The organism is Dactylosporangium sp. NPDC049742, from assembly GCF_040674675.1.
GTDB classification, from domain to species: domain Bacteria; phylum Actinomycetota; class Actinomycetes; order Mycobacteriales; family Micromonosporaceae; genus Dactylosporangium; species Dactylosporangium maewongense.
This window is the reverse complement of the sequence record NZ_JBFANF010000004.1, coordinates 225,669-281,061: the sequence shown is the minus strand read 5'-3', so window position 1 is coordinate 281,061 and position 55,393 is coordinate 225,669. Positions and strand designations below refer to the sequence as shown.

The window sequence follows — 55,393 nt, the reverse complement described above, 5'->3', positions numbered from 1 at the left end:
TCAGCGCCGCGGTCCAGAACCGCTCCCGGCGGGGCACGAGGCCGGGGTCGTCGAGGACCGCGTCCGGCATCAGCCCGCGGTACGTCTCCCGCCAGCACCGGACGATCACCCGCGCCATCTGCGCCACGTCCTCGACCCTGGCCGGGCGCACCGTCAGCGGTGAGCTCACGGTGCGCATCGTAGCCTCAGGCGCAGGAAGCAGCCTCAGGCGCGCAGGAACGTGAGGACGGCGAGGACGCGGCGGTGCTCGCGCTCGTGCTGGACCAGGCCGAGCTTGGTGAAGATCGACGTGACGTGCGCCTCGACGGTCTTGATCGCGAGGTGCAGGTCGGCCGCGACCGCCGCGTTCGACAGGCCCTGCGCCATCAGGGCGAGCACCGCGCGCTCGCGGTCGGTGAGGTCGTCGAGCGGGTCGCGTTCGCGGCGGCGGGCGACGAGCCTGGAGACGAGCTCCGGGTCGATGACGGTGTCGCCGTGCGCGACGCGGCGAAGGTCGACGGCGAACGCGGTCAGGTCCGACACCCGGTCCTTCAGCAGGTAGCCGACCCCGCCGTCGAACTCGGTGATGAGCCGCAGCGCGTGGTGCACCTCCAGGTACTGCGACAACAGCATCAGCCCGACCCCGGGCGCCGACGCGCGGATCGCGGCCGCCGCCTCGATCCCCTCGGCGGCGAAGCCCGGCGGCATCCGCAGGTCGATCACCGCCACGTCCGGGGGAGCGGCGCGCACCTGCGCCAGCAGCGAGGCGCCGTCACCCGCCTGACCGGTGACGGTGCAGCCGGCCTCGGTCAGGATGCGGGCCATGCCCTCGCGGAACAGGACGCCGTCGTCGGCGAGCATCACGCGCACGGGATCACCGTCCGCAGCCGGGTGCCGGCCGGTCCACTGTCGACGGTCAGCCGCGCGTCGAGGATCGCGAGCCGGTCCATGAGCCCCTCCAGGCCGCTGCCGGGGCGCACCGCCGCGCCGCCCGTACCGTCGTCCGCCACCTCCACGACCAGACCCGCGGCGGACAGCGCGACCGTCACCGCGACGACGGTGGCGCCGGAGTGCTTGGCGGCGTTCGTCAGGCCCTCGCTCACCACGAAGTACGCGGTCGCCTCCGCCTCGGCCGGCAGCCGCCGCCCCACCGACACGGTGAGCCGCACCGGCAGCGGCGAACGGTCGGCGAGGAAGCCGGCCGCGGCCTCGAGGCCGTCCTGCGTGAGGACCGCCGGGTGCAGCCCGCGGGCCATCTCCCGCAGCTCGGCCGTCGCCTCCAGCAGCCGCACCCGCACGGCGGAGGCCTGGGCGGCGACGTCGTCCGCGCCGGCCGCGGTCGCCGCGCGGACCACCCCGCCGAGCTCCATCGCGACCGTCACCAGACGCTGCTGCGCGCCGTCGTGCAGGTCGCGTTCGAGCCGGCGGCGGGCGGCGTCACCGGCCGCGACCAGACGCTGCGCGGTCGCCCGCAGCTCCAGCACCAGCCCCGCCTGCGCGGCCAGGTCGCCGACGAGACGCTGTTCGGCGGCCGACAGCGGCCCGCCGGGCGCCTTCGTCACGGTGAGCGCGCCGCGGAACCCGCCGTCGTGCCGCACGGGCACGGCCACCAGGTCCTCCAGCCGCCGCGTCCCATCCGGTACCGGCGAAGCCGCGGGCCAGACCGACACGGCCCGCAGCGCGTCCGGCGGTCCCGTCCACAGGACGACCTCCCGGGCGCCCACCGCGTCGGCGACGGTGGTGCAGATCCCGTCGAGCAGGCCGCCCGCGGGCGCCGTCAGGTGCGCCGACAGCCGGGCGAGGGCCTCGTAGGGGGTGGCGCGCCGCCCGTACACGAGCCGGTCCGCGACCCGCTGCACCCTGCGCCGCAACGGCTCGAACGCGACCGCGACCACCCCGGTGGCGGCCAGCGACAGCAGCGTGCCGTGCCCGTCGACCAGCCGCCCCACGCCGGTCACCACGACGGCGTAGCCGGCGGTCACCATCGCGGCCATCGCGCCGAACACCAGCGACCGGTTGATGACGGGATCGATGTCGTACAGGCGGTACTTGAGGATCGCCGCACCGGCCGCCGCCGCGATCAGCGGCGCCGTCAGCGCACCGGGCACCGGCGAGCGCCACACGGCGAGCCCGACGACCATCACCGCCGCCGACACCGTCACCGCGTACACGAACCAGCGCAGCTGCCGCGCCTCGTCGCCGCGCGCCAGCCGCATCCGGACGACGACGCACGCCGCCCACGTCAGCTGCAGCAGCAGGTACCCGACGGGCCGCGCCACCCCGTAGAACGCCTCCGCCGCCGCGGCGCCCGGCAGGTGCAGCGGGTGCGCGGCGACGAGCCCGGTCCGCGCGTACTCGACCGGCCACAGCGCCGACACCGCCGACAGGACCAGCCCGACGGCGCCGAGCACCACGACGACCGGCCGCCACGCCCGCGACGGCAGCCGGCCGGTCGGGAAGCCCATCACCGTCACCCCGATCAGCACCAGGACCAGCGGCAGCGGCCACACCCCGCACCAGCCGACCCAGGACGCGCCGGGCAGCGGCCCCGGATGCAGCCCGTACTGGCGGCCCGCGTACATCACCGCGTGCGCGACGCCGGTGGCGACGAACAGCCGCCCCTCCGGGTTGCGCGGGCTGCGCCGCAGCACGAACAGCCCGACCGCCGTGAACGCCGCCGCGATCAGCCCGTTGTGCAGGTTCCCGACGTGCCAGCCGAGCGCGGCGCCGCCGGCGACCAGCACGGCCGTCGCGGCACCCACCGCCGCCCTGCCCAGCGTCCCGTCGCCCGCCACGTCCACATCGTGCCAGCGCCGGCGCCCGACGGAAGCAGGGTTAACCCGGCAATGTTCCAGGGCCGGCCCCGATGCCTCCCGATGGTGGTGGCGGCCACGGTACGGGTACCCGCTTCTCTCAGGAGTCCGACATGACCGCACCCCCCGCCACGCCCGTCGACCGCGTGCTGACCGCGGCACTGTTCGTCGCCCCGGTGATCTACCTGATCGCCGACGTCCTGTACGCCGTCCGCGGCTGGGACGACCCCCTCGCCGCCGTCTTCCACGTGCTCGGCGCCACCGCGTACATCCTCCTCATGCTGCGGCTCGTCGCCCTCGGCCGCGGCGCCCTGGCCGCCGTCCTGCTCGTCGTCGGCGCGCTCGGCGCCGCCGGCAACGTCGCCTACGGCTTCAACACCATCCACGTCTCCCTCGGCGACACCGACCTCGTCGCCGCGTCCGGCGCCGCCACCCTGATCAAGCCGCTCGGCCTGTTCTTCCCCCTCACCCTCCTGCTCGGCGCCGCCGTCCTGCGCCGCACCCAGCCACTGTGGACGGTCGTCCTGCTCGCCGTCGCGTCCCTCGCCTGGCCCGTCGCGCACATCGCCAACATCGGCTGGCTCGCCGTCGCCGTCAACGCCGCCCTCGTCGCCACCTTCGCCGCCGTCGCGCTCCACACTCCCGCCGACCAGAGCGAGGCCTAGACCCCGTGCGCCGCCGTCATGTCCGCGCCCCACAGCCAAGTGGTGCGGCGGCGCTTCGCCCGGCGCACCGGAAGAGCCGCTGCCCTGGTGCCGGGCGGGGCGGGCGTCGCGCGGGACCAGACGGTCAGCGTGGCGATCATCGCGGCGTCGAGGGCCACCACGGCGCGTTCGACCAGGCCGAGCGCGGTGCCGGTCGCGGCGACGTGGCCGCCGTGGAGCAGGAACGCGACGGCGAACGGGACCGTGCACAGGACGGTGGCGGCGGCGAGGACACCGACCGTCCGGGCGTAGCCGCGCCACCGCCGGGACCTCCGGAAACGCCACCACAGCAGCGCACACAGGGTCGGCAGGCTGGCGAAGTTGGCGGCGGCGCAGAGCTTGTGGACCGTGCCGTACCAGGTGCCGTCGGAGCCGAGCGGATCCTTGAGGAACACGGTCAGGCCCAGCAGGCTCGCACACCAGGTGACCAGCAGCGCCGTCACCAGCCAGCCGCGGAGCACGCCCTGCCGGACCATCGCGGCGCCGAGCAGGGCGGTGGCGGCGTTCGCGCTCAGCAGCGCGATCGCGTACGGCAGCCCCACGTCCACGGAACGCAACGGATACTCCGACAGGGTCTCGTGGACCGGGTCGACACCGCCGGAGCCGGGCAGGCAGTGCAGGACGACGAGCACACCGACGGCCGTCGCGCCCAGGACGAGCTGCCGCCGTCCACTTCGTGATCCCCGCTGCACGGGTACCAGCAAACCCGGCCCCACCCGGCCGGCGCAGTCCAGGCAGCAGGCCGGTTCCGTCGGGGGCTTGCCCTACCTTGTGGCGCCCTTCGGTGGATTGACAGGCGGCGCGACGGTCCGCACCCTGATCGAGCACAGTCTGGAGTCGCGTTCGGGGGTCGCGCCTGATGCCGTACCGTCACCGGGCGTACATCGCCGTCGTCGTCCTCCTCGCCGCCGTCCTGGTGTGGGTGGCGCCGCGGACGTCCCAGGGAAGCGCCCGCGCCGACGTGCTGGACGTGCTGTTCGTCGGCAACAGCCTGCTCGGCTCGTTCACCGCCGCCACCGGCGAGGACACGCCCGCGCTGGTCCGGCGGCTCGCGTCGTCCGCCGGCCGTACCGCCGACGTCACGGAAGTGATCCACTCCGGCTACACGCTGCGGCAGACCTGGGACGACGGCCTCGTCGCGCGGGCGCTCGGCGGCGGCAGGCGCTACGACGTCATCGTCCTGCAGGAGTACAGCACGCTCGTCGCCACGAACCTGCCCGCGGCGAAACGCACCCTGCTCAGCCTGTACGCGCCGACCTTCCGCCGCACCCTGAAACCCGGCGGCCGGGTCGTGCTGTTCAAGAACTGGGCCCTGGTCAACCCCGCCCCGTTCCCGTCCCGCGCCGCCGCCAAGACGGCGATCGACACCAACTACGCGGCCCTGTCAGCCGCCCTGCCCACCCCGAACGTCGTGGCTCCGATCGCCGACGCGTTCGAGACACTGATCGCCACCCACGGCGCCCCGTTCCTCATCGACCCCGACGGCAAGCACCCCAACGACACCGCCCGCTACCTCGACGCCGCCACCCTCTACGGCATCGTCTTCCGCGACTCGCCCCGCAACCTCGCCGACCTGTACCTCCCCGCCCCGGTCGCCGCCGAACTCCGCTCCGTCGCCGCCACCGCGCTCGGCTACTGAGCCGCCGCACGCTCCTGCGTCGGACCAGCCGACGGATCGTCGGCACTCCCCACTGTCAGGCCGCCCCATGGGTCGTCGGCCCACAGCACCATCGGCTCTCGCGCGTGGATCACGGCCATGGCGTCGTCGACCTCTCCCCGCCGGACCAGCAGCTCAGCCAAAGCGTCGCCCACGTCATGCGATGTCGCCCGTGGACGCAGCAGGGCGATCGCGTCCCCGCCCCGGTCGAGGCGCTCCAGGATCTCGGCCGCCAACACCAACATGTGATCGTCGCCGGACCCGGGATGCGCCCGCACCAGGTCGAGGGCCTCGTCCCCCCGCCCGCACGTCTCGAGCACCCAGACGCGATCGCGGAAGACGTCGGCCAGGGAGAACTCGCGCTCCAGTTCGTCGAGGCAGCGCAGCGCGTCGTCGTGCCGGCCTTCGTCGACCAGCATCGTCACCAGCGCACTTGTGGTGCACCCGTGCGTGGCCTCTTCCACCCGCACGGCCGCGAGCAGCACGTCGACGGCCTCGTCGACCCGACCGTTGCGACGCAGCAGATCCGCCAGGGCGGACGCCGCATTGGTGCGACCATCGTCGGCGAACACGCGGAGGGTGGCCACCGCTTCGGTCAGCCGGCCACGCCGCAGGCGGCCGTGGCCGTGAGAAGGTGGGGTATGGCGTTGGGTGCGTTTCCTGTCAGGACCTCGGTCGCCGTGTCGGACATCGAGCGGGCGGTGGCGTTCTACGAGGGCAAGCTGGGGCTGCGGGCGCTGTGGTCCGGGCCCAGTGCGCACATCGCGGGCGGCAGCCGGATCTACGAATCCGGGGGCGGGCCGGCGTTGAACGTGTACCAGTCGGCCACCGCCGGGCAGACGTCGGCGACCCTCGCCACGTGGTACGTCGACGACATCGACCGGGTCGCCGGTGAGCTCGCCGAGGCCGGCGTCGAGCTCACCCGCTACGAGCAGTACGAGCACGACGCCAAGGGGATCACCGCACGGGCCGGCGGCGGGAGGATCGCCTGGTTCCAGGACCCGGACGGCAACACCTTCGCCGTCGAGGCGGACGCCTGACCCTTCGCGCGGCAACGCTCAAGCCGGGCGCCGCCCGGCCGATTGGCGGGGCAAGGGGGTGCGTTGGGATGGTTCGGAACCTTCCGATCGCCGGGAAGCTGGCGTCGACGGTGGCCGTGGTGTGCGTGCTGCTCGTCGCGGTGGGGATGCTCGGGGTCAGCCAGCTCGGCGCCGCCCAGGACCGGTTGCGCGGCATGTACAGCGACAACCTGCAGGACATCGCCGACCTCGACGCCGTCGCGCTGCACTTCCTGATGGTGCAGAACCACGTCGCGAACCTGGCGATGGTCACCTCCGACGCCGACCGGCAGGCCGCGCTCGCCGCGATCGACGAGGCCAACGCCTCGCTGGACGAGGCGTGGGACGAGTTCAAGGTGCTGCCCGCGGCCGGCGACCCGGCCGACCACACCCGGTTCGAGGAGGCCCTCACCGGGTACCGCGCGGTGCTCGAGCAGGAGGTGCTGCCGCTGGCGAAGGTCGCCGACGCGGACCTGGCGCAGATCACCGCGCTGCGCAAGACGAAGGCCGACCCGCTCCTCGCGGCCGGCCAGCAGGCGTTGGACCGGCTCGACGCGGCCGTCGACGCCAAGGCCCGGGACACTCTCGCGACGTCGCAGCGGGCGTACGACCGCTCCCGGGCACTCATCGCCGGGATGATCGTGGCGGCGGTGCTGCTGGCCGCGGCCCTCGTCTGGGCGATCAGCCGGATGATCGCCAGGCCGTTGCACGCCACGGTCAGCGTCCTGGAGTCGATGGCCGAGGGCGACCTCGGCGGCCGGCTCGACGTGGCCGGCCGGGACGAGGTCGGCCGGATGGGCGCCGCGCTCAACCGTGGCCTCGAGCGCCTCGGCGAGTCGCTGCGCGGGGTGGACGAGCTCGTCGGGCGGGTCTCCACCGCGTCCGAGCGGCTCAGCCAGGCCGCCGGCGGCATGAGCGGCAGCGCCGAGCGGTCGGCGGTCGAGGCCCGGGCCGCGTCCCGCGAGACGGAGCAGATCAGCCACGACATCGGTTCGGTCGCCACGGGCTCCGAGCAGATCGGCGCCTCGATCCGGGAGATCGCCCGCAGCACCTCCGACGCGGCCGGGACCGCGGACCGGGCCGTCCGGGACGCCGCCGAGGCCGCGGGCGTGCTGCACCGCCTGGGCCAGTCCTCCGGCGAGATCGAGACCGTGGTCAAGCTCATTACGTCGATCGCAGAGCAGACCAACCTGCTCGCCCTGAACGCGACCATCGAGGCGGCGCGGGCCGGCGACGCGGGCAAGGGCTTCGCGGTCGTCGCCACCGAGGTGAAGGACCTGGCCCAGGAGACGGCCCGGGCCACCGAGGACATCGCCCAGCGGGTGGCGGCGATCCAGCGCGACTCGACCGCCGCGGTCACCGCCATCGAGCAGATCAGCGGCGTCATCACCACCATCCGCGACGCCCAGACGAGCATCGCGGCGGCGGTCGAGGAGCAGTCGGCGACGACGAACGAGATGAACCGCACGGTGAGTCAGGTCGCCGGCCGCGCCCACCAGATCAACGCCAACGTCACCAGCGTGGCCACCGTCGCCGACGAGACCACCGGCGTCGCCCAGGGCACGGCCGACACGGCCGCGGACCTCAACGGCATCGCCGCCGACCTGCGCCGCACGGTGTCCGTGTTCAGGTATTGACCAACGTCACAGCTGGGCGATCGCGGCCCGGAGGAACGCGTCGCGCCGCAGGGTGGCAAGCCCGCTGTACATCGAGGTCGGCGTGTTCAGCGCGGCCACGGCGTCCCAGTACGGCACGTCGGCGGCACGCGTCCCGGTGGCACGCTCCCAGCCCTCCAGCACATGCCGGGGAGCGTCGTCGTCGTACAGGATGGCGACCTGTTTGCGCAGCTCGCCGACGTCGACGCCAGGAGAGCCGGCGCCGGCGGTCTTCCAGTCGATCAGCGCCCGTACCGCGGAACCGGCGACGATCGTGTTGCCGGGCCAGACGTCGCCGTGGACGAAGACCACCGGCTCACCGGGTGCCGGGATCGACCGTGCAACGGCATCGGCCCGCAGCAGCAGCGGCGTCGCCGGCATCCGGCCCGCCCGGCGGTCGGCCGCGAAGTCGTCGACCGCGATCGGCCGCGGCCGGAACGGCAGCCGCGGCAGCGGGTCCAGGGCGACGGCGTGCACCCGGGCGAGCGCGGCGCCCGCCGCCCGGAGCAGCTCGGCGGAGCCCGCGACGGGCCAGGCGCTCGTCCCGGCCACGACGGTCTCCAGCGTTCGCGGCGCGGGATCGTCCAGTGCCGCCGCGAGCAGCCGGGGTGCCGGCAGGCCGTGCCGCTCCGCGACGGTCAGCGCCGCCGCGTTCGTCGCGATCTGCTCGGCGGTGATCCGGCTGCTCGGGCACCGCAGCACCAGCGCGGACGCCGGTGCCACCTCGATCCACCAGGGGCTCTCGCCGCCGTGCAGCGACCGCATCGCCGTGATCACCTGACGACGGTCCAGCTGCGCCTCGACCCAGGCGAGGAGTTCATTCCCGCACTGGACGACTCTGATCCAGCCGCGGGTAGCTGTCAAGCCGCCGTCCGGCGCCGGGCGTCGGCGAACAGCCACGCGGTCACGAGCACGGGCAGGGCGAGCCCGGCAATGATGACGGCCGGCCCGGGGATGGCGCCGAACGTCAGGAACCGTTGCCGGCCGTCGGGGTCCGCCAGCGAAGCCACGGTCGCCGAGGTCCCGAAGTCAATCCCAAGCCGGTGACCGCTTGGGCTGTTCACCGGGTGAGGGTAGCGGCGGCACCGCCGGACGGCGCACCGCCCGTTCGGCCGCTCCACGATCACCGAACGGGCCGCACCGCGGCGACGGCGGCCCGGTCAGACGCAGACCCAGCAGTACAGGCGCTCGCCGCGGCCGAGGGCCTCGCGGGCCAGGAGCGCCAGCACGCCCAGGAAGACCGTCAGCGGCTGCACGTCGTCGTCGCCGCCGAGCTCCTCCGTCTGCGCCCAGGCCGCGGCGGTCCGGGTCAGGTCGTCGGGGGAGCACCGGGCCAGGGCCTGCTGCAGCTCGTCGGTCACGGTCACCACCATCCGCTCGCCGTCGTCGGCGGACGCGATGTCGGTGCCGGCGCGCGGGCCTTCGACGATGTCGTCGTAGGCGACCCCGGTGAGCAGCTCCTCCAGGGTCACCAGCATGACGAACGGGTCGACGCCCTTCACCTCCAGGACCTGGAACCCGTGCTCGCCCCAGCGGACCCGCGGGGTCCGCAGCTCCTGGAGGGCGGCCAGGTCGCCGGCACGGATCCGCTCCATCAGCTGCGGCCTGGCGGGCAGCGGACCGCCCGGGCCGGCGGGCAGGTCGAGGGCCGTGGCCGCCCGCTCGTCCGACCCGGCGGCGAAGTAGTCGTACATGACCCCCATCGGGCGATCATGCCAAAGCGGTCCCCGGCCGGGCGTACCGGGTGAGGACCGCGGCGCCGACCTGCTCGACCGACACGGTCTCCAGGTAGGCGGGCGGGCCGTCGGAGGGGAAGAGCCGCCGGCCGGTGCCGAGCACGGTCGGGAAGGTCAGCAGCCGGTACTCGTCGACCAGGTCCGCCGCCATCAGCGTGTGCACGACGCTGAGGCTCCCGGTGACGACGATGTCCCGCTGCTCCTGCTTGACGGCGGCGACGAGGTCACCTTCCAGGACCCGCGAGTTGGGCCAGGCGGCGGTGTCTTCGAGGGTACTGGTGGCGACCAGCTTCGGCACGGCGTTCATCCGCTGGGAGAACGGGTCGTCGCGCTTCGGCCAGAGCGTGGAGAACAGCTGCCACGTGGTGCGGCCGAGCAGCATGACCCCGTCGTCCAGCAGCGGCCCGAGGCGGAACTTGTCGCCGGCGACGGACGCGGGGCCGTGCCGGAACGCCCAGCCGCCCGTCGGGGTGCCGCCGGACCCGTCGGGGTCGGACACGATCCCGTCGAGGGTGATGAACTCGATGACGATGACGCTCATGATGGTCCCTTCTGTCGGTGCTCACCCGTACATACCGGCGGCACCGGCGGAACTCATCGCAGCTTCGGCAGATGAAACAGTTCGAGCACGGCCGGGTCGGCGAACGTGACGTTGTGGGAGACCCGACCGTCGACGACGGTGAGGACCTGCAGGGTGTGCAGGTGGTGTACGCCGTCGGCCTGCGGCGCGTACGCGGCGACCGCCGGCTGGCCGTTGGCGGTCAACGGCGTCATGACCCAGCCGGTGCCACGCATCTGGAAGACCCGCTCGATGAACCGCCCGTAGTCCCGGCGCCCGCGGTACCACAGCGGCACCGGCGGCATCTCCAGCACGGCGTCGTCGGTCAGCAGCCGCACCAGCGCGGACACGTCGGCGGCCTCGAACGCCCGGACGTACTGGTCGACGGCCCCGCGGACCTTGGCGTCGCCGGGTTCGGCGACGCCGCCGGGGTCGCACGCGGCGACCGCCGCCCGGGCGCGCTGCAGGGCGCTGTTGACCGCCGGCACGGTGGTGTCCAGCTGCTCGGCGACCTCCGCGGCGCTGAACTGCAGGACGTCGCGGAGCACGAGCGCGGCCCGCTGGCGCGCCGACAGGGTCTGCATCGCCGCGATCAGCGCCAGCCGCAGGTCGGTGCGGGCGTCGGCGTCGAACCGCGCGTCGGGGAACGGCTGGAGCCACGGGATGTCGGTCGCGGGCGTGAGCGGCGCGCCGGGGTCGTCGCTCGGCGCGCCCAGCCCCGACGGCAGCGGCCGCCGCGCCCGTCCTTCGAGGGCGGTCAGGCACACGTTCGTGGCGATGCGGAACAGCCACGTCCGCACCGACGCGAGGTCGCTGTCGTACCGGTCGCGCGCCTTCCAGGCCCGCAGCAACGTCTCCTGCACCAGGTCCTCGGCGTCGTGGAACGACCCCAGCATCCGGTAGCAGTACGCGGTCAGCTCACCCCGGTGCAGGTCCAGTTCCACGCGGCCCATCCTGCCGTATGCGCCCGGCTGCCATCATGACCGGATGGAAACGCGGCTGCTCTTCGTGCGGCACGGCGAGTCGGTGCACAAGACGGCCGGGGTCGTCGGCGGGCCGGACGGCTGCCAGGGCCTGACGGAGGCCGGGCGCGGGCAGGCCCGCCGGCTCGCGGAGCGCCTCCGCGAGGAGGTCGCCGGTCCGGTCGCCGTGTACTCGTCGGTGCTGCGCCGGGCCGTGGAGACGGCGGAGCCGATCGCCGCCGCGTTCGCCGCCGTCCCGGAGCAGCACTGCGGGCTGTGCACGTGGCACACGCCGTCCTACGCCGACGGCATGCCGGTGCGCGAGTTCCTGACGGCGCACGCGGTGCCCGGCGGTGGCGTGTACCGCCCGTCCCAGGAGGGCAACGAGACGTGGGCGGAGCTCGTCGCCCGCGTCGGCCGGGCGATCCTGGACATCGCGCACCTGCACCGCGGCGGCACCGCGATCCTGGTCGGCCACGCCGAGACGGTCGAGTGCTCGTTCCACGCCCTCGCCGCCCAGCCGCTCGACCGGGCGTTCGACCTGGCGGTGGCGCCGGTGTCGGTCACCGAGTGGACGACCGGCGGCGACCCGACGGCCTGGCCCGCGCCCCGCTGGACGCTGCGCCGCTGCAACGACGTCCGCTGAGCGCACAGGACGCTTCCGGGAAGGCACCGCTCAGGCCGCTTCGAGGGCCTGCTCGGCGCGCTCGGGACTGCCCTCGGCGAGGCCGCGGTCGATGGCGCGGCGGGAGGCGAGCCACAGCGCGACGCCGGCGAGCAGGACGGTGACCTCGGTGACGGTGAGGGCCCAGATGATGCCGGGCAGGCCGAACCAGAGGTTGCCGAGCAGCACGACCGGGACGAACAGGATGCCCTGCGTCATCGACATCACCGTCGCCGCGGCGGCCCGGCCGGTCGCCTGGAACAGCGACGTGAGGAGGCCGGTGAAGCCGTTGGCGACCATGGCGACGAGCTGCGCGGTGAGGATCGTGACGCCGGTGGTGAGGACCGAGCGGTCGGCCACGAACGCGGTGAACACCTGCTCGCGGAGCAGGAACACGATCGCCGAGAAGGTCACGGCGACGCCGCCGACGGTGATCGCGGAGCCGCGCAGCGCGGCGGTGAGGCGCTGCCGGTCGCCCTTGCCGTAGGCGTACGCGAGCAGCGGCAGCACCCCGAGCGTCACGCCCATGACGAGGAACTCCGGGACCTGCGCGATGCGGACCGCGACGCCCATCGCGGCGAGGGGACCGTCGCCGTAGGCGGCCGCGAGGTTGTTGAGCACCAGCGACGTGACGATCAGGAACGCGGACTGCAGCAGGGTGCCGACGCCCACCCCGAGGACCGGCGCCACGACGGTGCGGGCGAGCGTGAACCAGCGCGGTGCGATGCGCATGTGCTGGCTGTTGCGGTGCAGCCAGGTCGCGAAGTACGCGATGACGCCGACGTTGGCCAGGCCCATCGCCAGGGCCGCGCCGGCGACGCCCCAGTGCAGGACGAGGATGAACAGCACGTCGAAGGCGAGGTTCGCGACCGTGGACGCGATCAGGCCGGTCATCACCTGCCGGGCGGCGCCTTCCGCCCGTACGAGCTGCTCGAGGCACACGGCGGCGGCGAGGACGGGGACGAACGCGAGCATCACCCCGACGTAGGCCTTCGTCGCCGGGACGGCTGCGGCGTCCGCGCCGAGCAGCGACACGAGCGGGTCCAGCAGGGCCAGCCCGAGCCCGCCCGACACGGCGCCGACGATGACGGAGCCCCAGACCGAGAACGACGCGACGTGCCGGATCCCGCCGGCCTTCGCGGGGTCGTGCTCGGCGGCGCCGAGCAGCCGGGAGACGAGGGCGCCGCCGCCGACGCCGAACACGTTGCCGACCGCCATGACCAGGCCGAGGATCGGCGCGCCGTACGTGAGCGCGGCCAGCAGCGCGGTGTCGTGGAGCATGCCGATGAAGCCGGCGTTGACCAGGTTGTAGACGGCGGTGACGATCATCGCGGCGGCCATCGGCACGCACAGGTGCACGAGGGCGCGGACGATCGGCGCGGAGGACAGGTACCAGCGGTTGGTGCCGGCGGCGTCGGTGGCCACCGGGGATTCGAGGGTCGCGCTGCTCATGGGACCGCTCCTTTCCGGGCAGGCTTGAGCACGCGCCGGCGTCCGCCGGCACGGTGACAGGTTTGTGTGCACGCCGACGGAACCGCCGGCGCGCTGCGGGTTGCTGGGTGGCCTACGGCCTGGTCACGATCGCGTCGGTCACGACCGTGTGGGTTGCGGCAGCTCCGAGGTGACCTTCGTGAGCAGGGCGTGCAGGGTGGCCCGCTCCGCCTGGTCCAGCGGCGCGAGGATCGTCGCCTCGGCCGCCGCCATCGCGGTGTCGAACCCGGAGATCAGCTCGGCGCCCGCCGCGGTGGCGTAGACGCGCTTGCTGCGCTCGTTGCCGGGCTCCGTCCGGCGCTCGACCAGCTCCCGGCGCTCGAGCCCCTGGAGGAGACTCGTGACGCTCGCCGCACTGGTACGGGTGATCTCGGCGATGTCGCGCTGGATCGCGCCGGGGTGCTGGACCAGGTAGCCGAGCACGAAGCTCTGCTCGTGGCTGAGCTCGCGGGCCCGGATCCAGTCCTCGCCGGCCTTCCGCTGCGCCCAACCGATCCAGCGGAGCAGGTCGAGGGTCGTGGTGAGCTTCGGCGCGTCCATGATGAGAACTCTAAAAGTTAGAGGTCTAACAGTCAAGGCTCGAACTAAGCGGGCGGCAGGATGCCGCGGGCCATGGCGGTGGTGACCGCTGCGGTGCGGTCCTTCACGCCCAGCTTGTCGAAGATGCGCATGACGTGGCTCTTCACCGTCGCCTCGCTGACGAACAGCTCACGGCCGGTCTCCGGGTTGGACAACCCGCGGGCGACGCACCGCAGCACCTGCAGCTCCCGCGCCGTCAGCTGCGGCACGGCGCCGCGCATGTGCCGGGCCAGCCGGGTCGCCGCCGGGGCGGCGATCGCCGTCTCGCCCCGCGCCGCCGCCCTGATCGCCGCCGTGAGCTCCTCCCGGGAGCAGCCCTTCAGCAGGTAGCCCGTGGCGCCGGCGGCGACCGCGCGGACGACGTCGCCGTCGGTGTCGTACGTGGTGAGCACCAGCACCGCCGCGTGCCCCGCGGTGGTGATCCGCGCGATGGCGGTGATGCCGTCCAGGTCGGGCAGCCGCAGGTCCATGAGCACCAGGTCCGGGCGCAGCTCGCCGGCCAGCCGGACCGCGTCGTGCCCGCCGCCGCAGTCCGCGACGACGGTGAGGTCCGGCTCGCCGCCGAGGACGGCCCGCAGCCCCTCCCGGACGATCGGGTGGTCGTCGACGATCAGGATGCGCACGGCAGCTCCACCACGACGGTCACCCCGGCGCCCGGTGCGGCGCGGACGTCGACGGTGCCGCCGGCCGCGGTGACCCGGTCCCGCAGCCCGGACAGCCCGCGCCCGCCCTGCCCGGCGTCCCGTCGCGCGCTCGCGTCGAAGCCGCGCCCGTCGTCGCTGACGCGCAGCGTGAGCCCTTCGGCGGTGTACTCGAGACCGACCTCGACCCGGTTGGCGGCGGCGTGGCGGCGCGCGTTGGCGAGGGCCTCCTGCCCGGCGCGCAGCGCGACGACCTCGAGGTCCGGCGGCAGCGGCCGCGGCTCGCCGGCGACGGTCAGGGTCGCGCCGCCGGGCAGGTCGGGGCCGATCCGGTCGACGACCTGGCGCAGCGCGCCCGGCAGGGACGCGGCCACGAGCGGCGGCGGGGTCGCGGCCGCGACCAGCGACCTGGCCTCGGCGAGGTTCTCGCGGGCCGTGTCGCGGGCCCGGCGCAGGTACCCGCGCGCGGTGTCCTGCCCGTCGGTGAGCTCCGCCTCGAGGGCGTCGAGCAGCAGCAGCACGCTGGTGAACCCCTGGGCGACGGTGTCGTGGATGTCCCGGGCCATCCGCTCCCGCTCGGCGAGGGCGCCGGAGCGGCGGCTGACCTCGGCCAGCTCCGCGCGGGTGTCGGCGAGCTCGGCGACGAGCCTGGCCCGCTCCTTGCTCTGGTCGATGATCCGGGTGATCCACAGGCCGACGCCGACCGCGCCGAACCCGGCCAGCAGCATCGGCACGACGACGTCCGCCCAGTCGCCCGCTGCCGCGCCCGACTGGGCGGCGAGCACCCCACTGAGCGCGACGATGATTCCGGTGGTCGCGGCGACCGCGTGCCGGGTCGGCAGCATCGCCCACACGTGCGGGAACAGCACGGACAGCAGCGCCCCGGCCGGGGGCGCCGCCGCGAACGCCGCCGTGGCGAGGCCGCCCGCCACCGCCACGTAGCGCCAGCCGCCGGTGGAGCGGGGCAGCCGCAGCCGCTTCGCCCCGACCGCCGCGTACCAGCCGGCGAGGGCCGCGAGCAGCGCCACGCCGAGCACCCGCCGCCCGGTGCCGAGCGCGCCGTCGACCGCCACCAGCCCGGCGGCGAGCACCTCCAGCAGCGCGAACGCCACATGCCACCGCCCGGCGAGCCGATACCACTCGTGCTGCCCCGGATCGGCTCCGCCCGCCGCAGCCGCCGGGGGATGGACGGCGATCATCCGGACAGCATCCCGCACCAGGGAGGTCGCCCGCATCCAACTGTCGTCGGAGTCGCGGTGCCCTCGACCGGTGGCAGCGCGGCGGCGGCCGGCTCGTCCACGATCACGGGTATGAATCCCCGGATGTCCATGAACATCATGCTGGTCCTGTCCGTCTGCTACGGCGCCGCGATCGCGATCCTCGCGTTCCTCGACTCCGGCGGCCTGGCCACGTTCGCCGTCGTCGGCGCCATCGTGCTCGGCGTGCTGTGGACGGCCCGCGGCTTCCTCACCCGGTCGGGCCGCACCGGCTGAAGAGCCGGGCAGGGGCCCACGCGGCCGGCGCAGGCCCCTGCCGGTGCCGGTCAGGGCGTGACGAGGTCGAACTTCTCCCACTGCCCGACCGCGGTGCGGTTGGCGATCAGCGCGGCCGCCCCCGCGTTCTCCGCGCACACATAGCGGCCGTTGACGTTCGCCCGCAGGCTGAACGAGCCGTCGCCGTTGTTCAGCAGCTGGAACGACTCCCACGCGCCCGCCGTCGCCCGGTTCGCGACCAGCGGCGCGGCGCCCGCGTTCTCGGCGCAGACGAACAGGCCGTTCCTGGCCCGCAGCGCGATGTTGCCGCCGCCGAGCGGGACCTGCTCGAAGGGCTCCGACGCCGTCGCGCTCGCGATCAGTGTCCCGGTGGCCGCGGTGACGAACCGGCCGTTCGCCCGGGCGCGCAGGCCGATGCCGCCACCCGTACCGGGGACGAACCGGTCGACCCAGTACTTGGTACGGGTCAGGTACGCCGTCTCCGCCGCGGTGCCGGCGAGACCGTACGCGCCCGAGTAGGTGAGGTACCCGTACCCCGCCGGCGGGTTCGACGACGCGGGCTCGATCGACGACCCCTCGTGCCACTCGTTGAACGACGTGATCGACACCCACGACGGCGTGCCGCCCTGGGTGAGGGCGTTGTTCCAGGCCCGGTCGTAGGCGGCGCCGTTGTCGCGGCCCAGCGTCGGCGTCGTGTTGCCCGGCACGGCCCGGTCGTCGATGTACCCGGGCGCGACCGACGGCGCCCACGCCAGGCCGTTCGCGCGGCAGTACGCGTTCGCGTTCGCCCACCCCGGCGCGGTCGCCGCGGCGATCCCGTCGTAGGTGTACATCCCGCCGAAGTGCGCGACCTTGCTCGTGTCGGTCGTCTGCGCGAGGACGATCGAGGAGCCCCGCACCTAATCCAGCGCGGTCCAGTCGGCGATGCGCAGGCTCTCGAACACGTAGTACGCGCCGCGGTTTCCGTGTGCCGTGTCGCGGTAGAACGCGGCGTGCGACCCGTACCGGGCGATGATGGAGTTGATGTCGGCGACGGTCGAGGCGGCGGTCCGGCCGGAGTACGGCCTTCCGGGGAAGCGGGGCGGGCTGGCGGGCCCGCCCCGCTGTGCGTCAGGAGAGCAGGAACTTCTCCCACGGACCGATCGCGTCACGGTTGGCGATGAGGGCGGCGGCGCCGGCGTTCTCCGCGACGACGTACTTGTTGTTGACGGTCGCCTGCAGGCTGACGGTGCCGTCGGCGTTGCGGATCAGCCGGAACGTCTCCCACGAGCCGGCCGACGCGCGGTTCGCGACGAGCGGGTTGGCGCCCGCGTTCTCCGCGCAGACGAACTGGCCGTTGGCCTTCGCCTTCAGCGCGACGTTGCCGCCGCCGAGGTCGACCACCTCGAACTGTTCGGCTGTGCCGACCGTCGTCTTGTTGGCGATCAGCGGACCGGACCCGGCGGTCACGTACCGGCTGTTGACCTGCGCCATCAGCGACTGCCCACCGGCCGGCGGCGTACCGCCGGTGATGATCCGCAGCGCGTCGATCATGCCGACCGAGGTCGTCTTGTTCACGACGCGGATGGTGTGGGTGCCGTTCGCCAGGCCCGTCTTGCTGTACACCACCTGCTGCGCCTGGCGGGCGCCGGCGACGTACAGGTTGACGTTCGCCTGGAGCGTGCCGTCGATGTAGACGTCCATGTTGCCCATGTCGCTGAACCGCTCCGACAGCAGCTCGACGCCCGTACCCGTGAACGTGTAGCTGGCGGCGGCGCCGACCGTCGTCGAGTGGTGCGTGTCGTCGTTGTAGTCGCCGTACCCGCGGCCCGTCGTGAGGTGCCAGTTCGCGTCGTAGGTCAGCGCCGTGTTGTTGACGAGGCCGGGGGTGCCGGCGCCGCCCGTGCCGAGCGTGGACGCGGTGCCCGACAGCGCCTTGACCCCGTTGTTGGCGGTGCCCGACAGCGACGTCGAGGTGTAGGAGGTCAGCGGCTTCGCGGTCCGCTCGACGATGTAGACGGTGTTGGCGGCGGTACCGAAGGTGACCTCGCCGGACGTCGTGGTCGCGAGGACCGCGTTGTCGGAGGCGCGCCGCACCCGGATCTCGGCGGTGCCCCACGGGTTCACCACCCGGGCCTGCTTGCCGTAGAGGCTCTTCACGCCGACGTACTTCGTCTCGTTGCCCTCCCGCTCCGAGCTGACCAGGAACCCGTCCTTCGCCAGCAGCGTGAACCTGCCGACGAAGTTCGTGTCGTTCGGCGCCGCGGGGAACACCCGGATCTTGTCGTTGTACGACTGCAGCAGCGTCTCGTTCATCGCCGCGAGGTGCACGCCGAGGTACTCGAACACGCCGTTGGTGTTGTTGGTCATGCCGTTGGGGTAGTTCTGGTAGCGCTGCAGCATCAGCTTCATGCCCTGCAGCGCCTGGTCGCCGAGGCCGAGCCGGGCCGCCTGCACCGCGTCGTTGGCCCACACGTTGCTGTACGGGTTCGGCCGCGTGTTCCAGCTGTTGAGCGCGGTCTGGAAGTCGGCCGCGCCGATGCCGGTCAGGTCGTAGGGCCAGATCAGCTCCGACGTGACGTTCTCACCGTTGCGCTGCTGCGCGGGTGCCGGCGGGTCGTGCGGCAGCCACGCGCCGTTGCTGGTCTTGTACGGCTCGATCCGGTCCAGCACGTTCTGCCAGCCCGCCCGCAGCCCCGCGTCGAGGCCGAGCTGGTTGCTGACCTGGATCGTGAGCGGGAAGATCAGCCGTACCGCGGCCAGGTCCGTGATCGCGTTCTTCACGTCCCAGTACGTCTCGTGCGCGTTGGACGTCGCCATGTAGTAGCGGCCCGTGCCGGAGTCGTAGCTCAGCTTCGACTGGTAGAACTTCACCACCTCCCGCATGTACGGGTAGGCGGTGTTCTGCAGGTAGCCGGTGTCGTTGGTGTACCGGTACTGCAGGTACATGTTGTAGGCGGCCTCGGTGCCGGTGGAGTAGATGTCGTTGACGTAGTCGCTGTTGATCGTGCCGCGCGCGTTGCCGTCCCAGCCCATCGTCTCCGGCACCCACAGCCCGTCGATCGCGTACCTGGTCTGCGTGTAGGCCTTCAGTGCGGCGAGGTTCCGGCTGTACAGGCGGTTCTCGGTGGCGAACAGGTCGGCGTGGTTCGAGGCGAGGAACGAGTTGTAGACGTCCCGCTGGTTCCAGAACCAGTATCCGTTGCTCCACTTGGTGCGGTCCTCGGTCGCCCGGAACACGCCGTTGATGAAGTGCATCGGGTAGTTGCCGTACCCACCGGCGGCGATCATGTACGTCGACAGGTAGTACACGTTCTCCAGGTAGTCACCCGTGCCCGCCGCGCCGGAGTACTGGACGAACGACTTCGCCCAGAACGCGTGCCACCAGTCGCGGTAGTTGTTCAGGTTGGTGAGATACCCCGTGCTCTTGGCCGCGGCGAGCTGGTTGCGCGCCTGCGTGACGGAGTTGGCGCCGGGGGAGTTGACCCGGCTCGCCGCGGTGAACCAGATCGTGTAGTTCGCCGTCGGCGTGATGTTCAGCCGTACCCGGGTGCCGTTGACGACCTGCGTCGTGTACGCGGCGCCCTCGACGGTCGCCGCGAGGGTGTAGCCGAAGTTGTTCGGGTCGTTCTGCCCGCGGCTGAACCCGGCGGCCGTCGCGTCGGCGAACGTGCTCACCTGCTTCCACGTGTCCAGGTTCGGCACGTCGGCGCTGTTGGTGACGCTCGCCGGGTCCCACATGCTCAGGTCGAGGGTGGTCGTGCCGAGGCCCGTCCTGCTGTCCTCGACGTGCACGCCCATCACTTCGGACCCGGGCACGCCGATGATCGTGACGGTGCGGTTGTTGTCGTACTTCGTGGTCAGCGTCCCGTCGTACAGCGACAAGCGCTGCTGGTACGAGCTCGAACCGGCGTCGAGGGCCGGGCTGGTGTTGAGGTTCACCGTGCCCGCCGCGAACGCCGACTGCGGCGACAGGTCCACGCCGGAGACCTGCATCGTGAGCCCGTTGGCGTTCCAGACCATCGCGCCGGTCTTGCCGTTGCCGACGGTGAGCCCGTACAGCGGGTTGGTCTGGGGGCTGTTGTAGACGATGTCGTGCTTGCTCAGGTACGAGCCGTAGTTCACGTCGAGCGCGCCGGTGCCGGGGTTGAACACCTCGTCGGTGGTCGACGCCGTCGCGCTCTGTCCATGGATCATGGTGATGAACGTGCCCATCAAGGCGGTGGCGGCCGCCAGCAGGGCGAGTCGGCGGGGCTTGCCCACAGGAACTCTCCTTCGCATACGTGGAGCGGGAGCCTCGCGCCGTCGAGTCTCGTGTGACAAGCAGTTAACATTGGACGTCTGTCTTCGTCAATGCCTGCCTGGTCTCTACTTCGTCCGAGACTATCCGTGATCTACGGCTTTCCGCTGCCAGATACGTAGGATGACTCCTTCAGTCCGTGGTGCCGAGGGCCTTGCGGAGCAGGGCGGTGAGGCGGTCCTGCTCCTCGGGGCTCAGGTTGGCGATCGCCGCGCGGGCGAAGGCGAACGACTCCTCGAAGTCGGCGTAGAGCGCGTCGCCGTCAGGGGTCCGGACGATCTGCCGGGAGCGGCGGTCGCTCGGGTGGGTCCGGCGCTGGACGAGCGCGCGGCCCTCGAGGCGGGCGATGATCTGGGTGACGTTCGACGCGTCGCAGCCGAGCTCGTCGGCGAGCTCGCGCATGCCGCGGGGGTCGGCGAGCCGGCCGAGGACGCAGGCCTGCGCCACGCTCAGGCCGTGCTTCGTCGCGGCGGTCTCGTAGGCGCGGTCGTACGCGTCGACGAACTGGAACATCGCCCGCTCGGCGTCGGTCGACGCGGTCACCGGGCCCGACGGAACGGCCACGGGATCAGTCTACCAAAAAGCTTGATTGTCTCAAGTTCTCGTGCTTACGATGATGCTTGATTGCATCAAGTATCTACGTCGGAGGCATGCATGAGCGTGGCAGCACGGGAGTGGCACCTGGCGCGGCGGCCGGGGGCGCGGGCGTCCACCGAGGACTTCGTCCTGGCCGAGACGGCGGTCCCGGCGCCCGGGCCCGGGCAGGTCGTCGTCCGCAACACGCACCTGTCGGTCGACCCGTACTTGCGCGGCCGGATGGACGACCGGCCGTCGTACATCGTGCCGTTCCCGCTCAACGCGCCGCTGGACGGTGCCGCGGTCGGCGTGGTCGTCGAGACCCGCGCGGAGGGGGTCCCGGTCGGCCAGGTCGTCGAGCACTTCGCCGGCCTGCGCGAGGTCACCGTCGCCGACCACCTCCACCGCATGCCCGCCTTCCGCGCGGAGATGATCCCCTGGCTGCGAGCCGGGCGGATCGTCCACCACCAGACGGTCAGCGACGGGATCGAACGCGTGCCGGACGCGCTGCTCGGCCTGCTGCGCAGCGGCACGGCCACGACCGGCAAGGTGATCGTCCGGCTGGAGGGGGCGCGATGAGCCGCACGGTGCTGGTGACCGGCGCCAGGGGCAAGACCGGGCGGGAGGTGGTCGCCCGGCTGCGGCGGCGGCCCGGGGTGCTCGTCCGGGAAGGGTCGTCGCAGCCGGGCGCGGCGGTCCCGTTCTCCTGGGACGATCCGGGCACCTGGCCGGACGCCGTGAAGGGCGTGGACGCGGTGTACCTGATGCGGCCGGACGTCCCGGAGGCGCCGGAGCACGTGGCCGGGCTCGTCGACCTCAACCCCGCCGCCCACGTCGTGCTGCTGTCGGAGCAGGGCGCCGGTTCGCTGGGCGCCGGGCACTGGGCACGGCGGGTCGAGGACGCCGTCACCGGCCGCGCCGCCGGCTGGACCGTGCTGCGGCCCTCCTGGTTCCACCAGGTCCTGACCGACCCGCGCTTCTACCGCGACGACATCCGCGCCGACCGGGTGCTGCGGCTGCCGTCCGGCGGCGCGCCGATCGCCTGGGTCGACGCGCGGGACATCGCGGCGGTCGCCGTCGCCGTCCTGCTGTCGCCGCTCGACCACCACGGGCGGGCGTACACGATCACCGGTCCCGCCGCGTTGCCGGTACGGGCGGTCGCGGCCGAACTGTCCGCGCACCTCGGCGTGGCCGTCCGCGCCGACGACCCGCCGGCCGAGCAGGGCATCGAGGGCCTGGACCCGTGGCTGCGGGGCATCCTCGCCGACCTCTACGACCGCGTCCGGGCGGGCGGCTTCGCGCCGCTGTCGCCCGACGTCGAACGCATCACCGGACAGCGCCCGACCTCGATGGGTGAGTTCATCGCCGCGCACCTGGAGGAGTGGCGCTGACCCTGGCCGGCATGGGCCTGGTGACGGCCGGCGCCCCCGTGGCACCGGCCGTCGCGCTGTCAGTCCGTCATGGCGACGCCGGTCTCCAGCAGCGACTTCAGGTCGCTGAGGATCCACGGCCAGCCGCCGCCCGCGCCCACGTCCTCCAGCTCGCCGGCGAGCATCTCCGCCAGACCCGCCTCGTCGCCGATCTCGTGCGTGACGGTCAGCGAGGTGACGCCGTCCTTGCCCTCTTTCAGCTCGTACGTGAGGCGGGTGAAGCCCTCCGGCACGTGGTTCGGGTCCATCAGCATCCTCCACGTCTGCACGAGCCGGAACGGCGCTTCCACCTCGACGATCTCGCCGTCGACGCCGAGCTCCGGCGCACCCGCGGCGATCATGCCCTCGTTCGACATCCCCCGGAACGCGCCGCCCGGGCGCAGCTCCATGTGGTTGGCGCCGCGGTACCCGTACCGCGACGTCCACTCCGGGGTGGTGATCGCGTCCCAGATCTTCTGCGGGCTCGCCTTGATGTAGACCTTGTATACCTGCGTGCTGCTCATGGTCCGTCGTCCCCTTCGAGGTCGGTCTTCAGCTCCAGCAGTGCCGTCACGTGGTGCTCGGTGTACTTGTCGATCCACCGGTCGTGCACCTGGCGGATCGGGATCGGGTTGAGGAAGTGCAACTTCTCCCGCCCCATCCGGCGGGTCACGACCAGGTCCGCCTCTTCGAGCACCTTCAAGTGCTTCATGACCCCGAAGCGTGACATCTCCAGCTCCGACTCCAGCTCCGTCAGCGTGCGGCCGTCACGCTCGAAGAGCAGGTCAAGCAGGAAACGCCGGGTCGGGTCGGCGAGGGCCTTGAAGACGCGGTCGTCGTCATCCACTACTCGAAGTTATGTGACCCAAAGGTCACATGTCAAGTCCCGTGAGGGGATCTCATCGCTGGGTGAGTCCGGCACCGGCACCGTGGTACCGCCCGGGGTGAGACCCCAGGAACCGCCGGGTGAGCGGGATGGGAGATTCGGCGAGGCCGTTCGCCGAGGCCGTTCTTCCTGCGATTTCGACGGCCGGCCGCTCCTATGCTGGCGCGGTGTCCGTGAATGCCCCGGCCGACGTCACCACCGCCGCTGACGATTCAGCACCTGTCTTCGTCGACTCCACGGGCCGACGTGGACGGCGGATCCGACTCTTCTTCCACCTGGGCGGCGTGGCGGCACTGGTCTACGCGGTGCTGGTGCTGGTCGCCGCGTTCCTGCTCACCGGCCCGCTGGACCTGCTGTCGTTCCCGGCGCCGGGACCGTCCGCGTCCGCGACGACGCCGGCCAAGCAGAACACGCCCACGCCCGGCCAGCCCGTCAAGCGGACCACCGGCCCCGGGACCGCCCGCAGCAGCTCCGCGCCCGCCACGGCGAGCGCGTCCGTCCGGCCGAGCGGCTCGATGAGCAGCGCTCCACCGTCCGCGACGACGAGCGGGGCACCCTCCGCATCACCGACCGCGTCGGGCCCGCCGACCGCATCGACGGCGCCGACCGCGTCGACCACACCGCGGCCGAGCGCCTCACCGAGCTCCACCCTTGGCATCGCCGTGGTCATCGGTCTGGGCCCGGCGTGACCCGTGCGCGGAAGCGGGTGTCGTTCAGCCGCCTGATCTTCGGTGTGGTCGCGCTCATCGTGCTGGTCGGGGCGCTGCTGGCCGAGGCCTACGCCAACGCCGAGTTCCACCCCGACCACACCGCGAGACCCGGGGCGCACACCAAGGTCCCGGCCGAGGTCATCCACGGCGGCCCGATCATCGACACCCGTAACGGCACGGTGCGCTCCTACCGGCTGCCGGCCCGCACCATCGCCCTCATCTTCGACGACGGCCCGGACCCGGAGTGGACGCCGCGGGTCGTGGAGGTGCTGCGCCGGCACCACGTCAACGCCACGTTCTTCGTCGTCGGCTCCCAGGTGATCCGCCACTCGGACATCGTCGCCGGGCTGGCCCGCGACGGCGACGAGATCGGCATCCACACCTTCACGCACCCGCAGCTCGACCGCCTGCCACGGTGGCAGCGCGAGCTGGAGTACTCCCAGACCCAGCTCGCCGTCGTCCACGCCACCGGCACCAAGTCGGCGCTGCTGCGGCTGCCGTACTCCGCCAGCGCCAGCGCCATCGACAACACCGAGTGGCCGCTGATCCGGGAGGCCGGCGGGCTCGGCTACCTGACGATCATGGCGGACACGGACAGCCGGGACTGGAGCACGCCCGGCGTCGACGCGATCGTCGCCGGCGCGACCCCGCCGGGCGACTCGGGCGCGATCGTGCCCATGCACGACGGCGGCGGCGACCGCGCGCAGACCGTCGCGGCGCTGGACAAGTTCATCCCCCTCATGCAGCGGCGCGGCTACACCTTCACCACCGTGTCGCAGGGCCTGGCCCGCGCGCTCGCGGGGCAGGCGGTCGTCGAGGCGCCGGCGAGCGCGATCGACAAGCGGCGCGCGTTCGCCCTGGCGACGGCCGTCGTGCTGGCCGACTGGGTGACGGCCACCCTCCGCGTGCTGTTCCTGGCCGCCGGGCTGCTGACGATCGCCCGCACCGTGGCGCTGTTCCTGCTCGCGGGTCGGCACGCGCGGCGGCGGCGGGCCGCGTCGTGGCGGTGGGGCCCACCGGTGCTGCTGCCGGTCTCCGTGATCGTGCCGGCCTACAACGAGAAGGAGGGGATCGAGGCCGCGGTGCGGTCCCTGGCGGGCGGCGACCATCCCGGCGGGATCGAGGTGGTCGTCGTCGACGACGGCTCGACCGACGACACGGCGGCGCTGGTGGAGGCGTTGCAGATCCCCAACGTGCGGGTGGTCCGGATCCCCAACGGCGGCAAGCCGAACGCCCTCAACGTCGGCGTGGCCATGGCGCAGCACGACCTGATCGTCATGGTCGACGGTGACACCGTCTTCGAACCGGACGCGATCCGGCACCTGGTGCAGCCGTTCGCGGACCCCTCGGTCGGCGCGGTCGCGGGCAACGTCAAGGTCGGCAACCGCCGCTCGATCGTGGCCCGGTGGCAGCACATCGAGTACGTCATCGGGTTCAACCTGGACCGCCGGCTGTACGACATCCTGCGCTGCATGCCCACCATCCCGGGCGCGATCGGCGCCTTCCGCCGCGAGGCGCTGCAGGACATCGGCGGGATCAGCCACGACACCCTCGCCGAGGACACCGACGCCACCATGGCGCTGTGCCGCACCGGCTGGCGCGTCGTCTACGAGGAGCGGGCCCGCGCCTGGACCGAGGCCCCCGCCACCCTGCGGCAGCTGTGGTTGCAGCGCTACCGCTGGAGCTACGGCACCATGCAGGCGATGTGGAAGCACCGCCGATCGCTGGTGGACCGCGGCCCCTCCGGCCGGTTCGGCCGGATCGGCCTGCCCTTCATCGCGTTCTTCGGCATCGCGCTGCCATTGCTCGCCCCGCTCATCGACATCCTGCTCGTGTACGGCCTGTGCTTCTCCGGCTGGAAGGCCACCACCGGCGCCTGGCTCGTCATGTTCGCCCTGCAGGTCCTCACCGCCGTCGTCGCCTTCCGCCTGGACAAGGAGAAGCTCCGCGTCCTGTGGGTCCTGCCGCTGCAGCAGATCGTGTACCGCCAGCTCATGTACCTCGTGCTGCTGCAGTCCCTCGGCACGGCCCTCACCGGCGCCCGGCTCCGCTGGCACAAGCTGCACCGGGCAGGCTCCGCCGGCGCGTCCGCCCCGGCACCGTCGGCGGCGCCGCTCGCGGTGGTGCCGTCGCAGGCACAGCATCCGGAACGGCCCATCGGGCAGCTCGCCCGCCACGCGAAGGCCCGCGACTGATCCCACACGGTGCCGCCGTGCTGATCCGGGGAGGATCCCGTCATGGCAGAACTCAGATTCCCCGCTCCCGCGCTGACCGGCGATGTCGTGCGGCTGCGGGCCTGGCGTGACGAGGACGTGCCGGGCGTGGTGCGGGCGTTCGAGGATCCGGTGATGCGGCGGTTCTCGTGGCGGGACGAGCCGTTCACGGAGCCCGAGGCGCGGGACCAACTGGCCGGGCAGGAACTGGCGCGATCGGACGGCGACGCGCTGAGCCTGGCAGTGGTCGATGCCGGCGACGAGCGCGTGCTGCTCGGCGAGGTCGCGCTGCACGAGGTGCGGCCGACGCGGGGGAGCGCGGCGATCGGCTACTGGCTCGCACCCGCCGGCCGCGGCCGGGGCGCCGCGACGCAGGCGGTCCGGCTACTGGCCGGGTGGGCGTTCGCGGAGCTGCGGATCGCCCGGCTGGAGCTGACGTGCGGGCCTGACAACACGGCGTCGCAGCGGGTCGCGACCCGGTGCGGGTTCTCCCTCGAGGGGCTGCTGCGCTCCCACATGCCCTTCCGCGGCGGCCGCCGGGACAGCCTCATCTACAGCCTGCTGCCCGGCGAACTGACCTGATCCAGCTCGCACCCGGCGGCGGTCGTGCTCTGAGGGCGACCGGCTCCTGGACGAGGACGCCGAAGGCGAGCGGCCGCGGTCGCCGCCGAGCGGCTGCCGTGCCCGCGCGACGTTGTGGAGGCGGGCGTCGTCCACCCCCACGTCCGCCTTTTTCGCCGGGCGGGCAGCACATGTGGCGCCGCGGTGGCCGGACTTGGCAGCTCGGTGGAGTTGCCGTCGCCGGGGTTCGGCGGGACGCCCGGCCGAACATGCGGCGCGGCGGTGGCCGGACTCGGCAGCTCGATGGAGTCCCCGCCGGGGTCCGGCGGGACGCCCGGCCGAACATGTGGCGCGGCGGTGGCCGGACTTGGCAGCTCGGTGGAGTCCCCGCCGGGGTCCGGCGGGACGCCCGGCCGAACCGGCCCGACCCGGAAGGTCCGGCGCCGGCTGTGGCGGGGTGCGAGGCCGCCCGTCCACCGCGACCGGATTGCCCGGCCGCGGTGGTGGGGTCGACGGTCGGACGCTGTTCAGGTCATGGGGAGGCCCTGGGCGGCGATGGCGGCCTGGACGCGGCTGCGCAGGCCGAGCTTGGCCAGGACCCGGCTGACGTGGGTCTTCGCGGTGGCTTCGGCGATCCCGAGGCGGCTGCCGATCTCGGCGTTGGACAGCCCGTCGGCGAGGCAGCGCAGCACCTCCCGCTCCCGGTCGGTGAGCCCCGACAGATCGACCGGCGCAGCGGGCGGCCCGGCGAACGTGGCGATGACCCGACGCGTGACGGCCGGCGCCATGACACCGTCACCCCGCGCCACGGCCCGGACGGCGGCGAGCAGGTCGGCGGCCTCGGCATCCTTGAGCAGGAACCCGGCAGCCCCGGCCCGCAGCGCGCCGAACACGTACTCGTCCAGGTCGAACGTGGTCAGAATCAACACACCGGAAATCCCGAGCGCAACGAGCTCACGCGTCGCGGCGATGCCGTCGAGCCGCGGCATGCGCACATCGAGGACCACGACATCGGGGCGCAGCGCCGCGGCCATCTCCACCGCCTGCCGCCCGTCGACCGCCTCCCCGACGACGTCGAGATCAGGAGCGGACCCGAGGATGAGCACAAGCCCGGCCCGGACCGCACCCTGATCATCGGCCACGAGCACCCGCGTGGTCACGCCACCACCTCGGCCACGCTCCGACACCGTGCCGCCCCGATGCGCGCCCCAGCGTTGTGCTGCCGTTGGTTTGGTTGCGTTTCGGTGTTGTCATGGTCCGACGTACCGCCGATCCCACATGAGCGCCCGATGTGCTCCGGGTCGGTCGTTGCGGCGTCTCTGCGGTGTTCCGGTGCCAGGCCGCCCTGACGCGCTGCCGACGCCACGTGACCGCTCGGCCGCTGTGATCCGAGCCGGACGTGCGGCGATTCCGGGCTGCCTGGGAGAACCCACGACCGAATGACCCTCAGGCCCTGTCGGCGCCGCGCTGCAGATGAGCGGCCATGCTTGGTCATGTCGTCACCTCGGCTGAGGTTCCGGGGCCGGGTCGGCTCGGCGCGGTGCTGTCGACGAGGGACCGTCCCGTTCGGCGCTGGACGGCTCATGGTGTCACCTGCTTCGTGCGTCCGCTGGTGGGCTGACCCAGGACGGTGCTCCGGGCGGGTCATGCGTTCACCGTGCGGGGGAGGCGGGCGGAGACGAGCCAGCCGCCGGCGTGCGGGCCTGCGGACAGGGAGCCGCCGAGCAGCTCGGCGCGCTCGCGCATGCCGATGACGCCCGCCCCGGCGCCGGCCGCGTCGTCGTCCGCGGCGGGGCGGCCGTCGGGCTTCCCGGCCGGAGCGGCCGAAGGGGAGGCCACCGTGATGTCCACCGTGGACGGCAGGTAGGCGACCGACACGGACACCGGGCCGCCGGAGCCGTGCTTGAGGGCGTTGGTCAGGGACTCCTGCACGATGCGGTAGGCGGCCAGGTCCACCGAGGTCGGCAGGGCGGCCGGCTCGCCCCGTACAGACACCGCAACAGCCAATCCGGAACGCCGTGCGCGCCCGGCGAGGTCCTCGAGGTCGGCCAGGCCCGCCGTGACGTCCTCGGCCGCCGACCCGCCCGCGGGGTCGCGGAGGAACCCGACCAGCTGGCGCATCTCGGCCAGGCCGCTGACGCTGTTCTCCCGGATGACGCGCAGCGCCGCGCGGGTGCCGTCGGGGCCGAGGTCGGTGCTGAGCGCCGCCGTGGCGTGGATGGCGACGGCGCTGAGGTGGTTGGCGATGACGTCGTGCAGCTCGCGGGCCATGCGGGCGCGCTCGGCGGCGACGGCGTTGGTCCGGTCGAGCTCGGTGAGGCGCACCAGCTGCCGCGCGACGAACGCCTGCTCGCGGTGGTGGCGCACGTGCGTGCCGGTGAGCACGGGCACGACGGTGACCAGGGCGAGGAGCACGGCGAGGCCGAGCGCCCGCACGTCGCGGAACACGACGAGGGCGACGACGGCGGTGATCACGGAGCCGGCGACGGAGCAGGCGAGCAGCGCGCGGGCAAGGGACTGCCGGCCGTGCACGCAGGCGTCGTAGAGGACCTGCGTGTAGACCAGTGGGGTCGCCAGGGAAGGCCCGACGATCACGTCGGCGGTGACCGCGGCGGTGCCGACGAGGACCGACGCGACCGGAGCGGTGCGGCGCAGCAGGACGGCCCCGCAGCACACGACGAGCGGCGGCACCAGCCACCAGACGCCGAACCGCGCCTGATACTGCCCGGTCGCGAACATGAGGACGCCGGCGGCCAGCCCGACCAAGGCCAGCGCCACGTCAACCATCCGTCCCCGCATGCCTCGATTCCATCAAACAAGCGGCGCCGGCGGTATGCGACGAAGGATGTAGGCCCTGGGCCGTCTCAAGACCGATGCCAACGCGGCTGACAAGCGGAACGCTCAGGAGCATGGTCATCGGATTCATCATCGGTTGTGAGATCGCGTTCTGGATCGTGCTCGGTCTGGGGCTGCTGCTGCGGTACCCGTTGCGCCGCCCCACGGCAGGCGCCGTCGTGCTGGCGGGCGTGCCGCTGGTGGACCTCGCGCTGCTGGCCGCCTGCGCGGTCGACCTGCACAACGGCGCGACCGCCGGCTCGACGCACGCGCTCGCCGCGCTGTACCTCGGGTTCTCCCTCGCGTTCGCGCACACGGTGGTGCGCTGGGCGGACGTGCGGTTCGCGCACCGCTTCGCCGGTGGACCCGAGCCCGAGAAGCCGGCCAACCGGCGGGCGCACGAGTGGCGCCTGTTCGGTCTCGCGGCCATCGCATGGGCCGTGACCTGCGCATTACTCGCGGTCGGGATCTGGTGGATCGGCGACCCGGCGCGCACCGCCGCGCTGAAGAACGGCATGGGTCAGGTGTCGATGGTGCTCGTCATCTGGTTCGTTGTGGGCCCACTCTTGACTTCCAACACAAGCGGGCGTAAACAAAGCACAAGCAAAACGAAACGGCGGTGAAACAACACGATGTACGCCGAAGAACGGCAGCAGGAGATCCTCCGGATCGCCCGCGCGCAGGGCCGGGTCGAGGTCGCCGGCCTGGCCGACGAGCTCAACGTCACGACCGAGACGATCCGCCGCGACCTCACCATGCTGGAGCGGGCCGGCGTCCTGCGCCGGGTGCACGGCGGGGCGATCCCGGTCGAGCGGATCGGGTTCGAGCCCGCCCTGGCGACGCGCGACGCGGTCCTCATCGAGGAGAAGGAGCGCATCGCCAAGGTCGCGCTCGCCGAGGTGCCCGACGAGGGCGCCATCATCCTCGACGCCGGCACCACCACCGCCCGCCTGGCGCGGCTGCTGCCCGCCGACCGGGAGCTGACCGTCGTGGTCAACTCGCCGGTCATCGCCACCACCCTCGGGGTCCGCGCCAACCTCAACGTGCTGCTGCTCGGCGGCCGGGTCCGCGGCAAGACCCTCGCCACCGTCGACGACTGGTCGCTGCGGCCCCTCGCGGACCTCTACGTGGACGTGGCGTTCCTCGGCACGAACGGCATCTCCGTCGAGCGCGGCCTCACCACGCCCGACCCGGCCGAGGCGGCCGTCAAGCGGGCGATGATCCGGGCCGCCCGGCGCACCGTCCTGCTCGCCGACCACACCAAGCTCGGCAACGACTACCTGGCCCGGTTCGGTGAGCTCGCTGACCTGGACCTGCTCATCACCGACACCGTCGCCGACAACGACCTCGTCGGCGACCTGGAGGCCGCCGGCGTGAGAGTGACCCGGGCATGATCGTCACCGTCACCCTCAATCCGAGCCTCGACCGGGCCGTCGAGGTCGACGCGCTCACCCGCGGCGAGGTCATCCGTGCCACCGCCGCCCACCTCGACCCCGGCGGCAAGGGCGTCAACGTCTCCCGGGCGCTGCTCGCCAACGGCGTGCCGTCCGTCGCGGTGCTGCCGTGCGGCGGCGACGAGGGCGGGCAGCTCGTGCGGCTGCTGAAGGCGGAAGGCGTCGAGGTCCTCGCCGTCCCGATCACCGGCAGGACCCGGTCCAACATCACGCTCGCCGAGCCCGACGGCACCGTCACCAAGGTCAACGAGCCGGGCCCGGCGATGTTCCGCGCCGAGTTCGACGAGATCACCGACCGCGTCCTGACCCGCGCCGGCAGCGCCGACTGGGTCGTGCTGTGCGGCAGCGTCCCCCCGGGCCTGCCGGCCGACGCGTATGCCCAGCTGTGCCGCCGGCTGCGGTCCGCCGGCATCCGCGTCGCCGTCGACACCAGCGGCCCCGCCCTGCGCGAGGCCGCCTCGGCCGGGGCGACCCTGCTCAAACCCAACCGCGACGAGCTCGCCGAGGTCGTCGGCGCGCCCCTCGCCGCCCTCGGCGACGTGGTCGCGGCCTGCCAGCAGCTGCGCGCGTGGGGCGCGGACGCGGTCGTCGCCAGCCTCGGCGCCGACGGTGCCGTCCTCGTCGACGCCGAGGGGGTCGTCACCGGCACCTGCCCCGTCACGCGCCCGCGCAGCACCGTCGGCGCCGGCGACGCCCTGCTCGCCGGGTTCCTCGCCGCCGGCGCCCGCGGCGCCGCCGCGCTCGCCGAAGGCCTCGCCTGGGGCGCCGCCGCGGTCAGCCTCCCCGGCAGCCGGATGCCCGGCCCCGCCGACCTGATCCGCCACAACGTCACCATCCACCCCCAACCGGACCAGCTCCGCCCCCTGCTGCGCTCCGGCCCTCCCTCCTGAAGGAGAACCCCGTGTCGACCTACACCCCGCAGGTCCAAGGCGGTGGCTTCAAGGCCTCCGTGCAACGCGTGGGCGGCTACCTGGCCGCCATGGTCATGCCCAACATCGGCGCGTTCATCGCCTGGGGGCTGATCACGGCACTGTTCATCCCGACCGGCTGGCTGCCCAACGAGAAGCTCGCCGGGCTCGTCGGCCCGATGATCAGCGTGCTGCTGCCCGTGCTCATCGGCTACACCGGCGGCCGGCTCGTCCACGGGCAGCGCGGCGCGGTCGTCGGCGCGGTCGCCACCATGGGCCTCGTCATCGGGGCCGACGTCCCGATGTTCCTCGGCGCGATGCTCATCGGCCCGCTGACGGCGTACCTGCTGAAGCTGTTCGACGGCCTGGTGGAGAACCGGATCCGGCCCGGCTTCGAGATGCTGGTCGACAACTTCAGCGCCGGCATCATCGGCGGCGCGATGGCCATCGGCGGCGTGTACGGCATCGGCCCGGTCGTCGAGTGGCTCACCAAGCGCGCCGGCTCCGGCGTGGACTGGCTCGTCGACAAGGACCTGCTGCCGCTCACGTCGGTGCTGGTCGAGCCGGCGAAGGTGCTGTTCCTCAACAACGCCATCAACCACGGCGTGCTCGGCCCGCTCGGCGTCGCCGAGGCCGCCGACAAGGGCAAGTCGATCCTGTTCATGATCGAGTCGAACCCCGGCCCGGGCCTCGGCCTGCTGCTCGCGTTCATGCTCTTCGGCCCCCGCGCCCTGCGGCCCAGCGTCCCGGCCGCGATCATCGTGCAGTTCCTCGGCGGCATCCACGAGATCTACTTCCCGTACGTGCTGATGAAGCCGAAGCTGATCCTCGCCATGATCGCCGGTGGCGCCGCGGGCGTCGGCACCTTCATGGTCACCGGTGCCGGGCTCGTCGCCACCCCCGCACCCGGCAGCATCTTCGCCTACATGGCGGTCACGCCGAAGGGCGGCTACTTCGCGGTCCTGCTCGGCATCGTCATCTCCGCCGCAGTCACCTTCGCCGTCGCCTCCGTCCTGATGGGCTTCGGCCGGGGCGAACCGCCCGCCGACGCGGTCGACGACGACACGACCGCCGCCGCGGACGCGCTCTCCACCAGTGCACCATCACCAGCAGACGGATCGCCGCGCACAACCACGGCCCGCCAGGAGGTATAGCGCATGCCCACCATCAACGGCACCGCGATCAAGAAGGTCGTCGTCGCGTGCGACGCCGGCATGGGCAGCAGCGTCATGCTCGCCAGCACCCTGCGCCGGCAGCTGTCGAAGAGCGCCGTCACCGTCGAGCACACCCCGGTGAACCAGATCCCGGCCGACGCCGACGTGGTCATCTGCCACGCGGGCCTCGCCGCCCGGGCCCGGGTCAGCGCCCCCGACAAGGTGATCGTGCCCATCCAGGTGTTCATCGGCGACCCGGCGGTGACGAAGGTGGTCAATGCCGTCCAGCGCGGCGGTGAGCTCAGTGGTTGACCATTCGACTCAGCAGGCCGACCAGCCGGCCGGCCTGCTGACCAGCGACGCGATCCGGCTCCACGAGCGGGCCGGATCTCGGGACGAGGCGATCCGCCGCTGCGGCGCGGTGCTCGTCGAGGTCGGCGCCGTCGGCGAGCAGTACGTCGACGCCATGCTCGCCCGTGAGCGGAGCGTCTCCACGTACATCGGCGAGGGCGTCGCCATCCCGCACGGCACGCTGAACAGCAAGGAGAACGTGCGCCGCGACGCCCTGGCGGTGCTGCGCTTCCCCGACGGCGTCGACTGGGACGGCAACGACGTGCGCGTCTGCGTCGCCATCGCCGCCGCCGGGGACGGCCACGTCGACATCCTGGCCTCCCTGGCCGAGGTGCTCATGGACCCCGATCAAGCCGAAGCGCTGCGGGACGCGACGGATGCCGGCTTCGTACAACGCCTTCTTGCAAAGGAAAACCAGTGAAAGTCCTGACATTCCACGCCCCCGGCGACGTCCGCATCGAAGACGCGCCGGAGCCCACCCCGGGCCCCGCCGACGTGAAGATCCGCGTCCGGGCCTGCTCAACCTGCGGCACCGATGTAAAGATCTACAACCATGGACACCACCACATCGTGCCGCCGCGGGTCATGGGCCACGAGATCGCCGGCGAGGTCGTCGAGGTCGGCGCCGACGTCACCGGGTGGCAGGCCGGCGACCGCGTCCAGGTCATCGCGGCGATCCCGTGCGGTCGCTGCGGCGAGTGCACCCGCGGCCACATGACCGTCTGCTCCAACCAGGTGTCGATGGGGTACCACTTCGACGGCGGCTTCGCCGAGTACATGGTGGTGCCGCGCAACGTGCTCGACGTCGACGGCCTCAACCGCATCCCCGACGGCGTCAGCTACGCCGAGGCCTCCGTCGCCGAACCGCTCGCCTGCGTCCTCAACGGGCAGAACCTCGCCCGCGTCGGCGACGGCGACGACGTGGTCGTCGTCGGCTCCGGCCCGATCGGCTGCCTGCACGTCCGGCTCGCCCGCGCCCGCGGCGCCAAGCGGGTCTTCCTCGTCGACCTCAACCGGGAGCGCCTCGACCTCGCCGCCGACCTCGTCCGCCCCGACGCGGCGATCTGCGGCGCCGAGACCGACGTCGTCGACGCCGTCATGAAGCTCACCGAGGGCCGCGGCGCCGACGTCGTCATCACCGCCGCCGCGTCCGGTGCGGCCCAGGAGCAGGCGCTGCAGATGACCGCCCGGCAGGGCAGAATCAGCTTCTTCGGCGGCCTGCCGAAGGACAAGCCGGTCGTCTCCGTCGACTCCAACGTCGTGCACTACCGCGAGCTCACGATCGTCGGCGCCAACGGCTCCAGCCCCGAGCACAACAAGGAGGCGCTGCGGCTCATCGCCTCCGGTGCCGTGCCCGTCGCCGACCTCATCACCCACCGCCTGCCCCTCGCCGACGCCCTCGACGCCTTCGGCATCGTGGCCCGCGGCGAGGCGATCAAGGTCACCATCGAACCGTAGGAGGTGCTTGATGCCCACCCGGACCGTCCTCGTCGGCTCCGCCAGCGGCCTGCACGCGCGCCCCGCCGCGCTGTTCGTCGCCGCGGCCGCCAAACAGCCCGTGCCGGTCACCATCCGTACCGGCGAGAAGAAGGCCGTCCCGGCGCGCAGCATGCTCTCCGTGTTGTCGCTCGGGGCGAAGAAGGGCACCGAGGTGACCCTGGAGGCTGACGGCGACGGTGCGCAGGCCGCCGTCGACGCCCTGGCGGACCTCCTGGAGCGCGACCTGGACGCCGAAGATGGGTGAGCTGCGGGGCATCGGCGTCAGCCCCGGACGCGCCGCGGGGCCGGTCCACCGGCTGGCCCCGCCGCCCCCGCTGCCGCCCGCGCCGGCCGTGATCGACGCCGACGCGGAACGCGCGCGGGCCCGCGCCGCCGTCGCCGCCGTGTGCGCGGACCTGACCCGCCGCGCCGACCTGGCCAGCGACGCCACCGCCGCCGAGGTGCTGCGCGCGCAGGTGCTCATGGCCGGCGACGAGATGCTCCTCGAGGCGGTGGACGCCGCGGTCGACGGCGGCGCGGACGCACCGCACGCGTTCGCCGCCGCGCTCGCCGAGCACCGGGCGGCGTTCGAGGCGGCCGGGGGCTACCTCGCCGAACGCGTCAGCGACCTCGACGACATCCGCGACCGGCTGGTCGCCGCGTCCCTGGGGCTGTCGATGCCGGGGGTGCCGTCGCCCGGCCACCCGTTCATCCTGGTCGCCCGCGACCTGGCGCCCGCCGACACCGCCGGCCTGGACCCGGCCGTCGTGCTGGGCCTGATCACCGAGGAGGGCGGGCCGACCAGCCACACCGCGATTCTGGCCCGGACCCTGGGCATCCCCGCCGTGGTGCGCTGCGGTTCGATTCTGGAGATTTCGGATGGTGTACTGGTGAGCCTCGACGGCTCCAGTGGCGCCGTCGCACCCGGCATCTCGGAACTGTCCGCGCAGGCGGTCAACGACGCGCAGCGTGAGCTGCTGGCGCGGCGCTCCGCGTCCACCGGCCCGGGCGCGACGGCCGACGGCCACCCCGTGGCGCTGCTGGCCAACATCGGCTCAGCCCGCGACCTGGCCCCCTCCGTGGAAGGCGTCGGGCTCTTCCGCACCGAGCTGCTGTACCTCGACCGCACCGAGCCGCCCGCGTTCGCCGAGCAGGTCGCCGCCTACCAGGAGGTGTTCGCCGCGCTGCCCGGCCGCAAGGTCGTCGTGCGGACCCTCGACGCCGGCGCCGACAAGCCGCTGCCGTTCCTGCGCCTCGCCGACGAACCCAACCCGGCGCTGGGCATCCGCGGCCTGCGCGTCGCCCGCACGATACCGTCCGTCCTCGACACCCAGCTGTCCGCGATCGCCGCGGCCGCCGCGGCCACGTCCGCGGACGTCTGGGTCATGGCGCCGATGGTCGCCACGGCGGGGGAGGCGGCCGCGTTCGCTGCCTCGTGCCGCGAGCACGGGCTGCGCACGGCCGGCGTCATGATCGAGGTGCCCGCGGCGGCGCTGCGTGCGGGCGCCGTCCTGCGCGACGTCGACTTCCTCAGCATCGGGACGAACGACCTCAGCCAGTACACCTTCGCCGCCGACCGCATGTGCGGCGACCTCGCCGACCTGCTCGACCCGTGGCAGCCGGCCCTCATCTCGCTCATCGCCGCCTGCGCCGCCGCCGGCCGTGAAGCCGGCAAACCCGTCGGCGTCTGCGGTGAGTCGGCCGCCGACCCCGACTTCGCCCTGGTGCTGGTCGGTCTCGGCATCACCAGCCTGTCGATGGCGGCGCGCAGCATCCCCGCAGTGCGGGAGGCGCTGGCGGCCCACACGTACGACGAGTGTGTCCAGTTCGCCAAGGCCGCCCTCGCCGCCGACACCCCGACCGGCGCGCGGGCCGCCGTCCGCCCCTGACCTCCGGGCCGCCGGCTCTGCTTCGGTCGGCGGCCTCGCTTCGGTCGGCGGTCTCGCTTCGTGCGGCGGTCTCGCTTCGTGCGGCGGTCTCGCTTCGGTCGGCAGGCCCCCGCTTCGGTCGGTAGCCTCGCTTCGGTCGGTGGTCTCGTGGAAGATCCGCACGCCCGGCCGACACGGACGGTTGACAGGCATGAGATCGTTGCCAACGTGTTACTCGAACCGCTTGCAGAAGTCGAAGAGCTGACCGACTACAGCGTCCTCCGGACGTTCCTGGCGCCGTGCCTGCTCGTCGCGGCCTCGGTCCTGGCCCTCGCCGGGATCACCGTCGCCGCCGGCAACCGCCTGTCGGCCACCCCTCCGCCGTGCACCAGGGTCACGGCCCAGCCGGCCAGGTCGGCCTGCCCCTGACCGTGACCGCTGGTGCTGCCGGGCGGCGCCTCAGGTCCGTTCCTGGCCGGCGTCGCCGTCGGAGGCCCTGGTCAGGAAGACAATGTCCAGATCGCTGATCCGGTCAGGGTCGGTGACGAAGGCGATGGCGGAGATCCGGCCGTCGGTGATGGTGAAGTCGAAGACGGCCTTCGGCAGGCCGCGGTGCGACCAGACGGCCGCCGGCACGCCGTCGACGAGCGCGAGCCGGGCCGCCTGCGCCCGGCCCGAGAAGAGCGCGGCCACCGCGTGCGCGCCGGCGGCGTCGCCGGAGACGGCGTCCGGGTGCAGCAGCTCGAGCAGCGCGGCGAAGTCGCCGTTGCGGGAGGCGGCGAGGAACGCGTCGACGATCTCCCGCCGCCGGGACTGCGCGGCGTCCGACGCGGCCGCGGCGCCCTGCACCCTCCGCCGCGCCCGGCTGGCGAGCTGCCGCGCCGCCGCCGGCGACCGGTCGATGACGGGAGCGATCTCGTCGAACGACACGGCGAACACGTCATGCAGCACGAACGCGAGCCGCTCCGCGGGCGTCAGCGTGTCCAGCACGACCATGAGCGCCACCCCGACCGAGTCGGCCAGCAGCGCCTCGCCCTCGGGGTCCACGGGTGGCACCGTGGCGGTGGCCGGCTCGGGTGGCAGCGCGCCGGCCGGGTCCTCGCGCCGGGCCTTGCGGGCCTCCAGCATGTTGAGGCACACCCTGGCGACGACCGTCGTCAGCCACCCGGCCGGGTTCTCCACCTGGCCGGTGTCCGCCCGGCTGACCCGCAGCCAGGCCTCCTGCACCGCGTCCTCGGCCTCGGCCGACGAGCCGAGCATCCGGAACGCCACCGAGTGCAGGCGGCTCTGGTGCTCGGTGAACCGCTCGCTCACCCAATCTTTTCCGATCATCCGTCACATTCCTCCGTCGCGGCCTGTCATAGAGGATGACCGGCGAACCAGGCCGGTTGTGACAGCACACCGTCGACGATCGGGAGACAACCCATGAAAGCGCACGTCAGCTCCATTCTGCTCGGAGTCCGCGACCTCGACCGCGCCACCCGGTTCTACACCGAGGGCCTCGGCTGGACGGTCAAGCACAACTACGGCGTCTCCGTGTTCTTCGAGCAGGACGGCGGCTCGCTGATCGGCTTCTACGGCCGCGAGGGCCTCGCCGACCAGGTCGGCACGACCGCCGACGGCAGCGGCTTCAGCGGCATGGTCCTCCAGTACATCGTCCGCAGCGAGGACCGGGTCGACGAGATCATCGCCGAGGCCGAGAAGGCCGGCGCCACGATCCTCAAGCCACCCGCCGCCCTGCAGTGGGGCGGCTACGGCGCCACCTTCGCCGACCTGGACGGCTACGTGTGGAGCCTCGCCTACAGCGCCCAGGGCAAGGACCAGCCCTACGCGGAGTAGCAACCGCGGCCGTGGCGAGGTGCTCAGCGCGGCAGCGACGCGGTGTCGATCCTGAACGGAAACGGCTCCCGCACATCAAGCACCTCGCCGCCGACGGCGCTCGTGTGCTCGACGTAGTGGTCCCCGTCGAGCCGGAACAGGCGCAACGTCAGTGGTTCCTGCTCCAGAAGCAGATACCAACGGATGCCGGCGGCGGCGTAGCAGTGCTGCTTGAAGATCAGCTCGGCGCCGCCACCCGGCTCAAGAACCTCGCCGATCAGGGCCACCTCGGCTGCCTCGGCGGCCGTGCCCGTGCAGTCCGTGTCCGCCACGATGAAGTCGGGGATCGCGACCCGGCCGGGGGCGAGCTTGACCGGTGATGTCGGCGTCCATGGGTGCATGATAGTCATGTGCGCATATGGTACTTCCCAAGCTAACTCTATCTAGATAGAGTTTTGGTTCATGACGATGGCGAAGCGGTGGGGCGGGAGTGGGGTCGCGGCGCTGCTGTGGCTGGGGGCGGCCGGGGCGCTGGTCGCGGCGGTGGCTGTGGCTCAGGGGGTCGGGTTCGAGGTGATGCGGCACCGGGTCGAGGTCATGGTCGGGGTCGTGGCGGTCCTCGTCCTGGCCGCCGCGGTGCCTGTCGGGCCCGTGGCGGCGCGGGGGAGCCTGGCCGGGGTGGTGCGGGCGGCGGTCGGGTGTGTGGTCGCGCTCGAAGTGCTGGGCGTGGCGCAGACGCTCAGGGTGGTGCCGCCGATCACGAGGGGTGGGGGACCGAGGACCAGTGACGCGACCACCGTCCTCGTCGTGTGGGTGGTGCTGCTCGGGTTGGTGCTGGCGGCTGCGGTACACGTGACCGGCCGCCGCGCCGGCGTCCGGCCCGAGGTCGCCGGGATCGCCGTGGGGTGTGGGTTCGCGGCGGGGGTGGTGTGGCTCGGGCTGGCGGCGGTGCTGCCGGGGGTCGCGGCGACCGTCGTGCCGGCGATCCTGGCGATGATGGCCACCGGCGGGGTGGCCGCCCGACTGATCGCGCGTCGGCAGGGCGACCCGGCTCGTCCGGGCAGCTCGGTCGGGGCGGGCGATGCCGGTACATCGGCGGCAACGGTCATCGGAGGGGTTGTCGCGGCCATGGTCACCGCCGCGGTGGTCGCCACGGCGATCGACGGGCTGTTGCCGCTCGGGCACGCGTGGATCCGCAACAGCGCGCCGCCGTGGGAGGTTGGGACCCGGCTCGTCGACCCGGTCGGGCTGCTCGTCCTCGCCGGAGTTCTGGCCATTGTGGTGGTGGTCGCGGGGCGCAGCCGGGCCGGCTACGGGCGGTGAACGTGGTCAGGCAGGGCGGCGCCGGCGATCCGACCTCCACCGGTCGGCAGGTCAAGGTCATGGATGACGGGCTCGCCGACCGGGGCGGTGGCGGGCGGCTCGTCGAGGGGGTCGCGAGGCGTTGTCGGCGGCGCGGTGAGCAGCGCGCGGACGGAGCGGTAGACGCGCACCGCGATCAGCGCCGGTAGCAGCGACAGCAGGGCGAGTGCCGCCTCGAGGACGCGGTCGGTTCGGCGGTACGCCGCCGTCGTGGTCTTCCGGGTGTCCTCGACCGCGGTGGTCACGGCCACGTTTGCCGCGCGGATCGCGTCGAACAGGTCCTTGCCGCGGGCGCTGCGGTCCGCGTCGGCGCCGGGGCGGCCGGCGGGCAGGGCGCTGATCGGCAGGGCCACCTGCGCCAGCCACCGCTGCGCGGCCTGGTCCTGGTCGCGGACGAGGACCCGGGTCCGGTCGTCGGGTGCGGTCCGCAGCGCCGCCGTCCGGGCGACCGGGTAGTCCGCCGAGCCGGCGCGGAACGCCTCCAGGTAGGCCGGGTCGCCGGTCAGCTGGTACCTGAGCGCGGCGGTCTCGATGTCGGTGAGGTCCTGCAGCATCCGCTGGTTGGCCTGCCGCGCGTCGTCGAGCGCCTGCAGCCGCCCGTCGTGGACGCCGGCGAGGTAGTGGCCGGCGAGCAGCCGTGCGGCGCCGATGGACAGCAGCAGGAGGACGAGCCAGGTGAACTGCGGGCGCAGCGTGGCCGCGATCGGTTTCCGCACCTGTGAACCCCCGCAGCCTCGCCCCCAAGCCCCTCCAACGCTAACGTGCCCGGAGCGGCGGCGCGGCCGATTCGGGGGCGCTTCGGGTCAGGCCGCGAAGGATCCGGCGAACGTACGGAGCAGCGCCTGCCCGGCTCCCCACCCGCTGTCCGCCGTCGTCCAGGACAGCGTCACCTCCCGTCCGTCACCGACCCCGAACAGCCTGCGTTGGGTGTGCCAGCCGCGGTAGGTGAACTCCCAGTCGGCGGCGCCGCGGGCGTACACGACGGGACCGATGCCGATCGAGCGGTAGTCCGGTGGCGGGCCGAGCCGCAGGAGGTCCTGCTCGGCGGCCCGCCAGTACGCGACCCGGTCGGCCACCGGACCCGCCGCGAGCCCGATCGTGAGGCGCTGCCCGCCAGCCGGGTCGAGGAGGCAGACGATGCCCGTGGCGGCCGCCCGGACCCAGCCCGCGGGCCGCCCGATCCGGAACCCGGCCGGGTCGTCGTGCCAGACCCAGCCCGCCGGTAGTCCCGGTCCGCCGGGCGGTGGCGGGCCGGTCGACCCGGGGATCGGTGGCACGGTGCCAGGTGGCGTGGCGCCGTCCGCGCACGTGGCTGCCGTGGCCTTCATGCCGACCTGCGCGCGGTCCACGAACTGGGCGCTTCCGTCGTCGCCGGTCGCTGCGACCAGGCCGGCGACGCCACCGCCGACCAGCAGCAGTCCGAGCGCCCCCACCAGGATCCGGGCGACCGTGCGCCGCCGGTCGGTGTCCCTGCCGTTGACCCCGTGCGCGGTTCCGGCACGTACCGGTGTCAGACCTGCTACGGGATCGGCGGGCGCGGCCGGTACCGACGCCGCCGACGCCGGACCGGGCAGCCGCAACGTCGCCGTCAACGGGGCTGCCAGGGCCGGCGCCGAGGCGACCTCCGACAGCATCGTCCGCGCCTGACCGGCCGTGAGCCGCTCGGCCGGGTCGCGGCGCAGCAGCCCTTCGAGCACCTCCCGCAGCGGCCCGGCCCGCTCGACCGGGTCCGGCGGCGCGGTGGCCAGGGCGTCGAGGACCTCCGCCGTCGTCCCGCGCGCGTACGGTGGCCGGCCCTCGACGCACCAGTACACCGTGGCGCCGAGCGACCAGAGATCCGTCTCGACGCTGGAGACGCGGTCCCGCACCCGCTCCGGCGCGACGTAGGCGGGCGACGCGACCAGCGGCGTTTCCGGACCGTCGACCTCGTCGTGCAGCACCGCGATGCCGAAGTCGCCGAGCAGCACCCGCCTGTCGCCGGTGACCAGCACGTTCGGCGGTTTCACGTCGCGGTGCAGGACGCCCGCCCGGTGCGCCGCGGCGAGCCCGTCCAGCACGGCGAGCCCGACGCCGGCGGCGACGTCCGGTGCGAGGGGTCCGCCGGCGCGCACGACCTCCTCGAGGGAGCGGGACGGCACGTACTCCATGACGATCCACGGCCGGCCGTCAGTGAACAGCACGTCGTAGACCCGCACGACGTTTGGGTGCGCCAGCCGCGCCGCGGCCCGGCCCTCCGCGATCGTGCGCCCCCACAGGTCCGCCAGCCCCGGCAACGCCAGGACCTCCTTGACCGCGACGTCCCGCGCGAGGATCTCGTCGCGGGCGAGCCACACGCGGCTCATCCCACCCGTGCCGATGACCTTGATCAGCCGGTACCGTCCGGCGACCGTCCCCGAATCCATGAACGTGGTTCGGAGCGGGCGCCCGCCCGGACGGGTCGCTACGCCGGCCGGTCCTTCTTCGGCAGCTTGGACACCACCCAGCGGTACGACTCGTCGACCGCCTCGAGGATCTCCTCGTCGGGGATGTTCCCGCCGACGGTCAGCGTGTTCCAGCCGGACTTCCCGATGTACGGCGAAGCCGCCGCGTCCTCCGGGAACCGCCGCAGCCACTCGTCGGCGGCCTCCCGCGTCGGCGCGCACTTCACGCCCACGGCCGTTCCGTTGCCGAGGAAGGCGAAGATCTTCGGCCCGACCTTGACGACGAGGTCGTCCTCCCACGGGGTGTCCTGCCACGCCCCGGGCTTGGCCATGCAGTGTGCGATCAGCTCGTCCCGCGTCACGCAGCGACCGTACCCTGGTTTATCCGGTCGGAAGTGTCGTACCTCGCTGTTACGGTGCGGGCGTGACGATTCGAGTGCCGTATCTCGGCGATGAGAAGCAGAGTCTGCACGCCAGCCTCAACCGGCACCGCGACGTGGTGCTCTGGAAGCTCGACGGCCTCGACGACGAGCAGTTGCGCCGCCCGATGACCCCGTCGGGCAGCACGATGCTCGGCCTGGTCAAGCACCTCGCCGCGGTCGAGTATGGCTGGTTCTGCGACACGTTCGGCCGCGAGCACGAGCCACTGCCCTTCCGCGACGACGACCCCGAAGCCGACCTGCGCGTCGAGCCGGGCGAGTCCACCGCCGACGTGCTCGCCTTCTATGCCCGCGCCCGCACCACCTGCGACGCGGTCATCGACTCCTTAGACGTGGAGGCGACCGGCACCGCCTGGTATGGCGAGAAGGTCTCCCTCCGCTGGGTCCTCATCCACATGGTCGAGGAGGTGGCCCGCCACACCGGCCACCTGGACGTCATGCGCGAGCTCCTCGACGGCGCCACCGGCGACCACCGCCCCGACGCGTAGCCACTCCGCCGCGCGGCGCGGCGGCGGACGGTTGACGGCCGGGCACGGCGGCAGAAGGGCCGGCGGGTGCCGGTCGGGGAGCGGCGCACTGGCGTCCCGGCGCCGGCGGCCCGCGATAGGTGGAGCTGGTGGCCCGCGGTAGGCGGAGCCGGCGGTTGGCGGCTGAACTGGTGGCGATGCTGCTCGTGCCCGGCCGTTGCGCTGTGGCGGCGGATGGGTGGTGGCAGCGTTGCCGCGGCGGCCGGCGCTGGTGGCTGGTGGCGGTGAATGGTGCGGTGGTTGGTTCCGTGCGCGACCTCGGGCGCGAGTCGCGCCGGACTTGGTGGGTGCCCTTAGAGATCAGTTCAGAATGACTCGGCATGGCGGATCGGGTTGCTGGCCAGGGCGATCGACACTCACGCGGTGTTTGACGCGGTGCTCACGGACGAGCTGTGGTCGCGGTTGGAGCCGTTGATTCCGGTGCGGCAGCGGCGATACCGCTATCCGGGCCGGACCCGGACCTCGGATCGGGCTGCTTTGGAAGGGATTCTGTTCGAGGCCCGGACCCGGGGTGTCGTGGAACGCGTTGCCGACGGCCGCGTTCGGCGCCTCCGGCGCTTCCTGCTGGCGGCGGTTGAAGGAGTGGCACGACGCCGGCGTCCGGCAGCAACTGCGTGAACTGATCCTGGCCGAGTTGCGTGCCGCGGCCGGCTGGACCTGTCCGTGGCAATCGTCGACTCGTCGCACCTGCGTGCGCTCAAAGGGGGCAGCGCACCGGCCCGAGCCCGGTCGACCGGGGCAAGCCGGGCAGCAAGGACCACCTGATCACCGACGCGGCCGGCATCCCGCTCGTCGTGACGCTGATCGGCGGTCACCGCAACGACGGCACCCAGTTGCTGCCGCTGCTCGACGCGGTCCACAGATCCGCGGCGTGCGGGGCCGGCCCAGACACCGGCCGCGCCGCATCTACGCCGACCGCGGCTACGACCATGACAAGTACCGACGCCTCGTCAGGGCCCGCGGTATCACCCCGCTCATCGCCCGCCGAGGCATCGGCCACGGCTCCGGTCTGGGCAAGCACCGCTGGTATGTCGAACGCACCGTCGCCTGGCTGCACGCTGAGTTGACAGTCGTCGCTGACGCGTCGTGGCGAGTGCTGGGACACGGCGTGTGTGGGGTGCGGCGCGGTGCGGGTGCTGGGTAGCGTCGCCGGCATGGCGTGGGCTCCCGGTTCGATTGTTCTTGAAGGCCGCCATGTACGGCTTGAGCCGCTTGCCGAGGCGCATGTGCCTGCGCTGTTCGGTGTTGGCGGGCGGGATGACGAAGTTTGGCGGTGGTTGAGTGCGCCCACGCCGCGTACCGAGGCGGAGCTGCGGGAGATCGTGTCCCGGCGTATCGAGGACGTCGGCGACGGGAAGCGGGTCGCGTTCGCCGTGGTGGCCCGCGATGAGGGGACGGCGATCGGCACCACGAATCTGCACAGCTGGCATCGCGGCGACGGGCGCATCGAGATCGGTGGCACGTGGTTCGGCAGGAAGTGGTGGCGTACCGCGGCGAACACCGAGACGAAGCTCCTGACGATGGCCTATGCCTTCGACACGCTCGGGCACGCGGCCGTCGTCTGGCGGATCAGGGCGGAGAACGTCCGCTCCCAAGCGGCGATCACCCGCATCGGTGCCACCCTGAACGGCCGAGAACCGCAGGGCGTCGGCGAGCCGAGCCTGCTGATCTATTCGATGCCCCGTGCCGACTGGCCCGCGGCGAAGGCGCGTCTGTCCGAACGCCTGGCGAGTTGATCGAGTAGCGGATGTGGCTGTCATGGTGACCGGATCCGCTGTTCGATCAACGGGCGGTGGGGGAGCCGGGTGGGTGGAGGTTGAGGGCGTGGGCGATGGTGCGGAGGGCGGGGACGACGTCGGAGTCGGCGGGCTGGAGCTGGACGCAGACGTGGTCGGCGCCGGCGTCGAGGTGGGCTCGTAGAGCGGCGGCCAGGGTGGGGGCGTCGCCGTGGGCCACGATGCTGTCGATCAGGTGGTCGCTGCCGCCGTCGGTGAGATCCTCGGGGGTGAAGCCGGCGCGCCGCATGTTGGTGGTGTAGTTGACCCGCTCCAGGTACATGGCGAGGAAGGCGCGGGCGCTGCGGCGGGCGGTGGCCGGGTCGGGGTCCAGCACGGCGGTCTGTTCGGGGGCGACCAGCGCGGCCGGGCCGAGGGCGGTCCTGGCCTCGCGGGTCTGCGCGGGCACGGTGAGGTACGGGTGGGTGCCGGCGCTGCGTTCGGCGGCCAGGGCGAGCATGCGGGGGCCGAGCGCGGACAGCACCCGGTGCTCGGCGGGCACGCCGCGCGCGTCGAGGACGTCGAGGTAGCGGGCCATGGACTCGACCGGGTGGGTGCGGGCCGGGTTGGCCTCGCGGTGCCCGGACCCGATGCCGAGCAGCAGCCGCCCGGGGTGTCTGGCGTGGACGCGGTGGAACGAGTCGGCGAGCTCGGCGGCGTCGGACGACCAGATGTTGACGATGCCGGTGGCGATGACGACCGAGTCGGTGCCGTCGAGCAGGGCTTCGGCGGGGCGCAGGTCGGAGCCCGGGGAGCCGCCCAGCCAGATGGTGCCGTAGCCGAGCTCCTCGATCGACCTGGCCAGCGGCGGATCGAGCAGCATGACGCCGCGCCACACGCCGACGGTGCCGAGTCGTTGGCTCCAGTTCATGTTCATCCCCCGTACGACGCGATGCCACGACACAACCATCTAGATCCTAGCGTCCTAGGACGGCGCAGGGGGTGTGTGCGGCGGCATTCGAGGGGCTCAAGTTTCCTGATGTGGCGCCGATGTCGAGAAGTGCGAGATTCGCCGGATTCCGGGATGGTGCACAATGGCGGACACAGGGACGGTCAAGGGCGGCTGGCTGGCCGACCGCAGGATCCGGACCAAGATCCTGTTCGCGCTGACGGCGATGGCGCTGACCGCGGTCATCACGGGGGCGTTCGCGCTGTCGCGGATGGCGGCGATGGACGGCAAGGTCAGCAAGTTGCGCGCCGAGAACGTCCAGGAGCTGGTGCTGCTCAGCAAGATCCGCGGCGCCCAGTCGCTGATCAACCACAACGCGGCGATGCAGCTCGGGTCGGGCGGTGACCCGCAGGTGATCGCGTTGGCGCAGAAGGGCACCGGCGACGCGATCAAGCAGCTCAACGCGGCGCTCGAGGAGTACGTGAAGCTGCCCAAGACCGTCGCCGCGCAGCGGACCGTCGACGAGTTCACGTCGCTGTGGCAGCAGTTCACCGGGGCGATGGCCGACCTCGCCCAGGGCAAGCCGGCGACGATCGACTTCAACAAGGTCGTGCCCGGCATGGAGGCGGCGGTCGCCGAACTGGCCGACCACCAGGCCGCCGACGCCGACGCCGCGGTGAAGGACGCCCACTCGCAGTACTCCACCGCCCGGCTGCAGGTCCTGCTCACCCTGATCGTCGGGCTGGTCGTGGCGACCGCGCTGGCGCTGTACGTCGCCGCGTCGATCACCCGCCGGCTCGCCCCCGTCGTGGGGGCCATGGACGCGATGGCGGCCGGGGACCTGTCCACGACCGCGCCGGTCGGCGGCCGGGACGAGATCGGCAGCATGGCGGGCGCCGTCAACCGGGCCACCGCCAGCGTCCGCGAGACCGTCGCGGCCCTCGCGCGCAGCGCCGAACTCGTGGCCCGCAGCTCCAGCCAGCTCGACACGGTCACCGCCGGGGTCGCCGGCAGCGCCCAGGCGGTGTCCGCGCGGGCCCGCGAGGCCGACCAGACCGCCGCCCAGGTCTCCGGCAACGTGCAGACGGTCGCCGCCGCCTCCGACGAGATGTCGGCGTCGATCCGGGAGATCGCCCGCAACGCCAGCGAGGGGGCGCGGGTCGCCGAGCAGGCCGTCACCGTCGTCACCACCACCAACGACACCGTGTCCAAGCTCGGCCAGTCCTCGGCCGAGATCGGCAACGTGGTCAAGGTGATCACGTCGATCGCGGAGCAGACGAACCTGCTCGCGCTCAACGCGACCATCGAGGCGGCCCGGGCGGGGGAGGCCGGCAAGGGCTTCGCCGTCGTGGCGGGCGAGGTCAAGGAGCTGGCGCAGGAGACCGCCCGCGCCACCGAGGACATCGCCACCCGCGTCCGCACGATCCAGGCCGACACCGACAGCGCGGTCGCCGCGATCGAGCAGATCAGCATGATCATCGGGCAGATCTCGCAGTACCAGACGACGATCGCCTCGGCCGTCGACGAGCAGACCGCGACCACGAGCGAGATGACCCGCAACGTCGGCGAGGCCGCCGGCGGCGCGCAGACGATCGCCGCCACGATCGCGGAGGTGGCGGCGGCCGCGGAGGAGACGAACCGGAGCGTGGCGGCCGGCCGCGAGGCCAGCGGTGAGCTCGCGGGCCTGTCCGGCGAGCTGCAGCGCCTGGTCTCCCGCTTCAAACACGTGTGACAGCACGCGCGGGCAGGGCCCGTGCGAGCAACACCCGGACGGGGGCGCGCGTCCGGATCTCCGGACAGTTGCCGGACATCCGGACGGGCATCGGCAACTTACGATTTTCAGGTGTCCACACCGACCGCGTTGGCGGCCTTCGCTGAACACCTCCGGGGCTGCAGACGCCTGGCGGGGGAGCCGTCGCTGCGCGAGATCGAGCGGCTGTCCCGGCAGGCCGGCCGCCCGTACCCGCGGGCGACGATCGACGACAAGCTGCAGGGCCGCACGGTGCCCGACTGGGGCTTCGTGGAGGCGTTCGTCGCCGCCTGCGACCGCAACGCCGGCGGGACCGGGGACGTGGATGTCACGTACTGGCGCCGGGAGCACCTGCGGATGCTCGCCGACCTCGCCGCGCAGCGGGCCGAGCGCCGCAACGCCCCGGTCGAGCCGGAGGCCCCGCTCGAGGTGACGGTCAAGCTGCACGACGTCGGGTTCGTCGTCACCCGCGGGCCGAACGGCCTCGAGGAGGTGCCCGGCAGCGGGCACAGGGTGCGGCTGGTCGTCGAGGCGCCCAGCATGCCCGCCGTCGTCCTGCACGCGCTGCGGCCGGTCGTGCTGTCGCGGCGGGAGACGCCGGCCGGGGACTTCAACCCGCACCTCGGGTCGGTGGACGTCCGGCAGTTCGACGTGTTCCTGGACGAGCCCGCCCCGCGGCTGCTGCCGATCGGCGGTGGCGCGGACTTCCCGTTCAAGGTCGCCCCGGCCGATCCGGAGGTGTTCGACCTGGTCGTACACCTGGACAGCGGCGACGTGGAGTGGGCGCTCGAGCTGGAGTGGACGTGCGCCGGGCGCAGCGGCGTGCGCCGGGTCGACCTGGCGGGCCACCCGTTCCGCACCATCGCCGACACATCGACAGCGAACGGAGCAGCATGACAGGCATCAGCGGCGGCGGGCGGGCATGGGCCGCGCAGATCCTCGACCGGCCGGTCCGCCGGACGTCGCCGGCCGCGGGCGCGGAGCAGCCGCCGTTCCTGGCGGAGGTGGTGTCGCGCTCGCACGTGACGTTCGTGCAGAGCCCGGGCTCGGATGTCGGACCGGTGGCGGTGCACGTCCCGGTCACGGGGCACAACCTGTTCCTGGAGCTGACCGCCGACGGTGGGCCCGTCGTGCTGCGGGAGCTGACGGCGGAGGTGCTCGGCACCGGCCCGCTGGTGGCCGAGGGCACCAGCCTCGCGACGCCGAGGAGGCCGGACCTGATCCTCTCGCCGAGCCTGGTGCCGGTCGCCGAGCGTTCGGTGAACGCGTACGAGGAGCTGGAGATCCCGCAGCACGAGGTCCTGCTGCCGCGCGGCGCGCCGGCGCGGGTGCGGCCGGCCCGCGACGCGTACGGGCGGCGGCTGCGACCGGTGCCGGTGCCGGAGGTGCCGGCCGGCGGGTCCTGCCGGGTCGTCCTCGCCGTCGTCACCGACGAGCCCGGCCTGCTGTGCTGGCGGTTGCACGCCGTGGTCAGCCAGGGCGGCCGGGACTGGCGGCTGGCGTGGGACCTGCGGATCTCCGCCCGCCCGGTCATGAGCAAGTTCGTGCCCGGCGGGAGCGGCCCGGTGCCCGTGCCCGTCCACGAGATGTTCCCGCAGCACTGGCAGGTGCGGTGGCCGGTCGGGGCGGTGCCGCTGCCGCGCGGCGCGGACGAGCCGGTGCGGCTGCCCGCGGTCGCGCAGGCGGGGCGCGTGGTCGCCGCGGACGGGGCGCTCGTCATCACCGTCGACGAGTGCGAGGTCCCCGACGACGCCGTCGGGTTCCCGGGGCTGCCCGCCGGCACGATGTTGTGGGTGTACGGCACGGTGGGGCTGGCCGCGGTGGGCCTGACGGAGGTGACGGCGGCCGTGCTGCCACCCGGCCGCGGCGGGAAGGGGCCGCTGGACAGCGGGCTGATCGAACTGATCATCGGCATGTACTCCGCCGCGGTGCACCAGGGCTGGCGGATGCGGGTCAACGACGTCATCGGGTTCGGCCGGCCGATCGACGTCGGCGGCGCGGAGGTCGGCGGGGCGCTGATCCTGCACGCCGCCGGCGACGGCGCGTGGTTCCCGGCGGACTGGCCGCCGCTGCTGCTGGTCCCGCTGTTCGACGGCGAGATGGAGGCGGTCGGGCGGCACGGCCGGGGGAGGGTGCTGGCGAACCTCGCCGCCACCGAGTCGTGCTTCCCGTACCCGTGGTGGTTCGACCCGTCGCGGCCGCCGGTCGTCGACCCGGACACGTATGACGGGTCCACCGTCCTCGACGACGTCAGCAACCTCCGCGACGAGAACGTGATGGTGGTGGAGGGACCGGGCGAGCTGACGATCATCGTGGACCGGGAGCGGCACGAGGTCCTCGGCGGGGCCTGGATCCAGATGCCGCCGCGGTTCGCGCTCATTCCGCGGTACACGACGATGACGGGCCGGGTGCGGGTGTGGTGGCCGGACCAGTCGAAGCCGAGCGAGGTGGTCGCCGCGCGGCCGCGGTCGCAGAACCAGGCCGGGGTGCACTTCCTGCTGTTCATCCAGGGCGGCTCGGCGGTGACGGCCGACCCGATGGAGGACGGGTTCGTCGTCGGCCTGCCCGTGGACGACTGGTATGCGATGGGCACCCACCTGCGGGCCGGGCGGCCGATCGAGTGGCGGACGAGCGGCGGCACCCGGCTCAGTGTCGGCTATTCGGGCAGGTAGACGCCCGGATGCGAGGCCAGCAAGCCGTTTGCAAGAACGGCAGGGTTTGCTGGGGCACGTGAAAGAAACACTACGGCTGGTGCGGCGGGTGCCGGCCGGGCGGCGCGCCGTGACCCGGCTCGCGCTCGGCGTGTCCGTCGTCGACGAGTTCCTGTTCGACGGTCTGGAGTGGTGGGAGCTGATCGACCCGGCCGACGGGGACGAGCAGCCCGCCGCGGCCCTGGCTGTCGTCCGGCCGGGTGAGACCATCGTCCGACTGGTCGGTCTCGTCGCGCCGGGCGGACGCTCCGACCTCGCCGTTCAGGTGCTGATCTCGTTGGTGGACGCCCTGCGGGCCGGTCCAGCCCGTAGGCTCGTCGCGGCGCCTCTGGCGCACGGCGAGGAGCTCCTGGAGGCCGCAGGCTTCGGACCGTACGACGACGGATCGTTCGCCGTGGAGCTGTAGCCAGCGTCGGCGGCCGAGGTGGAGCTCCGGGAGTTACGCATCCTGCAGATTAGGATCCTCGGCCCGCTCGAGGTCGTCGGGGAGAGCGGTCCGGTCGACACCGGCACCCCGAAGCAGCGCGCCGTCCTGGCGATGCTGACGATGCAGCCCGGCCGGACCGTGTCCGTGCAGCGGCTCATCGACGAGCTGTGGTCCGACGAGCCGCCGGAGCGGGCGATCGCCTCCCTGCAGGCGTACGTGTCCCGCCTCCGCCGTGCCCTCGAACCGGGCCGTACTGCCCGCGATCGTTCGACGGTGCTGGTCAGCCGCGCGCCCGGGTACCAGCTGATGGTGCCGGCCGACGCGGTCGACGCCGCCCGGTTCGCCGCCGCGGTCGAGCAGGCCCGCACCGGCACCGACCCGGCCGTGGCGCTGCAGGTGCTCACCGACGCGCTGCACCTGTGGCGCGCGGATCCGCTGCCCGAGCTCGGCGATTCCCCGCTCGCCCGCGCCGAGCGGGGCCGCCTGCAGGAGCTGCGCCTGATCGCCGTCGAGGAGCGGTCGGAGGCGCTGCTGCGGCTCGGACGTGCCGCGGAGGTGGCATACCTGAGCGAGAGCGCCCTGGCGGAGGCCCCGTATCGCGAGCGGCTCTGGGGTCAGCTGATGCTCGCGTTGTACCGGTCGGGCCGGCAGGCCGAGGCGCTCGCCGCCTACGGCCGGGCCCGGGCCGGCCTGGTGGACGAGCTCGGCATCGAACCGGGTCCGGCCCTGCAGCAGCTCGAGCAGGACATCCTCCGGCAGGCCCCGCACCTGGCCGAGCCGGTGTCGGCCACCCCGACGTCAGGCGCCCCGATGTCGACCCGGCCCGGTCCGGCGGAAGCGGTCAGCACCCCGGCCGCGGCCGACATATCTGACATGTCCGACCTTCCGCCGCAAGGCGGGGCGGCCGAGCAGAGCGACAGCGGCGCGGGGCGCGACGCCGACGACGGCGGGCTGGTCGGGCGGGACGCCGAGCTGCGGACCGTGCAGGAGCTCCTCACCAGCACAGCTGCCGGGCGGGGACGGCTGCTGCTCGTCTCCGGCAGCCCGGGCATCGGCAAGTCCGCGCTGCTGCGGGAGCTCGCCGCCCGCGCCACCGGGCTCGTCGGCACCGGGACCGGCGTCGACGGGGAGGCGCCGCCGGTGTTCCTGCCGTGGGCGCAGATCCTGCGGGCCGTCGCCGCCGCACCCGGCGCCGCCGACGCCCTCGCCACCGCGTTCGCGCCGTACGGGAACCTGCCCGCCGTCCTGGACCCGACGCTGAGCGAGGCGCTGCCGCTGCCCGCCGCCGAGCGGATCGCCGACCCGGAGCTGGCCAGGTCCCGGCTGTACCAGGGGATCGTCGACGGCCTGTGCCGGCTCGCCACGCACCGGCCGCTGGTCCTCGTCGTCGACGACGCGCACTGGCTGGACGCGCCGTCGACGGTGCTGCTGACCATGTTCGCGAAGGCCGTCCGGCGCAGCGCGGTGCTGCTGGCCGTCGGCTACCGGGAGGCCGAGCTCGCGCCGGAGGCGCCCCTCGCGGGTGCGCTGGGGGAGTTGCTCGCCGACCCGTCCGCGGTGCGGCTGCCGTTGCAGGGGCTCGGCGCCGACGGGGTGGCCGCGCTCGCCCGGGACGTGACCGGCGCCGACGTGCCCGCCGAGACCGTCGAGATGCTGCTGGACCGCACCGGCGGCAACCCGTTCTTCGTGGTGGAGCTGCTGCGGGTCCTCGTCGCCGAGCACACCCTGGCGCCGGAGCACGTCCCGGTGCGGGTGCAGGAGGTGGTCCGCCGCCGCCTCGCCAAGCTTCCCGGGCAGGTGAACGCGGTCATCGCCGTCGCGTCGGTGCTCGGCCGGGACGTGTCGGTGCCGGTGCTGCGCGAGGTCGTGCAGATCGACGAGCTGGCGCTGTTCGACACGCTCGACACCGCGGTCGTCAGCGGGGTCCTGACCGCGACCGACGACCCGGGGCTGCTGCGCTTCTCCCACGACCTGGTCCGCCAGACCGCGTACCTCGACCAGGGGCCGCTGCGCCGGGCCAGGCTGCACGCCCGGGCCGCCCAGGCGCTGCGCGACACGGGCCTCGCCACCGTCGCCGAGCTGGCCGCGCACCTGCGGGCCGCGCTGCCGGTGCTGTCGCCGTTCGACGTGGTGCCGGCGCTGGTCGAGGCGGCCGGCGAGGCGTACGACCTGACCGCCCACGAGCAGGCGTCGGCGCTGCTGGTGGAGGCGGTCGGGGTGCTGCACCGTGCCCCGGCCGGCGAGCGGCGCGACGTCGCGGAGCTCGACCTGCGGATCCGGATCGCGTACATGCACCAGGCGACCGACGGCTACCTGGCGCCGTTCGTGGCGGCCCAGTACGCGGCGATGGAGCCGCTGCTGGTGCGGTTGCGCGGCCGGCCGGTGCTGGACATCCTGCCGGCGCTGTGGGGGTACGCGTCGTTCCACACCGCGGCCGGCGACGTCGCGCGGGGCGTCGCGATGGCCCGCTCGGCGAGCGAGCAGGGCAGCACGGACCCGTGGGCGACGATCGTCGCGGAGGTCCACGAGGGCGCGGCGGCGCTGTCGGTGCTGGACCTGCCGCGCGCCCGCGGGTGCTTCGAGACGGCGCTGGAGGCGCTGCCCGGCGGCGACCTGCCGGTGTTCCCGATCGTCAACTGGGACCCGGTCGTCGGCGCGCGGGCACCCGCGGCGATCGTGTGCGGGATGCTCGGCGACCACGAGGCCGCGGAGCGGCACCTGCGGTCCGCCCGGGAACGCGCCGCCCGGGTCGGTGAGCCGTTCCTCGACATGTACATCAGCCATTACGCCGCGGCGGTCGCCGCCGACCGGTTCGACGGGCCGGCGACGATCACGGCGGCCCGCGCCACGCTGCGCCTCGCGGAGCGCGGCGGGCACCTGGAGTACCAGGCGCTCGCGGCGATGGTGCTCGGCTGGGCCGAGGTCCGCACCGGCGACCTGACCGGCGTGGACCGGATGGCGAAGGCGCGCACCGCCCTCGGCGAGGGGATCCGCCGCTTCGGCCGGCTGGAGGCGCTCTACGCCGACGCGCTGCTCACCCTCGGCCGGGACGCCGAGGCCGCCGAGGTCGCCGGTGCCGCGCTGGAGCGGGGCCTGCCGGGCCAGGGCGGCCTCGCGGAGCCGGACCTGCGCCGCATCCACGCCCTGGCGAAGGGCGACGCGGCGGAGGCGGAGGAGGCGCTGCGGCTGGCCCGCAAGCTGCACTACGCGGGCGCCGCTACCCGCGTCGAGGCCGCCCTCGAACGCCTGCCGTCATAGGGGGACGCCGCCCGACGGCGCGGGCTCGGCGGCCTCGACGCCGACGTGCCGGCGCAGCGGGACGGCGACGATGTGCGGGTCGGGCCGCGGGTGGCGCCTGATGATGTACGCGGCCAGCTGGTCGAACCGGTCCGCCTGGACGGTGAGCAGCAGCCGCCACTCCTCGGCCTCCACGAGGGTGCCGTCGCGCCAGCCCATGGACAGCACGGGGCCCTCGACCCGCGCCGCGACGGCGAGCCGCGTGTGGATGACCGAGCGGGCCACGTACGCCGCGTCCTGCTGGCTCGGGAACCCCGCCGACACCTCGAGAAAGTCCATCACGGGGAGGCAGCGTAGCGGGTCCGGCCGGCACCCCGCACGGAGGCGAGCCGGACGGTGTCAGGGACGGGCGGCGGCAGGGAGCGGGGCCTCGACGGTGGCCGGGTCGGCCCCGGCGACGGCGGCGGTTGGGGGCCGGCGGCGCAGGAGACGCAGGGCGGGCAGCTCGACGCCGTGGTGGACGGCCATGGCGCCGAGGAGGCTGCTGGCGAACACCGACACGGTGATCAGGGCGGCGACGAGCGGGCCGGCGCGGTGCGGGAGCAGGCCGAGGCGGTCGTAGGTGAGGTACGTCAGGTAGTGCACCAGGTAGAACGCGAACGACACCTCGCCGAGGTAGCGCAGCGACGGGCGGGTCCAGACGGTGCGGACACCGGCGAGGTCGGCGCGGGCGGCCGCGGCGACGACGAGGGTCACGGGCACGAGCGTCAGGGCGTGCTGGTTGAGCGGGTACGGGGCCTTCAGCGCGAGGACGGCGGCGGCCCCGACCAGCACGAACGACCAGCGCAGGTCCGGTCCGCGCCACGCGCCGGACCGCACGAGCAGCGCCACGGCGATCCCGAGGGTGAACTCGGCCATCCGGACCGGCGGGAACACGTAGCCGAGCCAGAGCGCGAACGGGCGGCCGGCGTACGTGAGGGCGGCGCCGATCCCGAGGACCGCGGCGACCTGGAGGGCGGTGACCGTCCACAGACCTCTGGGTCCGAGCCGGCGCAGCAGCCGGTACAGGAGCGGAAAACACAGGTAGAAGAACGCCTCGCACGACAGCGACCAGCTCACCGGGTTGAGCGCGCGGAAGACCGACGCGTGCGGGAACCAGGTCTGGGTGAGCGTCAGGTGGGTGGCCAGCTGCAGCGGCGAGGCGCCGCCGACCACGACCAGCGCGAGGAGGGTGGTCACCAGCGTCGCCGGGTAGATCTTGGTGAACCGCCGCCAGTAGAACGGGCCGGGCTTGGCGGACCACGTCAGGACGAAGCCGGAGAGCACGAAGAAGAACGAGACGCCCATCGCGCCGCCGTTGACC

General features: G+C 73.2%; 60 protein-coding genes and 1 pseudogene (2 of these 61 only partly in view). 30 read left to right on the top strand and 31 right to left on the bottom strand.

Annotation, left to right across the window (positions count from 1 at the left end; translation table 11 throughout):
* The 3 genes in view from AB0J72_RS08275 to AB0J72_RS08265 are tightly spaced (at most 35 nt apart) and all read right to left on the bottom strand, a layout consistent with a single transcriptional unit that may run on beyond the window.
* On the bottom strand, positions 1–169 hold the 5' portion of the coding sequence (locus AB0J72_RS08275) for a GNAT family N-acetyltransferase (protein ID WP_363396072.1). It extends 746 nt beyond the left edge of the window; the window shows 169 of its 915 coding nt (coding positions 1–169); it begins with the start codon at positions 167–169; the stop codon falls past the left edge of the window.
* A gap of 35 nt (positions 170–204) precedes the next feature.
* Positions 205–849 (bottom strand): response regulator transcription factor, encoded by a 645-nt coding sequence (locus AB0J72_RS08270; RefSeq protein ID WP_363396069.1) that lies wholly within the window; start codon positions 847–849, stop codon positions 205–207.
* Positions 840–2,774: a histidine kinase gene (locus AB0J72_RS08265; RefSeq protein WP_363396066.1), complete on the bottom strand. Its 1,935-nt coding sequence runs from the start codon at positions 2,772–2,774 to the stop codon at positions 840–842. The genes AB0J72_RS08270 and AB0J72_RS08265 overlap by 10 nt, the downstream gene beginning before the upstream one ends.
* Positions 2,775–2,905: 131 nt before the next feature.
* Here AB0J72_RS08265 and AB0J72_RS08260 point away from each other — a divergent pair, with 131 nt between their 5' ends.
* Positions 2,906–3,457: a hypothetical protein gene (locus tag AB0J72_RS08260; protein ID WP_363396063.1), complete on the top strand. Its 552-nt coding sequence runs from the start codon at positions 2,906–2,908 to the stop codon at positions 3,455–3,457.
* Here AB0J72_RS08260 and AB0J72_RS08255 read toward each other — a convergent pair.
* A complete protein-coding gene (locus tag AB0J72_RS08255; protein ID WP_363396060.1) occupies positions 3,454–4,188 on the bottom strand; it encodes a DUF998 domain-containing protein in 735 nt (244 codons plus the stop codon). The two genes, AB0J72_RS08260 and AB0J72_RS08255, sit on opposite strands and share 4 nt — an antisense overlap.
* A gap of 167 nt (positions 4,189–4,355) precedes the next feature.
* Between AB0J72_RS08255 and AB0J72_RS08250 the strand changes: the two genes are divergently transcribed.
* A complete protein-coding gene (locus AB0J72_RS08250) occupies positions 4,356–5,135 on the top strand; it encodes a hypothetical protein (protein WP_363396057.1) in 780 nt (259 codons plus the stop codon).
* Here the strand turns inward: AB0J72_RS08250 and AB0J72_RS08245 are convergent.
* Positions 5,129–5,725 carry a hypothetical protein gene (locus AB0J72_RS08245; RefSeq protein ID WP_363396054.1) on the bottom strand — a complete coding sequence of 199 codons (597 nt, stop codon included), beginning with the start codon at positions 5,723–5,725 and terminating at the stop codon, positions 5,129–5,131. The two genes, AB0J72_RS08250 and AB0J72_RS08245, sit on opposite strands and share 7 nt — an antisense overlap.
* Before the next feature lie 69 nt (positions 5,726–5,794).
* Between AB0J72_RS08245 and AB0J72_RS08240 the strand changes: the two genes are divergently transcribed.
* On the top strand, positions 5,795–6,193 hold the full coding sequence (locus tag AB0J72_RS08240) for a VOC family protein (RefSeq protein ID WP_363396051.1): 399 nt from the start codon (positions 5,795–5,797) through the stop codon (positions 6,191–6,193).
* A 68-nt stretch (positions 6,194–6,261) separates the two neighbouring features.
* Positions 6,262–7,848: a methyl-accepting chemotaxis protein gene (locus AB0J72_RS08235; protein WP_363396048.1), complete on the top strand. Its 1,587-nt coding sequence runs from the start codon at positions 6,262–6,264 to the stop codon at positions 7,846–7,848.
* A 6-nt stretch (positions 7,849–7,854) separates the two neighbouring features.
* Here AB0J72_RS08235 and AB0J72_RS08230 read toward each other — a convergent pair whose 3' ends face one another.
* The 5 genes from AB0J72_RS08230 to AB0J72_RS08210 form a co-directional block, all read right to left on the bottom strand.
* A complete protein-coding gene (locus AB0J72_RS08230; RefSeq protein WP_363396045.1) occupies positions 7,855–8,730 on the bottom strand; it encodes a phosphotransferase in 876 nt (291 codons plus the stop codon).
* Positions 8,727–8,876 carry a hypothetical protein gene (locus tag AB0J72_RS08225; protein ID WP_363396042.1) on the bottom strand — a complete coding sequence of 50 codons (150 nt, stop codon included), beginning with the start codon at positions 8,874–8,876 and terminating at the stop codon, positions 8,727–8,729. Before AB0J72_RS08225 ends, AB0J72_RS08230 begins: the two co-directional genes overlap by 4 nt.
* A gap of 150 nt (positions 8,877–9,026) precedes the next feature.
* Positions 9,027–9,569 (bottom strand): hypothetical protein, encoded by a 543-nt coding sequence (locus AB0J72_RS08220; protein WP_363396039.1) that lies wholly within the window; start codon positions 9,567–9,569, stop codon positions 9,027–9,029.
* A 7-nt stretch (positions 9,570–9,576) separates the two neighbouring features.
* A complete protein-coding gene (locus tag AB0J72_RS08215; RefSeq protein ID WP_363396036.1) occupies positions 9,577–10,143 on the bottom strand; it encodes a dihydrofolate reductase family protein in 567 nt (188 codons plus the stop codon).
* 53 nt (positions 10,144–10,196) lie between these two features.
* The gene (locus AB0J72_RS08210; RefSeq protein ID WP_363396033.1) at positions 10,197–11,105 is read right to left on the bottom strand and encodes a sigma-70 family RNA polymerase sigma factor; all 909 of its coding nucleotides are present in this window, start codon (positions 11,103–11,105) and stop codon (positions 10,197–10,199) included.
* Positions 11,106–11,148: 43 nt separating this feature from the next.
* Between AB0J72_RS08210 and AB0J72_RS08205 the strand changes: the two genes are divergently transcribed.
* Positions 11,149–11,769: a histidine phosphatase family protein gene (locus AB0J72_RS08205; RefSeq protein WP_363396030.1), complete on the top strand. Its 621-nt coding sequence runs from the start codon at positions 11,149–11,151 to the stop codon at positions 11,767–11,769.
* Between the two features lie 30 nt (positions 11,770–11,799).
* Here the strand turns inward: AB0J72_RS08205 and AB0J72_RS08200 are convergent, their stop codons facing one another.
* The 4 genes from AB0J72_RS08200 to AB0J72_RS08185 all read right to left on the bottom strand — a co-directional run bounded on the left by AB0J72_RS08200 (position 11,800) and on the right by AB0J72_RS08185 (position 15,697).
* Entirely contained in the window at positions 11,800–13,239 is a 1,440-nt protein-coding gene (locus AB0J72_RS08200; protein ID WP_363396027.1) for an MATE family efflux transporter, read from the bottom strand.
* Positions 13,240–13,377: 138 nt separating this feature from the next.
* Positions 13,378–13,818: a MarR family transcriptional regulator gene (locus tag AB0J72_RS08195; RefSeq protein ID WP_363396024.1), complete on the bottom strand. Its 441-nt coding sequence runs from the start codon at positions 13,816–13,818 to the stop codon at positions 13,378–13,380.
* Between the two features lie 44 nt (positions 13,819–13,862).
* Entirely contained in the window at positions 13,863–14,480 is a 618-nt protein-coding gene (locus AB0J72_RS08190; protein ID WP_363396021.1) for a response regulator transcription factor, read from the bottom strand.
* Positions 14,468–15,697, bottom strand: a complete 1,230-nt coding sequence (locus tag AB0J72_RS08185; RefSeq protein ID WP_363396018.1) for a histidine kinase — start codon at positions 15,695–15,697, stop codon at positions 14,468–14,470. The genes AB0J72_RS08190 and AB0J72_RS08185 overlap by 13 nt, the downstream gene beginning before the upstream one ends.
* A gap of 123 nt (positions 15,698–15,820) precedes the next feature.
* Here AB0J72_RS08185 and AB0J72_RS08180 point away from each other — a divergent pair, with 123 nt between their 5' ends.
* Positions 15,821–15,991: a hypothetical protein gene (locus tag AB0J72_RS08180; protein ID WP_363396015.1), complete on the top strand. Its 171-nt coding sequence runs from the start codon at positions 15,821–15,823 to the stop codon at positions 15,989–15,991.
* 50 nt (positions 15,992–16,041) lie between these two features.
* Here the strand turns inward: AB0J72_RS08180 and AB0J72_RS08175 are convergent, their stop codons facing one another.
* The 4 genes from AB0J72_RS08175 to AB0J72_RS08160 all read right to left on the bottom strand — a co-directional run bounded on the left by AB0J72_RS08175 (position 16,042) and on the right by AB0J72_RS08160 (position 20,834).
* The gene (locus AB0J72_RS08175; protein ID WP_363396012.1) at positions 16,042–16,890 is read right to left on the bottom strand and encodes a hypothetical protein; all 849 of its coding nucleotides are present in this window, start codon (positions 16,888–16,890) and stop codon (positions 16,042–16,044) included.
* Positions 16,891–17,142 carry a hypothetical protein gene (locus AB0J72_RS08170; protein ID WP_363396009.1) on the bottom strand — a complete coding sequence of 84 codons (252 nt, stop codon included), beginning with the start codon at positions 17,140–17,142 and terminating at the stop codon, positions 16,891–16,893.
* Entirely contained in the window at positions 17,102–20,233 is a 3,132-nt protein-coding gene (locus AB0J72_RS08165; RefSeq protein WP_363396006.1) for a carbohydrate-binding protein, read from the bottom strand. Before AB0J72_RS08165 ends, AB0J72_RS08170 begins: the two co-directional genes overlap by 41 nt.
* Before the next feature lie 169 nt (positions 20,234–20,402).
* Entirely contained in the window at positions 20,403–20,834 is a 432-nt protein-coding gene (locus tag AB0J72_RS08160) for a MarR family transcriptional regulator (protein WP_363396003.1), read from the bottom strand.
* 90 nt (positions 20,835–20,924) lie between these two features.
* Here AB0J72_RS08160 and AB0J72_RS08155 point away from each other — a divergent pair, with 90 nt between their 5' ends.
* Together AB0J72_RS08155 and AB0J72_RS08150 are read left to right on the top strand one after the other, a co-directional pair.
* Complete coding sequence (locus AB0J72_RS08155) at positions 20,925–21,425, top strand: hypothetical protein (RefSeq protein WP_363396000.1); 501 nt, start codon at positions 20,925–20,927, stop codon at positions 21,423–21,425.
* Positions 21,422–22,237, top strand: a complete 816-nt coding sequence (locus tag AB0J72_RS08150) for a hypothetical protein (RefSeq protein ID WP_363395997.1) — start codon at positions 21,422–21,424, stop codon at positions 22,235–22,237. Before AB0J72_RS08155 ends, AB0J72_RS08150 begins: the two co-directional genes overlap by 4 nt.
* A 59-nt stretch (positions 22,238–22,296) precedes the next feature.
* On the opposite strand, the gene AB0J72_RS08145 is transcribed toward AB0J72_RS08150, so the two are convergent.
* The 3 genes from AB0J72_RS08145 to AB0J72_RS08135 form a co-directional block, all read right to left on the bottom strand.
* The gene (locus AB0J72_RS08145; RefSeq protein ID WP_344507659.1) at positions 22,297–22,779 is read right to left on the bottom strand and encodes an SRPBCC domain-containing protein; all 483 of its coding nucleotides are present in this window, start codon (positions 22,777–22,779) and stop codon (positions 22,297–22,299) included.
* A complete protein-coding gene (locus AB0J72_RS08140; RefSeq protein ID WP_363395993.1) occupies positions 22,776–23,102 on the bottom strand; it encodes a metalloregulator ArsR/SmtB family transcription factor in 327 nt (108 codons plus the stop codon). The genes AB0J72_RS08145 and AB0J72_RS08140 overlap by 4 nt, the downstream gene beginning before the upstream one ends.
* Positions 23,103–23,439: 337 nt before the next feature.
* On the bottom strand, positions 23,440–23,799 hold the full coding sequence (locus AB0J72_RS08135) for a hypothetical protein (RefSeq protein ID WP_363395990.1): 360 nt from the start codon (positions 23,797–23,799) through the stop codon (positions 23,440–23,442).
* Between the two features lie 27 nt (positions 23,800–23,826).
* Between AB0J72_RS08135 and AB0J72_RS08130 the strand changes: the two genes are divergently transcribed.
* On the top strand, positions 23,827–26,046 hold the full coding sequence (locus AB0J72_RS08130; RefSeq protein WP_363395987.1) for a bifunctional polysaccharide deacetylase/glycosyltransferase family 2 protein: 2,220 nt from the start codon (positions 23,827–23,829) through the stop codon (positions 26,044–26,046).
* A 42-nt stretch (positions 26,047–26,088) separates the two neighbouring features.
* Positions 26,089–26,646 carry a GNAT family protein gene (locus tag AB0J72_RS08125; protein WP_363395984.1) on the top strand — a complete coding sequence of 186 codons (558 nt, stop codon included), beginning with the start codon at positions 26,089–26,091 and terminating at the stop codon, positions 26,644–26,646.
* A 506-nt stretch (positions 26,647–27,152) separates the two neighbouring features.
* On the opposite strand, the gene AB0J72_RS08120 is transcribed toward AB0J72_RS08125, so the two are convergent.
* Together AB0J72_RS08120 and AB0J72_RS08115 are read right to left on the bottom strand one after the other, a co-directional pair.
* Positions 27,153–27,785, bottom strand: a complete 633-nt coding sequence (locus tag AB0J72_RS08120; RefSeq protein ID WP_363395981.1) for a response regulator transcription factor — start codon at positions 27,783–27,785, stop codon at positions 27,153–27,155.
* A 484-nt stretch (positions 27,786–28,269) separates the two neighbouring features.
* Positions 28,270–29,403: a histidine kinase gene (locus AB0J72_RS08115; RefSeq protein WP_363395978.1), complete on the bottom strand. Its 1,134-nt coding sequence runs from the start codon at positions 29,401–29,403 to the stop codon at positions 28,270–28,272.
* A 95-nt stretch (positions 29,404–29,498) separates the two neighbouring features.
* Between AB0J72_RS08115 and AB0J72_RS08110 the strand changes: the two genes are divergently transcribed.
* From AB0J72_RS08110 to AB0J72_RS08065, 10 genes are all read left to right on the top strand, one after another.
* Positions 29,499–30,083: a hypothetical protein gene (locus tag AB0J72_RS08110; RefSeq protein ID WP_363395975.1), complete on the top strand. Its 585-nt coding sequence runs from the start codon at positions 29,499–29,501 to the stop codon at positions 30,081–30,083.
* 9 nt (positions 30,084–30,092) lie between these two features.
* A complete protein-coding gene (locus AB0J72_RS08105) occupies positions 30,093–30,854 on the top strand; it encodes a DeoR/GlpR family DNA-binding transcription regulator (protein WP_363395972.1) in 762 nt (253 codons plus the stop codon).
* Complete coding sequence (pfkB, locus tag AB0J72_RS08100; protein WP_363395969.1) at positions 30,851–31,804, top strand: 1-phosphofructokinase; 954 nt, start codon at positions 30,851–30,853, stop codon at positions 31,802–31,804. The genes AB0J72_RS08105 and pfkB overlap by 4 nt, the downstream gene beginning before the upstream one ends.
* A gap of 11 nt (positions 31,805–31,815) precedes the next feature.
* Complete coding sequence (locus tag AB0J72_RS08095) at positions 31,816–32,976, top strand: PTS mannitol transporter subunit IICB (protein ID WP_363395966.1); 1,161 nt, start codon at positions 31,816–31,818, stop codon at positions 32,974–32,976.
* Between the two features lie 3 nt (positions 32,977–32,979).
* Positions 32,980–33,288 (top strand): PTS lactose transporter subunit IIB, encoded by a 309-nt coding sequence (locus tag AB0J72_RS08090; RefSeq protein WP_360560557.1) that lies wholly within the window; start codon positions 32,980–32,982, stop codon positions 33,286–33,288.
* Positions 33,281–33,748 carry a PTS sugar transporter subunit IIA gene (locus AB0J72_RS08085; protein WP_363395963.1) on the top strand — a complete coding sequence of 156 codons (468 nt, stop codon included), beginning with the start codon at positions 33,281–33,283 and terminating at the stop codon, positions 33,746–33,748. Before AB0J72_RS08090 ends, AB0J72_RS08085 begins: the two co-directional genes overlap by 8 nt.
* Complete coding sequence (locus AB0J72_RS08080; protein WP_363395960.1) at positions 33,745–34,785, top strand: zinc-dependent dehydrogenase; 1,041 nt, start codon at positions 33,745–33,747, stop codon at positions 34,783–34,785. Before AB0J72_RS08085 ends, AB0J72_RS08080 begins: the two co-directional genes overlap by 4 nt.
* A gap of 10 nt (positions 34,786–34,795) precedes the next feature.
* A complete protein-coding gene (locus tag AB0J72_RS08075; protein ID WP_344507684.1) occupies positions 34,796–35,071 on the top strand; it encodes an HPr family phosphocarrier protein in 276 nt (91 codons plus the stop codon).
* Entirely contained in the window at positions 35,064–36,695 is a 1,632-nt protein-coding gene (gene ptsP, locus AB0J72_RS08070; RefSeq protein ID WP_363395957.1) for a phosphoenolpyruvate--protein phosphotransferase, read from the top strand. Before AB0J72_RS08075 ends, ptsP begins: the two co-directional genes overlap by 8 nt.
* Positions 36,696–36,902: 207 nt before the next feature.
* Entirely contained in the window at positions 36,903–37,103 is a 201-nt protein-coding gene (locus AB0J72_RS08065) for a hypothetical protein (RefSeq protein WP_363395954.1), read from the top strand.
* Positions 37,104–37,133: 30 nt separating this feature from the next.
* Here the strand turns inward: AB0J72_RS08065 and AB0J72_RS08060 are convergent, their stop codons facing one another.
* Entirely contained in the window at positions 37,134–37,988 is an 855-nt protein-coding gene (locus AB0J72_RS08060; protein WP_363395951.1) for a sigma-70 family RNA polymerase sigma factor, read from the bottom strand.
* A 111-nt stretch (positions 37,989–38,099) separates the two neighbouring features.
* Between AB0J72_RS08060 and AB0J72_RS08055 the strand changes: the two genes are divergently transcribed.
* Positions 38,100–38,513, top strand: a complete 414-nt coding sequence (locus AB0J72_RS08055; protein WP_363395948.1) for a VOC family protein — start codon at positions 38,100–38,102, stop codon at positions 38,511–38,513.
* A 23-nt stretch (positions 38,514–38,536) separates the two neighbouring features.
* Here AB0J72_RS08055 and AB0J72_RS08050 read toward each other — a convergent pair whose 3' ends face one another.
* Positions 38,537–38,902 carry a Uma2 family endonuclease gene (locus AB0J72_RS08050; RefSeq protein WP_363395945.1) on the bottom strand — a complete coding sequence of 122 codons (366 nt, stop codon included), beginning with the start codon at positions 38,900–38,902 and terminating at the stop codon, positions 38,537–38,539.
* 52 nt (positions 38,903–38,954) lie between these two features.
* Between AB0J72_RS08050 and AB0J72_RS08045 the strand changes: the two genes are divergently transcribed.
* Positions 38,955–39,815, top strand: coding sequence for a hypothetical protein (locus AB0J72_RS08045; protein ID WP_363395942.1), 861 nt, complete (start codon positions 38,955–38,957; stop codon positions 39,813–39,815).
* On the opposite strand, the gene AB0J72_RS08040 is transcribed toward AB0J72_RS08045, so the two are convergent.
* The 3 genes from AB0J72_RS08040 to AB0J72_RS08030 form a co-directional block, all read right to left on the bottom strand.
* Positions 39,803–40,570 (bottom strand): CHASE3 domain-containing protein, encoded by a 768-nt coding sequence (locus tag AB0J72_RS08040; RefSeq protein WP_363395939.1) that lies wholly within the window; start codon positions 40,568–40,570, stop codon positions 39,803–39,805. The two genes, AB0J72_RS08045 and AB0J72_RS08040, sit on opposite strands and share 13 nt — an antisense overlap.
* 87 nt (positions 40,571–40,657) lie before the next feature.
* Positions 40,658–42,256, bottom strand: coding sequence for a serine/threonine-protein kinase (locus tag AB0J72_RS08035; RefSeq protein ID WP_363395936.1), 1,599 nt, complete (start codon positions 42,254–42,256; stop codon positions 40,658–40,660).
* Positions 42,257–42,294: 38 nt separating this feature from the next.
* Complete coding sequence (locus AB0J72_RS08030; protein ID WP_363395933.1) at positions 42,295–42,636, bottom strand: MmcQ/YjbR family DNA-binding protein; 342 nt, start codon at positions 42,634–42,636, stop codon at positions 42,295–42,297.
* A gap of 62 nt (positions 42,637–42,698) precedes the next feature.
* Here AB0J72_RS08030 and AB0J72_RS08025 point away from each other — a divergent pair, with 62 nt between their 5' ends.
* The 3 genes and pseudogenes from AB0J72_RS08025 (at position 42,699) to AB0J72_RS08015 (ending at position 44,977) form a co-directional block, all read left to right on the top strand.
* Positions 42,699–43,202: a DinB family protein gene (locus AB0J72_RS08025; RefSeq protein ID WP_363395930.1), complete on the top strand. Its 504-nt coding sequence runs from the start codon at positions 42,699–42,701 to the stop codon at positions 43,200–43,202.
* Positions 43,203–43,604: 402 nt separating this feature from the next.
* Positions 43,605–44,301: pseudogene (locus tag AB0J72_RS08020) on the top strand (IS5 family transposase); the annotation flags it as partial.
* 67 nt (positions 44,302–44,368) lie between these two features.
* Positions 44,369–44,977, top strand: a complete 609-nt coding sequence (locus AB0J72_RS08015; protein ID WP_363395927.1) for a GNAT family N-acetyltransferase — start codon at positions 44,369–44,371, stop codon at positions 44,975–44,977.
* 46 nt (positions 44,978–45,023) lie between these two features.
* Here the strand turns inward: AB0J72_RS08015 and AB0J72_RS08010 are convergent, their stop codons facing one another.
* The gene (locus tag AB0J72_RS08010; RefSeq protein ID WP_363395924.1) at positions 45,024–45,893 is read right to left on the bottom strand and encodes an LLM class F420-dependent oxidoreductase; all 870 of its coding nucleotides are present in this window, start codon (positions 45,891–45,893) and stop codon (positions 45,024–45,026) included.
* 157 nt (positions 45,894–46,050) lie between these two features.
* Here AB0J72_RS08010 and AB0J72_RS08005 point away from each other — a divergent pair, with 157 nt between their 5' ends.
* The 5 genes from AB0J72_RS08005 (at position 46,051) to AB0J72_RS07985 (ending at position 54,051) form a co-directional block, all read left to right on the top strand.
* Positions 46,051–47,637 carry a methyl-accepting chemotaxis protein gene (locus AB0J72_RS08005; protein ID WP_363395922.1) on the top strand — a complete coding sequence of 529 codons (1,587 nt, stop codon included), beginning with the start codon at positions 46,051–46,053 and terminating at the stop codon, positions 47,635–47,637.
* Between the two features lie 111 nt (positions 47,638–47,748).
* Positions 47,749–48,552, top strand: coding sequence for a hypothetical protein (locus AB0J72_RS08000; protein ID WP_363395919.1), 804 nt, complete (start codon positions 47,749–47,751; stop codon positions 48,550–48,552).
* Entirely contained in the window at positions 48,549–50,327 is a 1,779-nt protein-coding gene (locus AB0J72_RS07995; protein WP_363395917.1) for a hypothetical protein, read from the top strand. The genes AB0J72_RS08000 and AB0J72_RS07995 overlap by 4 nt, the downstream gene beginning before the upstream one ends.
* Before the next feature lie 58 nt (positions 50,328–50,385).
* Positions 50,386–50,772, top strand: a complete 387-nt coding sequence (locus tag AB0J72_RS07990) for a hypothetical protein (RefSeq protein WP_363395914.1) — start codon at positions 50,386–50,388, stop codon at positions 50,770–50,772.
* 18 nt (positions 50,773–50,790) lie between these two features.
* On the top strand, positions 50,791–54,051 hold the full coding sequence (locus AB0J72_RS07985) for a BTAD domain-containing putative transcriptional regulator (RefSeq protein ID WP_363395911.1): 3,261 nt from the start codon (positions 50,791–50,793) through the stop codon (positions 54,049–54,051).
* Here the strand turns inward: AB0J72_RS07985 and cutA are convergent.
* Both cutA and AB0J72_RS07975 read right to left on the bottom strand, forming a co-directional pair.
* On the bottom strand, positions 54,046–54,369 hold the full coding sequence (gene cutA / locus AB0J72_RS07980; protein WP_363396299.1) for a divalent cation tolerance protein CutA: 324 nt from the start codon (positions 54,367–54,369) through the stop codon (positions 54,046–54,048). The two genes, AB0J72_RS07985 and cutA, sit on opposite strands and share 6 nt — an antisense overlap.
* A 60-nt stretch (positions 54,370–54,429) precedes the next feature.
* Positions 54,430–55,393: the 3' portion of an acyltransferase gene (locus AB0J72_RS07975; RefSeq protein ID WP_363395908.1), read on the bottom strand. Its footprint extends 146 nt past the window's final position; 964 of the gene's 1,110 nt are visible here — the last part of the coding sequence; its start codon lies beyond the right edge, outside the window; it ends in the stop codon at positions 54,430–54,432.

Coding starts and splice junctions, on each gene's coding strand:
- AB0J72_RS08145 (WP_344507659.1), bottom strand. CDS start 22,779: ATGAGCAGCACGCAGGTATACAAGGTCTACATCAAGGCGAGCCCGCAG.
- AB0J72_RS08045 (WP_363395942.1), top strand. CDS start 38,955: ATGACGATGGCGAAGCGGTGGGGCGGGAGTGGGGTCGCGGCGCTGCTG.
- AB0J72_RS08105 (WP_363395972.1), top strand. CDS start 30,093: ATGTACGCCGAAGAACGGCAGCAGGAGATCCTCCGGATCGCCCGCGCG.
- AB0J72_RS08005 (WP_363395922.1), top strand. CDS start 46,051: ATGGCGGACACAGGGACGGTCAAGGGCGGCTGGCTGGCCGACCGCAGG.
- pfkB (WP_363395969.1), top strand. CDS start 30,851: ATGATCGTCACCGTCACCCTCAATCCGAGCCTCGACCGGGCCGTCGAG.
- AB0J72_RS08055 (WP_363395948.1), top strand. CDS start 38,100: ATGAAAGCGCACGTCAGCTCCATTCTGCTCGGAGTCCGCGACCTCGAC.
- AB0J72_RS08200 (WP_363396027.1), bottom strand. CDS start 13,239: ATGAGCAGCGCGACCCTCGAATCCCCGGTGGCCACCGACGCCGCCGGC.
- AB0J72_RS08090 (WP_360560557.1), top strand. CDS start 32,980: ATGCCCACCATCAACGGCACCGCGATCAAGAAGGTCGTCGTCGCGTGC.
- AB0J72_RS08135 (WP_363395990.1), bottom strand. CDS start 23,799: ATGCCAAGGGTGGAGCTCGGTGAGGCGCTCGGCCGCGGTGTGGTCGAC.
- AB0J72_RS08010 (WP_363395924.1), bottom strand. CDS start 45,893: ATGAACATGAACTGGAGCCAACGACTCGGCACCGTCGGCGTGTGGCGC.
- AB0J72_RS08240 (WP_363396051.1), top strand. CDS start 5,795: ATGGCGTTGGGTGCGTTTCCTGTCAGGACCTCGGTCGCCGTGTCGGAC.
- AB0J72_RS08215 (WP_363396036.1), bottom strand. CDS start 10,143: ATGAGCGTCATCGTCATCGAGTTCATCACCCTCGACGGGATCGTGTCC.
- AB0J72_RS08150 (WP_363395997.1), top strand. CDS start 21,422: ATGAGCCGCACGGTGCTGGTGACCGGCGCCAGGGGCAAGACCGGGCGG.
- AB0J72_RS08050 (WP_363395945.1), bottom strand. CDS start 38,902: ATGACTATCATGCACCCATGGACGCCGACATCACCGGTCAAGCTCGCC.
- AB0J72_RS07995 (WP_363395917.1), top strand. CDS start 48,549: ATGACAGGCATCAGCGGCGGCGGGCGGGCATGGGCCGCGCAGATCCTC.
- AB0J72_RS08250 (WP_363396057.1), top strand. CDS start 4,356: ATGCCGTACCGTCACCGGGCGTACATCGCCGTCGTCGTCCTCCTCGCC.
- ptsP (WP_363395957.1), top strand. CDS start 35,064: ATGGGTGAGCTGCGGGGCATCGGCGTCAGCCCCGGACGCGCCGCGGGG.
- AB0J72_RS08075 (WP_344507684.1), top strand. CDS start 34,796: ATGCCCACCCGGACCGTCCTCGTCGGCTCCGCCAGCGGCCTGCACGCG.
- AB0J72_RS08155 (WP_363396000.1), top strand. CDS start 20,925: ATGAGCGTGGCAGCACGGGAGTGGCACCTGGCGCGGCGGCCGGGGGCG.
- AB0J72_RS08125 (WP_363395984.1), top strand. CDS start 26,089: ATGGCAGAACTCAGATTCCCCGCTCCCGCGCTGACCGGCGATGTCGTG.
- AB0J72_RS08205 (WP_363396030.1), top strand. CDS start 11,149: ATGGAAACGCGGCTGCTCTTCGTGCGGCACGGCGAGTCGGTGCACAAG.
- AB0J72_RS08185 (WP_363396018.1), bottom strand. CDS start 15,697: ATGATCGCCGTCCATCCCCCGGCGGCTGCGGCGGGCGGAGCCGATCCG.
- AB0J72_RS08235 (WP_363396048.1), top strand. CDS start 6,262: ATGGTTCGGAACCTTCCGATCGCCGGGAAGCTGGCGTCGACGGTGGCC.
- cutA (WP_363396299.1), bottom strand. CDS start 54,369: ATGGACTTTCTCGAGGTGTCGGCGGGGTTCCCGAGCCAGCAGGACGCG.
- AB0J72_RS08035 (WP_363395936.1), bottom strand. CDS start 42,256: ATGGATTCGGGGACGGTCGCCGGACGGTACCGGCTGATCAAGGTCATC.
- AB0J72_RS08110 (WP_363395975.1), top strand. CDS start 29,499: ATGCCAACGCGGCTGACAAGCGGAACGCTCAGGAGCATGGTCATCGGA.
- AB0J72_RS08220 (WP_363396039.1), bottom strand. CDS start 9,569: ATGGGGGTCATGTACGACTACTTCGCCGCCGGGTCGGACGAGCGGGCG.
- AB0J72_RS08195 (WP_363396024.1), bottom strand. CDS start 13,818: ATGGACGCGCCGAAGCTCACCACGACCCTCGACCTGCTCCGCTGGATC.
- AB0J72_RS08180 (WP_363396015.1), top strand. CDS start 15,821: ATGTCCATGAACATCATGCTGGTCCTGTCCGTCTGCTACGGCGCCGCG.
- AB0J72_RS08260 (WP_363396063.1), top strand. CDS start 2,906: ATGACCGCACCCCCCGCCACGCCCGTCGACCGCGTGCTGACCGCGGCA.